Origin of the sequence: Boseongicola aestuarii (assembly GCF_900184815.1) — a bacterium.
Lineage (GTDB): Bacteria > Pseudomonadota > Alphaproteobacteria > Rhodobacterales > Rhodobacteraceae > Boseongicola > Boseongicola aestuarii.
In genome coordinates this window covers 1-56,196 of the sequence record NZ_FXXQ01000004.1, presented here as the reverse complement: position 1 = coordinate 56,196, position 56,196 = coordinate 1, and the positions used below count along the sequence as shown (strand labels likewise).

Genomic DNA, 56,196 nt, shown 5'->3' with positions numbered 1-56,196 from the left:
GTGGCGCGTGGCGGCCGGTGAAGCCGTAGAGGTAATGCGGCACCATTTTCATGCGGTGTTCAAGGGGTTCCTGCAGGTCGGCGTCGTTATAGCCGTTTTGCATGTAGTAAAGGATGCGCGCACGGGTGAGGGCTTCGATTTCAGGGTAGCCGTGGCGCTGGAACATGGCTTGGATGGCGGCAATGCGGGCGTCTTCGGACGCGTGAAGCACGGCGCGGACTGTGGCAGACCGGCGCGCCCAATCGCGAACGGCGAAATCAAAGGGGATCGAAAAAATCTGAGGATTTACAACGCAGTGAAAGACGAAAGTGACGGCCTGAGTGACGGATTGCGCAGGGGTGCCGGCCTTGGCAACGAGAGCGGCGGTGTTGGTTTGTTGCCAGTGATCGAGGAGCGCATCGAGCAGGTCCTGGCGGGATTTGAAATACCAGTAGAAGGATGAGCGCGACACGCCGAGGCGGTCACTCATGGGCAGGATCTTTACCTGCTCGATGCCGTCGGAAATGAGGATATCCTTTGCGACATTCAGCCAATCCTGACGCGTGACTTTGATGTTGCCAACGAGGGGTGCCTTGGACGGGTCATCACGGTGGAGGGGGATGGGTTGGGTCATCTGGCTCTCCCGTTCCGCGCCGCCTTTGGCGGCGTTGTTGGCAATGTGGTCATCGAAGGCGACTTTGCGATTGGCGTTGACTTGGGGGCCTTATTCCTCGTTCTGGATGTGAAGCCAGATGGCGGTGGCGCGGGTTGTGACGTCGATACTGCCATTTTTGGTCCTCGAGCCAAAGACCGACCAATTGGCGGCGAGGTATTGGCAAAACTCGGTCTGATTGCCCGATTTGGTTTGCTGGGCGGCGAAGAAGTGGCCGCTGGGGCAATTTCTGTAAGGGCGTCGGTGGCAGGTGTTTCTGCACGATGATCAGCAACCATCTGCAAGATCTCGATATCGGTAATCTGTTTTTCATAACTGACTGTTAGACCTTCTTCGAGCCTGACTGCGGCATGGATCGTGACCGTCGCCCCGGCCATGAGACAGTCCCAAGGGCCGAACGGGGTCTCGCCCGCCGCCTGCACGTCGGATGTGTCGGCCGCATATCCGGCTGCTGAGCGCCACGGCAGCTCGAAAAGCCGCGCCATTTGTCCGGCCGCCGGGGAGGTACTGAAATGCTCTGGTGTGCCAAAAGCAGGCGCGCCGGACTTCATATCGACGCTCGACGTGAAGGTGCCATAGGGCACCTGCGCGCCCGGACGGACCAGTTGCGTCAGAAGGATGCGAAAGTCAGACAGGATTTCAAAGGATTGATCCACTTGCGGGGTGCCGCATGAGAAAATGAGAGGAAGTTTGTCACAGAGTGTGAGCTGCACTTCCATCGTCATGTAGTGACGGGCGTTTGTTGGCACGTCTTGCGGTTCAATCGGCGGCAGGAGAATTTGCAGGACGTCGACGCGCTGGGTCAGTCGCGTGAGGTTCCGAAAATCGCTGGCGGTGCCGGGACGGCGACCGCGGGTCAGGTCTGTGGTGCGAGGTGCGCCTGCGCCGGGCTGGAAGACCATAGAGCCGGGTTCGAGGATGACATCTCGTGCCGGGACGGCACCATGGGCGCGGAACGGTTTCGGCGCGCTGGCAAGCGCCGCTTCGACCCTATCGCGACCGATGTAGATCATGGTGTCGTCTTTGAGGATCGCACCGCCGCGAGTGAAGTGATCGCGGTCATCAGGCAAGCGGACTCGCACACCGGTGATTTCAAGCACGTACAATGCGGCTTCGTGCATTGCGGGGATCCGGTCATCGCTGAAGGCGTTCATTGGCGGGAATGGGTACTTCAGGTTGCGACAGTTGACCTCGCGCGTGACCGCTGGCCGAGCCCCCCGGCCCCGGCTTTTTGGTCGCTCACATGGTGTGGGATCGCTCATCCGCGCATTGCTTGGCCAGTTGGGTCGTAGGGCGACGAAGCGATGACTTTGGCGGCGCGCTCCTTGCCGACAACATGGACTTTGAGGGGCGTTCCCTCGGCGGTCTGGTCGACATTCACCAAGGCCATGGCGATTGACTTGTTCACTGTGTGGCCATAGCCGCCGGAGGTAACGAAGCCGACCAATTCGTCGCCGGACCAGACGGGTTCGTACCCGCTGGCGTCGGCGTCGTAAGCATCAATTTCGAGTGTCACCAGGCATTTTGCGGGCCAGCCGCCATCGCGTTCGGCCAACGCTGCTTCACGACCGATGAAGTCACCCTTATCCCAGGCGATCCAGCGGTCCATGCCGGTCATGCCGGGGGTACGGTCCTGAGTGAATTCGGCGGACCAGATGCCAAAGGATTTTTCAAGCCGCAGGGAAAGCATGGCGTTGAATCCATATTCCTGCATACCGAATTCTGCTCCTGCTTCCAACAGGATGCGGCGGAGTTTGACGTGGTCCCCCATGCGGCAGTTTATCTCAAAACCCAGTTCCCCGGCGACGGACATGCGGGCTATGCGGGCCGAGACCAAGCCGACATCGGCTTTGGTGCAGCCCATAAAAGGGAGGGTAATCTCATCATTCACGAGTTTTTGCAGAACTTTGCGACTGTTTGGACCGGTGAGTCCGAAGCCGCAAAGTTCTTCACCGAGGTCGCGAATTTCGACTCCGTCTTCGAGATGGTCATTGAACCAGCGCATGTGCCAGCTTCGCAAATAGTATGAGCCCATGAGCCACCACGTGCCGTCGCCCCAATTGAGCAGGGTGAGGTCCCCTTTCAGGCGTCCCTCCGGTGACAGCATGACGGCGAGACGGGCGCGACCCGGTGTCGGGAGCTTGGTGGCGAGAAGTTTGTTCAGCCATTTTTCAGCATTTGGGCCGGAGATTTCGTAGCGGGAAAAACCCGTGATATCGACCATGCCAACGTTCTCGCGGGCGTTTCGGCACTCGGCCCCGACTATGTCGTGGGCGTTGGAACGTTTGAGAGTGAGGTTTTCTTCGAAGTCCGTTGCGGGCGCGAAATAGAGAGGGGTTTCAAGGTCCCATGACACACCCCAGCGGCACCCGGCTTGGGTCATGGCGTCATGCGCGGGGGCCATTTTGAGGGGGCGCCCTGCTGGGAGTTGCTCGTTCGGATAGGACATGACAAAGCGGCGGGAGTAGAACTGGCCTGTCGTTTCTTTGATGTACTGACGATTTTCTGCAAATTTCCCATATCGCGCGACGTCCATCGACCACACGTCGGCTTCGGGTTCGCCGTGGATCATCCATTCGGCCAGCGATTTGCCAACGCCTCCGCCTTGCAGGAAGCCCGCCATGACGGCGCAGGCGGACCAGTAGCCGCGTTTGCCGGGGACGGGCCCGACCAGGGGGTTGCCGTCGGGGGAGAAGGTGAAGGCGCCGTTGACCCAGTTCTTGATGCCGACGTCTTGGATCGCGGGGTAGCGTTCAAAGCCGAGGGTGAGTTCGTTTTCGATGCGGTCGAGTTGTTCCTGAAACAGTTCCTCGCCGTAGCCCCAAGGGGCGCCGTCCATGGCCCAGTGTTCGTGTTCAATCTCGTAGATGCCGACGAGGATGCCTTTTTGGTCCTGCCGCATGTAAGTGAAGCCTTCGAGGTCGACGGTCATGGGCATCTCGAAATCGGCGGCGGCCACTTCGGGGACGGTGTCGGTTATGAGGTAATGGTGTTTCAGGGGCGACACCGGAAGTTCGATGCCTGCCATCCGGCCGACCTGTTTTGCCCAGAGACCGGCGGCGTTAACCACGTGTTCGCAGGTGATCGTGCCTTTGTCGGTGACGACCTCCCACCCGTCGGCGGTTTGGGTGAGCCTTTCGACCTTGGTTTCCTCATAGTATTCCGCGCCGCGTTTTTTTGCTGCCGTTGCATAGGCTTGCACGGTGCCGGTAGTGTCGATGTAGCCTTCGCGGTCGGCCCACATCGCGCCCAGAACCCCGTCAGTCGACATAATGGGGCAGCGTTCCTGTGCCTGCTTCGGGGTCATCAATTCGCAATCGTCGATGCCGATAGACTGGAAGACGCGATAGTTGGCCTGTAACCATTCCCAGCGTTCGGGCGTGCCTGCAAGGGTCAGGCCGCCGGTCATATGGAGGCCAATGTTCTGGCCCGATTCTTTCTCGATCTCGGAAAGAAGGTCGATGGTATATGCCTGAAGCGCTGCCATGTTCGGGTCTGCGTTCAGGGCATGGATGCCGCCCGCAGCGTGCCAGCTTGAACCCGAAGCAAGGCGGCGTCTTTCAAGCATGACAACGTCGGTCCAACCGAATTTTGCGAGGTGATAAAGGACGGAACTTCCGACAACTCCGCCACCAATGACGACGACACGATACTGCGATTTCATGTGTGATCCCTCCCTTTGGGCGCTTTTGAAAGAAGCCTGCGGGAGTTTCGGGACGAAGACTAGACAATTATGTCCAATACTTGTCTTAAAACGACATTCCGGGCCGTGCGTTCAGGTCAGGCGAGCCAGGTTTGAACGGCGGCGGTGGTCTGAAACGGGCGTTCCAAAGTCGGCAGATGCCCCGCCTTTTCGATGGAGACGAGCCGACTGTGCGGCGCAAGGCGATGCATCAGGTGGTGGCGCTCGGGCGTACAGAGCCGGTCTTCCGCACCATACAGGATCAGCGTGTGCTCGGGAGCATGGGCGAGCGCACCTTGCAGATCCGCGCGATCCCTGAGCGCCAGGGACTGCGCTTCAAACACGTCCGGTCCGAGCGATTTCGCCATCGCCATGCAGAGATCGAGGATGGCAGGTTTCGACCGACTTTCAACGAGATAGGCGGGCTTCAACTCATCCCGCATAACAGATTCCAGATGGCCTGCGTGGACGTCTGCAATCTGTCGGGTGCGGATATCATAGTTTTGCGTCGCATCGGCCAGAGGGGTCGTGTCCATAAGCGCGAGGCGGGTGATCCGGTCAGGCGCCAGTCGGAGAATTTCGAGCGCGATGATACCGCCCATAGACAAGCCGCCCAGCGCGAATGTGCCGGGATTATCGTCGAGAACGCACCGCGCCATCTCGCCGAGGGTGCGCTCGGTTGGAATGGCGATGGTGATGTCGTGGTTCTTGTGCAGACCACGGACCTGCGGGTCGAACAGGCGTCCGTCGCACATGAATCCGGGGATCAGAACAAGAGGGGTCATGACGCGGCGTGAGCCCCTTTGGCGAGAGTTTCGAGCTTGGCCCAGGCGATTTCCGGGTCCACCGCGCCAAAGCCCGCGAAGGTGCCGAAGCCACAGTCCGAACCCGCGATCACGCGATCTGCACCGACAATTTCCACAAATCTTTCAACACGTTGCCGGACAAGGTCAGGGTGCTCGACAAAGTTTGTGGTGGTGTCGACAACGCCCGGAACGAGGATCTTGTCGTCTGGAATATCGGCTTTGCGGTCGCGAAAAACGGTCCATTCGTGACCGTGACGCGGGTTTGAGGTTTCAAAGAGCGTATAGCGCGCCTTGGCGGACATCAGCGTGTCGAACATTTTGGCCATGTCGATGTCGCAGACATGGGGCCCCTCATAATTGCCCCAGCAGATGTGGATACGAACCTTGTCCTGCGGCACATCCGAAAGCGCGTGATTGAGCGCCTCGACATGGCTGGCGGCGACCTTAACGAACTCATCATCCGACAATTCGGTAAACAACATATGACGAGACAGCGCGAGGTCGGGACAATCAAGTTGCAGATCAAGGCCCGAAGCGACAATGGTTTCGTATTCCGCCTTCATCGCGTCGGCGAGCGCGGCAAGATAGGCGTCACGGGTCTTGTAGTAATCGTTTTGCAAAAACAGGGAGATAACACCCGGAGAAGCGGCGTTCATAAAGCCGCGTTCGACGCCATGATGAGCCATTGCGGTTTTGAGATTAGCAATGTCTTTTTCCAGCTCGCCCTGCCCTTTGGACTTCACTTCGCCCACACACATGGGCCGCGCGTACTTGGGGGTGCCACCGTCATTTGCGAGGCGTTTTAAGAAACTTGGATACAGTTTCAGGTCGGCGGGAGCGTTTCGCGGGCTATCGCCGCCAAAGCCGGTGTAGCGATCCTTGACGTAGGTGGCATAAGAGATTTTCGAAGTCTCGCCGTCGCTGACAATGTCGATCCCGGCCTCTTTCTGCCGGCGCACCAGTATGTCGACGTGATCGGTCATGATCTTGTCGAAGGTATTGGTATCATAGGGTTCTTTGCGCTCGCGGGCGAAGATTTGGTCAACGACGTCCTGACTGCGTGGGAGACTTCCAACGTGGGTGGACAAGATGGTCATGGGCGGGGCTCCGTTCGGTTTTTGACATGTCGGTATCGCGTCGGCTTAACCTCGGTTTTGCGTCGGTGCGCGCATTCTCATGTTTAGGGTTTCGTTACGATTTTCGGTCAAAGTGACTTCCAAGGTGTGCAAGCCAGTTCTCGTGCGTGATCTTGGCGATCAGGGTTTGCCCGAACCCGGCGTCGGTCATCGCCTGAACCAGTTTGGGCAAATCAGCGGCCGTTTCGATGCCCTCCGGCAATGGCGCACCGTCGAAGTCGGACCCCAAGGCGACATGATCCTCGCCCGCGATCTCGACCATGTGGGCGAGGTGCTTGATACAGGCGTCCAGCGGCGCCTTGCCAGTTTTCCAGGCCTCGGCGGTCAGGAAGATGGTCCCGAAGTTCAGGCCAGCGATGCCGCCGGTTTCACCGATGGCGGCAAGCTGGTCATCGGTCAGGTTGCGCGTGGTGTTCAAAACCGCGCAAGCGTTGGAGTGCGTGGCCACAAGCGGGACGTCGGTCTCGGCCACATCCCAAAAACCTTTCATCGTCAGGTGAGAGGTATCGACCACGATGCCCAACTCTTTGCAGCGGGTCACAAGGCGTTTGCCGTCCTCGGTAAGACCAGCGCCGGTGTCGCCGTCGCGGCCGAGGCCAAAGGGCACACCATCGCCAAAAATGGTCGGACGGGACCACACGATCCCCAGCGACCTGAGGCCGAGGGCGTAAAGCGCGTCGAGCGCCAAAAGATCAGGACCGATGCAGTCCGCGCCTTCGAGGTGAAGAACGCAGGCGATCGGGTCGGCCATGAAGGCCTGCGCAAGTCCGGGCGCATTGGTGACGATCTCGATCTGGCCGGCGTCGTGCAGCGCCCGGGCGATGGCGGCCTGCCCTATGGCCGAAGTCAGTGCAACAGCTTCGTCCATAATGGGCGGCATAGGCATGTCGAAAATCGCCGGGTCGAAGCTGGAAAAGTCGAATACGCCGCGATTCATCGGCGAGTAAATGGCAAGGAACCCGGCTTTCATGCCACCCTTTGCGCAATTCGGAACATTCACGTGGCCGTTCGTCCCGGCGAACTCGGTGACAGGTTCGACCATGCCGCCCCAGAGACGCGAGAGCGCATCGTTATGCCCGTCAAAGACTAAGGTTTCCATGTGGGACCTGCCGGATCTTTGGTGGCACGAATGCGATATAGGCTGCTTTCGCCGGTCATTGAGGGTGCAAGTCGCAGATGGGCGCCCGGCTTTATCAGACAGGTGTCTCCGGGCGCGAGGGTATACGCATCGCCATCAACATCAGCGTGCCAGTGTCCGCGCACAGGCATCACCACTTCGTTGACTTCGACCTTGTAAGGCGCGTCCGGAATTGAACCGCGGGTGAGGAAATCGATCTCGAAGCCGGGCTTGTCGCGCAGCATCGCGTTTTCACCGATCACACGCGCCGGCTGCTTGTCGGCAAGCGCCATCATGTCCCAGTAGCGGGCCACATAATGCGGCACGACGTCCAGCGTCGTCGGTTCTGGAAAAGCGGCCAACTCCTGCTGGGTAAGGAGCGCCATCGGGCGCACACCTTCAGGCAATTTCTGGCCTTTCTTGGTGTCGTAAAGCTTACCTTTCTCCGACAGAACCAGACCATGTTCGGCCGCATCGGTGATTACTTGCGGCGCCCAGATGACCCCGCCGCCTGCATCGTCGCCTCCAAGGACCGCCATGATCATCCCGTAGTCGGTGCCGATATTCTCGAACCCCCGAAAGATACCTGTCGGGATGTTGAAGATATCACCTTCCTGCAACACGACCTCGCCCGCGTCCCCCCAACGGCCCCAGAAAAATCTCCAGCGGCCTTTGGCGACGAAAAACACCTCGGCCGTACGATGCGAATGCAGCGAGTTACGGCACTTTGGCGGTTGCCCTGCCGCCCCTATGTTGAAACCGATGGGGTCGGCTATGTGGACATACTGGTCAGGACTTTCCGAAACGCCCCCACCGATGATCGTAAAGTTTTCCTTTTGATCCGAGCCGGGCGTATGGGCGTCGATAAAAGCCGTTCTGCAGGGCTTTAGCTCGCCATAGCGGACGATTTGAGCCGTGGATGTCATCCGTTTCTTCCTTGTTTCATTACGATCACGCGACCTTCATCTTTCTTTTTGGCAAAAATATCCCGGGGGTGGATTGGCCAAAGGCCAAGAGGGGGCTGGCCCCCTCCCCTCGCGACGGCAAAGCCGGCGCAACATGAGATGCAAAGCTCATGCCGCGGCCATCAGAATCTGCTTCCAGATCGCAACCTCATCAAAAAGCGCGAACTCGCGGCGCAAGCCCCAGGGGCCGAACTCGGCGTGGCTCATGCCGAAGACGTGGACAGGAACGCCGGTCGGTTTGCCGAAAGTCCCCCACCCTTCGTGCAGACCATCCAAAGACCAACGCACCGCCGCGCGCGGGCTGAGCATATCGGCGTCCATGCCGATCTGGTGATGAATGTTGAACGTCGCGTTCGGGAAGGACGCCCTGAGGCCGATCCAGAATTTCACCATCTCATCGCGGCCATACGCCGTCTGCGCGCCGGGATATTCGCCAATCGCCGCGCGGTCCCAGTCGGCCAGGATATGGTTGAAGTCGTGACCCATGATGCGGTTGAGAGAGTTGGCATAGGCCACACCCCATTCGTTGTCATTGCCGCGTCCCTTGTAGTCACCCTCGACGTCATCGCCCGGCGTGAAGGGTTTCTTCGCCGACGCCGCACCGCCTTCGCTTTCGATCAGACCGGCGGCGTATTCGCGCGGGTTCATGCCCAACTGTCGGACGATTCCGCCATAGTCGCGCACCAGCCATTCGTCATAGATCGTGTCGTTCTTCGCCGCGCAATCGGCAATGACGCGAACGACCCAGTGTTTGCCGGTGGCGGGACCGAACTGACCGTCTTGGGTGTGCGTGGCTTTGGTCAAAAGCCGGTGCGACGACAAAAGCCCATGCTCGGGATCGTCGGAATAGATGACGTCTTCACCAAGAAGTTCGCGGTCCGGGAACTCGTTGATCGTCGCCATGGTCGAGGCTTTGACCGCGAGGTTGCCTTGCTGGATGCCCATGGGGGAGCGCACGGGTATGTTCGGCGCGTAGTAGTGATCCAGCGTCGCGACGCCCCGGTCCTCCCAGATCTCCTTAGTTATGCCAATGATATAGTCGGGGAAGTCTTTCCAGCGGTTCGAGAAGCCCTTCATGGCATTGATCCTATTGGTTTTCTTGCAGAACCGCGCAGGATGAGCGGCCCTTCGATAGCGGTTTTCTGGCCCGGGCGGTCAGCGGAATCTATTTCGCCCAGAAGTGTCTCGACGGTGGCTTCGACCATGCGGTTCACGGGCTGGCGCACTGTCGTCAGGTCATAGGCCGCCCAGGCCGCGAGGGGCACATCGTCATAGCCGACAATCGAGACATCGCCCGGGATCGACAAGCCCATATCGCTGCGGATCACGTCCATGACTGCAAAGGCCATGTGATCGTTGCCGACGAAGATGGCATGGGGAGGATCCGGTAGCGCCATCAACTGGCGCGCAGCTCCGGCGGCCGTGTCGCGGTTGTACATGCCGTCGATAATGTGAGTGGGCTCAAGTCCGTGCGCGGCAAGGCCTTCGGTCAGGCCGCGTTGGCGATCCCGCCCTGTCGAGGAGCCCGACCACCCGGCAATATGGGCGATGCGCCTATGCCCGCCCGCGACGAGGAAATCGGCGACTTTGCGCCCCCCTTCGACATTGGCGGAGGTGATGGTCGACAGGCCCGAGCCATCCTGCCCGCGGTTGAACAAGACGACCGGGATCCCTGCATCCGCGCAGCGTTCAGCGAGGGCACCGTTCACTGAAACGCTGGCGGCGATGATGCCGTCGACCTGATAGTCGAGCAGTTCCTGCACAATTTCCTCGATCCCGTCGGTTGAGTTTTTCGCCATGAAAACAAGAATGTGGTAGCCGCGTTCTTGCAAGGCGGCAGACAGGCGTTCAAGCGCGATTGGGTAAAACTGATTGTCGAGATAGGCCACCAGAAGGCCGATGATCCGGCTTTTTCCGGTGATCATGGCACGCGCGATTGGGTTGGGGCGATAGCCAAGTTCAAGCGCGGCTTTTTTCACTTTGGCGGCCGTTGCGGGGCTGGCCGAAGCGCCCTTGGTGAATACGCGGCTGACGGCAGACTGACTGACGCCCGCAAGTCGTGCCACATCGAGAGAGGTGATCTTGCCCTGAGCCATCAGTCCGCGGTCCAGCCTCCGTCGATCAAAAGGGACGCGCCAGTGACCAGCGCCGCGGCGTCGGATGCGAGATAGGCGACGGCACCCATGATATCGGTGACTTCCCCGACGCGGCCCATTTTGATCTTTTCCTCGATCCAAGCGACCCGTTCGGGATTCTCGAAGGTTTGCGCCGTAAGGGGGGTGCGGATGAAGGTCGGGCAGATCGTGTTGACGCGGATGCCGCGTTTGCCCCACTCAATCGCCATGGATTTGGTGAAGCCTTCGACCGCATGTTTGGTGGCACAGTAAACAGCGCGGTCGATGCCGCCGACGTGGGCCATCTGGCTGGAAATATTGATCAGGCTGCCGGGTTTTCTTGCCTCGATCAATCCGCGCGCGACGGTGCGGGTGAGGAAATAAGCGCCTTTGACATTGAGATCAGTCACGGCGTCGTAATCTTCCGGCGTCGTGTCGAGCGCGGGGCTGTGACGGGCAAGACCGGCGGAATTCACCAGCACATCGAACGGGCCATGGGCCGAGACCTTGGCGTCGGTCGCGGCGATGTCTGCAACGTCAAGCGGCAGGATATCAGCGTCAAAACCAGCGGCCCGCATGGTGCGCGCCAAGGCGTTCAGCGGTTCTTCGCGACGCGCGGCCAAAGTCACATGCGCACCCGCCTCGGCCAGGGCGACGGCGCAGCCTTCACCGATGCCAGAGGAAGCTCCGGCGACAAGTGCGCGTTTGCCGTCGAGGCGGAAGGAAGGTGTTTTGGGTAATGTCACGCGGCAACCTTTGGGTAGGAGATGCCCTTGAAGGGCGGGAAATCGGCGTAGCGGGCTTTTCGGGTTTTCGCAGGCTCGGGCGGTATTTGCCCGTCGGCGTAGAGTTTTCCCCGAGGCGCGACGTAACTCAGGATCGAACGTTCGGGGGCCTGCCGCCAAGTGACGTTGAAGGCCGCGAGTTTGGGGAAGAAATAAAGCTGGTGGTAGTCCAGATGGTCGTGAATCCACCATGCCAGATCGCGCCAGTCGCGACCCTTTTCGAACTGGTCGGCGAACCACGGCACGGCGATTGACGCGGTTGCTCCCATGCGGCCCTTTGCGTCGCGAATGTCCCAGATGTGACCGGCGTAATTGGCCTCGTTTCGGGCGCATTTCTGCGGTTTCACTTCCGTCGCGCCAAAGTGGTTGAGGTCGGGCGAGCGATAGGACGAGCGGATATGGAGAGGGCCAAAGGTTTCGGTCATGGGATCGAGAATGGCCGCGCAAAGCTTCTTGCCCGCGGCGATGGCAAGGTCGGGGTCAACAGGCAGGTTCGGTTTGCCGAAGAAATTGCCGATCTCGGAATAGAGGAAATCGCGCATGTAAAAGTAGGGCGACAGGCGCACACGGCCCAAGTCTTCCAGTCCAGTATAGGTGCCGGGGGTGCGTCTGGGCATGGTGTTACTCGGCCGCCTTTCCATAAGCGACGTTTTTGCCGCCGTAGCGGCGCACGCGGATATTGCATTGTTCGGCGTGGCCGACAAAGCCTTCAAGCATACACAGCCGCGAGCCGTATTCACCGATCGTGGTGGCGGCCTCGTCCGTGGTTATGCGCTGATAGCTGTGGGTTTTCAGGAACTTACCCACCCAAAGACCACCGGTATATCGACCCGCCTTTTTGGTGGGCAGCGTGTGGTTTGTGCCGATCACCTTGTCGCCGTTGGCAACATTCGTGCGGGGCCCGAGGAACAAGGCGCCGTAGCTGTGCATGTTTTCAAGGAACCAGTTGTCGCGGTCGGTCATGACCTGAACGTGCTCGGAGGCGATGTCGTTGGCGACCTCCAGCATCTCGTCGTAGGTGTCGCAGACGATGACCTCGCCGTAGTCGTTCCACGACGTCCGGGCGGTTTCGGCGGTCGGCAGAATGTCGAGAATGCGGTCGATCTCGGCCAGAGTTTCGCGAGCGAGTTTTTCGGAATTTGTCAGAAGAACAGCAGGCGAATTGTAGCCGTGTTCGGCCTGTCCAAGAAGGTCGGTGGCGCAAAGTTCGGCGTCGACTGAGTGGTCGGCGATGACCATGGTTTCGGTCGGGCCGGCGAACAGGTCGATGCCTACGCGGCCGTAAAGCTGGCGTTTTGCTTCCGCTACGAACGCGTTGCCAGGGCCGACAAGCATGTGGACGGGGTCGATGGTTTCGGTGCCGATCGCCATGGCTCCGACGGCCTGCATACCGCCGAGAACGTAGATTTCATGTGCGCCACCCATGTGCATGGCCGCGACGATGGCCGGGTGCGGCGCGCCGTTCTGCGGCGGCGCAGAGGCGATGATGCGCGGCACGCCCGCAACCGACGCGGTCAGGACGGACATGTGCGCGGAGGCGACCATCGGGAATTTGCCGCCGGGGACGTAGCACCCGACGGACTGCACGGGGATGTTTCTATGGCCGAGGATCACACCGGGCAGGGTTTCGACCTCGATATCGGTCATCGAAGCGCGTTGGGCCTGAGCAAAGGTGCGGATCTGCGATTGGGCAAACTTGATATCGTCCATGTCGCGCGCGCTGACCTTTTGCACCGCGGCCTCGATCTCGGAAGCGGTGAGGCGGAAGCTTGGGGGCTCGTATTTGTCGAATTTGGCCGAGAGTTCACGAATGGCGGTATCACCACGTGTTTCGATGTCTTTCAAAGTGGTCTCGACAATGGCGCGGACCTTGGCGTCATCTTCGGCACGCTCGCTTTCGGGCTTACCGGATTTCAAATGTGTGATGGTCATTGGTTTAGGTCCTGATCTGGATCAGTCATTCGGGTTTCGGGGGCGTGGCGGCGCCACTGTCGTAGTGTTCCCAGCCCTTTCCGTCAAAGATATCGACACCTAACTGCATGAGAACACTTGCAAAATCGACAGAAACGGGATTGTCGACAATCCGGCCATCCTCGACACGCCAGAAATCCATATAGGGGATGCGCACGCGCTTTCCGGTGGCGGGGATGCCCATGAAGGTGCCGGAATGCGTGGCCTCGATGTGGCCGAAACACGAGGCCCATTCGCCGTCGGCCATGAACTTTTCGGTGATGTAATCGCGGTCTGTGAAGGCGGCACGGAAGGGAAGCTGCCAGTTGTTCCGGAAGGCCTCGACGCCATTTTTCGTGCCGCAGCCCTGATTGCCGCGCCACAGGAAATCCTCGTGGAAGTATTGCGTCATGTCGTTTTCGTTTGCCGCAAGCCCCGCTTCCATGCGGCGCACGACAGCGAGGGTTTCTGCGGATTTGGGATCAAGGCTCATGTTGCGTCCTCGCAATTGAAGTGCGTCGCGAGTTGGACCGCAACTGCGCAACCTGCGGACCCGTCGCCGACCACTATGAAGTCGTATGTGGTCATCGGAAGGATCTCATTCTTATCATCGTCATATCAGAGACTTACACCGCAACGTCGAGGCGTTTTCCGGACGCCGCATCGAAGATATGGCAGATGCCGGCGGGGATATCTGCGGTCACGGGATCTCCGATTTCCGCCCGGTAATCCTTGTGCGCCTTTATCGACACCATCGCACCACCGGCCCTGACGGTGACCATCGTCGCGTCGCCCAGAAGTTCGAGCGAGTAGATCGGCGCGGTGATGGCGCCGCTGTCGGCGAGACTTGCGTCTTCGGCCCGATACCCAAGCGTGACGGGGCCATTGTGATGCGTGGGAAGGCCCTCGATCCGGACGTTCTTGCCCTCGAAAACACCGTTGGTCAGCGTCCCGTCCATCAGACACATCGCGGGGTTACCGATGAAGCTGGCGACGAAGGTGTTTGCGGGTTTGTCGTAGATTTCGGTGGGTGTTCCCACCTGCTGCACGACTCCGCGCGACATGACGACAACGCGGTCGGCAAGGGTCATGGCTTCGATCTGGTCATGGGTGACGTAAACCGTGGTGACCTTCAGTTCGTGGCTGAGGTTCTTGATCTGCGCACGGGTCGACACGCGCAATTTCGCGTCGAGATTAGACAGTGGCTCGTCCATCAGAAATACGTTCGGCTGGCGCACGATGGCGCGGGCAAGCGCGACGCGCTGGCGCTGACCGCCGGACAATTCCGCCGGGCGACGGTGGAGGAATTCGGTCAGTTCGACCATTTCGGCAGCCCGCATGACAGCAGCGTCATGGGTGGCCGGGTCGACCTTGCGGACCTTCAGCGGGAAACGGATATTCTCGTAGACGTCGAGGTTCGGATAGAGCGCGTAGCTTTGAAAAACCATCGCGACGTCGCGGTCTTTCGGGTCAAGATCGTTGACGCGCTTGCCGTCGATCAGGATATCGCCCTCTGTCGCATCCTCAAGTCCCGCGATCATCCGCATCGTCGTCGTCTTGCCGCATCCCGAAGGCCCGAGCAGAACGAGGAATTCACGATCGGCAATTGTCAGGTCGAAATTCTCGACACCCACGAAATCGCCCCAGCGCTTGTTGATATTACGGAGCTGAACCTCGGCCACGGCGTTTCCCCCTGTGCGACGTTTTCATTTTGCATACGATTGCAAGCGTAATTCGGATTCTCGATTCTGCGCAAGAGTTAATCTTTTATGATCCAAATCTAGCAACTAAACCAAGTTTTTTCTTGCCATGAGGCTCATTCATGACGTGTAATTGCAATCGTATGCAATGGACTTGCGATTCGCGTCCGTTGCGCTGCACCAAGTGCAGACCGGCTGCAGGGCCGACCAAAAAACAACGGCCTTTGATCATCAAAGGTGGAGAAACAGGGGGGTCTTTTGACCATGAACTTCTTCAAAACGACCGCGGCATCCGCAGCCATCGTGCTGATGGGATCGACCGCATATGCCGATTGCGGGATCGCAAGCGGCAACGTGAACATCCTTGGCAACGAGTTCGGCGCCATTCAGGCGCTGGTCGCAGGCGCGAAGGAATGTGCGTCGTCCACGGTGACGATCGAAAGCAACCTGACAACCGAACATCGCGACATTCAGGTCGCCGCCTTGACGGCGAACCCGGCGCAATACACCTCGGCCATCGTCGCGAACTCGTCCATTGTTCCGTTGCTGAACGAAGGGCTGATCCGGCCACTTGATGATCTGATCGCCAAGTATGGCGCAGGGATCAAGGACACACAGAAGATTACCATCGACGGCAAGGTCATGGCGATAGCCTTCATGGCGAACGCGCAGCACCTCTATGTGCGTCAGGATATTCTGGACGCAGCCGGGCTTGAAGTGCCCTCTTCGTATGAAGAGGTGATTGCAGCCGGTCAGGCGATACGGGACGCAGGCCTGATGGAGCATCCGTTTGCGATGAATTCAAAGACCGGATGGAACCTCGGGGAAGAATTCGTCAACATGTACACGGGCACGGGCGCGTCCTTTTTCAAACCGGGAACGGCTGAACCGGCGATCAACAACGAAAGCGGCATTTTGGCGCTGAACACGTTGAAAGCGTTAGCGGATTTGTCGAACCCCGACTTCCTGACGTTCGATTCCAATGCGACGGGCGCGATCTGGGAAGCCGGCGATGTGGCGATTGCACAGCTTTGGGGATCACGCGCTTCGGGCATTCTGGATGACGAAGGCTCGACCGAGGAAGTGACGTCAAATACGGTTCTGGCCGCGGCCCCGACCGTCGGCGGTGGCGACACGCCAGCGTCGACACTGTGGTGGGACGGCTTCACGATTGCCGCCAACATCAGCGACGAAGACGCCGAAGCGACTTTTATCGCCATGGTTAACGGCATCCGCCCCGAAGTGATCACAGCCAACAACGATGCAGCGGTCTGGCTGGCCGACGGATTCACGCCTGGCCCGGCTGCCACCGGCGTTTTCGCAACGGCTTCGGCCGGCGCACGCCCCTATCCGATGATCCCGTTCATGGGCCTGATGCATTCGGCTTTGGGCGACGAATTGTCGGACTTCCTGCAAGGCGGTGAAAGTGCCGAGCAAGCCCTGGCAGACATTGAAGCGGCCTATACGGCGGCAGCAAAAGAGCAAGGCTTTCTCCAGTAATGCCTGACTGCCGGGGCGCATTGGCGCCCCGGTTCTACTGGAACACGAGGGCTGTCAGATGCCGCATAAGACCTTCTTTTGGTTCATTTTTCCGTCACTGGCCGCGATGTTTCTGTTCATCGCCATGCCGATTGTCTCGGTGGCGTTTCAGTCCCTTTTCATCGAACACGAACAAGTCCTGATCGAGGTCGAAAACTGCGGTCCCTTCGGCTGTGAAACCGAAACGATTATCGATAACGACGCAACTGCTGCCATCCGCGAGGCCGAGCCTCTTGGCCGTTTCAACGGGCTTGGCACATACTTCGACCGGGGCCATCTGGCGACATCCGAGATCGGCGAAGCCTGGTCCACGCGAGAGAGTCTCGGGGCATTCGTCAGCGAAGTGATGAACCTGCCGTTTTACCGGGCGCTGGCATTTACGTTAACCTATACTTTCGTTTGTACGCCCCTGATCATCCTGTTGGGGCTGGCGATTGCGCTTGGCGTGAATGCCTTGCCGAAGATGTTCAAGGGTCCGACGATCTTCGTGTCGCTCTTGCCGATGATCATCACGCCGCTGATTGGATCGCTGATCCTGTTCTGGATGATCGACGCCGAAGGGGTGATCGGAAAGACGCTGCAAGTGTTGTTCGACGACCCCGATTTGTCGTTGAAAGCTTCGCCCGCGCTGACATGGATAACGCTGATCGTTTATGGCGTTTGGAGTTCGGCACCCTTTGCCTTTGTGGTGTTTTACGCAGGCTTGCAGACCGTGCCGGAAGACACATTGGAGGCCGCGATGGTCGACGGGGCCAGCCGTTGGGAGCGGGTGCGATACGTCGTGGTGCCCTATCTGATGCCGTTGGTCGTTTTTATCACGCTGATCCAGCTGATGGACAACTTCCGCGTGTTTGAACCGATCGTCGGCTTTTCCGCATCGGCCAATGCGACGTCACTGTCCTATATCATTTTCGCGGACTTGCGCGGCGATATTGCACGGTTCAACTCGGCCGCCGCGACGTCGATTCTGACGATCATCGGCGTGGCCATTCTGCTGACGCCGGTGCTGATCCGGACTTGGCGCGACTTCAATCGAAAGAGGACCTGAGCGATGGCATCCGCAGCAATGAAGCGCTCGCCGACGCTGGCAATATTCGCCACGGGTTTCGTGATCCTCTGGGTCATTATCGCCTCGTTCCCGTTCCTTTGGACCCTTTGGGGTTCATTCAAAGTGCAGGGCGATTTCTTCTCGAAAGCGGATTGGACGAATGCGCTTTGGGGGACGCGTACAATCGTGGAAACGGGAGATGCGTTTACCACTCACGCCTACTCGGGCGCATGGATCGATCAGGAGTTCTGGCGCGCTTCGCTGAACACGTTCATCGTGGTTTTCTTCACGGTCATCATCTCTCTCACGTTCGGAACGCTGGGAGGATATGCCTTGGCGCGGTCCGGATACCGCTATGCGTTTTGGCTGCTTATGATTGCGCTGGTGTTCCGGGCGATGCCGCATATCACGCTGGTTTCAGGCTATCTGCTGCCATTTTTCGAGTGGAATGTCTGGGGGCATTTGCCCACGTCCATCATCGTTTTGGTTGCGATCAACCAGCCGTTTACACTGTGGATGCTGCATTCGTTTTTTCTGAATATTCCCAAAGACCTGGACGAAAGCGCGATGGTCGATGGATGCACCCGTTTTCAGGCGTTTCGGTATGTGATCATTCCAGTCATGTGGCCGGGCGTCATCACGACAGGGCTGTTCAGCTTTCTTTTGGCATATAACGATTTCGCCGTGACGGCGATGCTTCTCAGCCAGGAAAATCAAACGATGGTTCCGAAAATTGCCAGCTTCCTTGGGTCTACATTCGAAGAGGGCAACGTGATGTTCGCGGTGGCAGCGGTTGTGTCTGCGACCGCGCCGTTGTTTGTATTGATCCTGTTCTTCCAGCGCCAGATCGTCAGCGGTCTGACAGCGGGAGCGGTTAAGGGTTAAAGATAAAAATGTCCGGATTTCAGGCCGAAAAGGCCGTTGTATTGGCGCATTACGAGGTCTTGTCTCGTGCGACGTCTGAAGATGTCTCCGGGGTCCTGAGCGCGCGCGTGGCACCCGACTGGACGTGGCGGGGCGTGCATCCGTTCAATGTACACAGCGGTGCCGAAGCCGTCGCAGATACCTTCTGGAAGCCGTATCTGCGCGCATTCTCACGCGTGCAACGGCGACAGGATATCTTCTTTGCCGGACGCAACGAGATTGACGGATTCAAGGGCGTTTGGGTCGTGTCGATGGGGCATTTGATGGGGCTATTTGATGCGCCCTGGCTGGGGATTCGCCCGACGCGCAAAATGGCTTTTTTGCGCTATGCAGAATTCAACCGCGTGGAGAGTGAGCGGATCGTCGAGACAGCGTTCTTCTGCGATATTCCACATATCATGACGCAAGCAGGACAGTCGCCCTTCCCGCCCGCGACGGCGCAGCATCTGGTGCAACCGGGGCCGATTTCGCATAATGGTTTACTGTTTGAAGACGCGCCCGAAGCCGAGGGAACGGCAACGTTAAGAACCATTAACGCGATGATAGGTGACTTGGGGACATGGAACCTTGGGGTGCCGCTTGAAGAAGAACTGGCCCGCACATGGCATGACGACATGATCTGGTGGGGCCCCGAGGGGATCGGCGCGACCTACACGATCGAGCGTTACGCAAAGCAGCATTCGGGGCCGTTTCGGGCGGCGTTCAAGGATCGCACGAAAACCGGACATCTGGCGCGACTGGCCGAGGGGCATTTTGGCGGGTTCTTTGGCTGGCCGAATTTTCAGGCAGTGCATGAAGGCGGATTCCTGGGAATGCCGTCTTCGCAGGGGCAGAAGACCGAGTTTCGCGTGGTGGATATTTACCTGCGCCGGGACGCAAAACTGGCAGAGAACTGGGTTTTCATCGACATGCTGCACTGGATGAAAACGCAAGGCGTCGATGTGCTGGAGCGAATGGCAAGGCAACAGGTCTGAGCCATCATTCCTGAGTGATCGAGGCTTCCCAGTTGCGCAGGAAATTGCGGCGTGTGAGGCGGTCGAGGAAGGCCAGAAGACCCGGCCCTAGACGGATGGGTCTGAGCGCGACATTGGACTGCAACGCATCGGTGTCGATGGCCGGAAGGCCGGAGGCGGCAACGAGATCCGGGCGGCTTTCGAGGGAGGCGAGGAAGTCGACCATGATCTGCGCGTCGGTCACGTTTTCTGCATTCGACGAGATCACGGCGGTGCGCAGCATGATGTTGGCGAAATCGCTCATCAGGACGATCCGATAGCCACCGCCGTCGGCCAGTTGAGCTTGGGCGTAGCTGCCGAGGACGTTATAGGCGATGGCAAGATCGCCGTTTCGGATGTCCTGCAACATGGCGCCCGAACAGCAGTAGAGCCGCGCATCAAGGCGGCCCATGACCTCGAGCAGGCGCCAGAAATTCTCGGAAACGCGGGCATCCTGCGTGGCCATCATGTAGCCGAAACCGGAGATGCGCACGTCGTAAGTTCCGACCCTGCCGCGGAAGCGGTCGGGCTGGTCCCGCAAGAGGTCGATCAGCGCGTCGCGGGACGTTGGATAATCGTCCGTTGGAAAGGCTTTTTCGGAGAGGATCAGGACGGCGGGTTCCTGCGTGAAGGCGAAGACCTGATCGCGCCATTTGGCCCAATCCGGCAGCGCGTCAGTGGCGGGTGAACGGTATGTTTGCGCGAAACCGTCATTGGCAAGTTTGGTTTGCAGGTCCATCGCAGAGGAGATGACAAGGTCGAAAACCTCGCCCTCCTCGTGGACGGCTTTCATCAGTTCGGTTGTGCTGGCGATAACGTAGTCTATTGAAACCGTGGGGTTTTTTTGTTGGAACGCGACCAGGATCGGCTCGAAGACGCCCCGATCAGCGGTGGAGATGATGCGCAGTTCAGTTTGCGGATTGGACGCGGCGTAGGTCGCGCGCTCCTCAATCTCGAAAGCGGCAGCGGCGTTAAGGAAGGTTAACGACGCGATTATTGCAGCGGGAAGACAAGCGAAACGCATGCGCCTTTTGCTCCTTCGTTTCGGGTGATTGCAAGGGTGCCGCCGTGCGCGCGGGCGACCTCGTCCGCGATGGTGAGCCCGAGGCCGGAGCCGACGATGTCGTCGACGTTGGCACCGCGTGAAAAGCGGGCCTTCAGGGTGTTCGTGTCGGTGTCGCCAAAGCCCCTGCCCTGATCGGAGACATCAAGTCGGAGGGTGTCGACGGCGGTCAGGGTGACGGCGATATCGCTATCGTCGGGGGAATATTTGATCGCGTTGTCGAGGATGTTCTGGATCGCACTTTGCAACAGGATGCGGTCGCCAGTGAAATGGGGCGGCTGTTTGGGAATGGTGCAGCGGATTGTGGCGTCCTTGAGGTCGGCGGCGGGTTCCAGACGGGCGACGGTTTCGCGCACCAGTTCGCCCATATCGATGGATTCCGTTGCGAGGCTGTCGGTGCGGAAGGTGACCATGGCGTGATCAAGAAGCTGACCGGCGGAGCGCGAGCTTTCGTCGATGGCGCGGATCATTTCCCGCATGGTCTGTCGGTGCTCGGGTTTGTTCAGTTTGCGGTGCGTGACCTCGGCTTTGGCGCGCACGGTGGCAAGGGGTGTGCGGACGCGGTGGGCGGCTTCGGCGATGAGGTCCTCGGAGCGCAGGAGCGAGGCGCGCAGGCGGGCGATGAAAGTGTTCAAAGCAGAAACGAAGGGTTCCAGTTCGGTCGGCGGCTGGATTGCGAGGGGGCGCAGGTCGGCGGGACCACGACGCGTGACGGCGGCGGTGAGTTCTTTCAGAGGACGCAAGGCAGAGCGCGCGGCAAGCAGGCTGAGGGCGGTGGCGACGAGGAAGAACACAAGGCCGACGCCGGTGGCGATGGCGCTGATGCGCTGAGAAATGGCGGCAAGGCCGAGGCGGGTCTGGGCGACGGAAATCAAGACATTTGACGGCACGCCACCCGCGCTGACGGTGCGCGATGCAGACACCATGCGCACTTCGTCGCCGCGATAATCGAAGGTTGCGAAAGTGTTTCGCGAGATCGTCGGCGCGTCGGTTGGTGCTGGCAGATCGTCATATCCTGTCAGCGTTTCGCCGTTCACCTCGACTTTGTAGAACACGCGGTCATCGTTGGTGGTGCCAAGCATCGAGAGCGCGGAATAGGGCAGATCGAGGGTGATCTCGCCGTCTTCAGAGCGCAAGGCATCGGCGATTGAGGTGGCGGATGCGGAGAGGATACCGTCTTGCGTGGCTTCGGCGGCGGTTTCGGCAAGGCCGCGCACGACAAGAAAAAGCGCGACTGACAATAGCGCGGAGATGGCGGCCAGCTGGAGGAAGAGCCGGGTGCGGATCGATCGCGTGAGGGGTGGAAAGGTCACTGTTTTGCGACCAGTCGATAGCCCAGGCCGCGCACGGTTTCGATGACGGCATCAGAAGGTTCAAGGCGTTTGCGGATGCGTCCGACGTAGACCTCGATGGCGTTTTCACCGACGTCTTCGGAGAAGGAAAAAAGCCGGTCAAGAAGATAGGATTTGGAGAAGACCTGACCGGGTGAGGTGAAAAAGACTTCAAGAAGGCGCAGTTCGCGGTTGCGCAGGGTTTGGCCGACGCCGTCGATCTGTAGCTCGCCAGCGGTCGAATCAAGCACCGCATTGGCGACTGTGAGACGGTTGGCTGCGACACCCCCGCGGCGGCGCAGAACAGCGCGACAGCGGGCTTCAAGCTCGGAAAAGTCGAAAGGCTTGGTGATGTAATCGTCGGCGCCAAGGTCCAAAAGGCTGACACGGTCCGAGACTTCGGAGCGGGCTGTGGTGACGATGATTGGCGTGCTTTTTGCGGCTCGGCGGTGCGATTGAAGGAAGGTCCGGCCATCTCCGTCGGGAAGCATAATATCCAGCAATATCAAATCGTAATCGGCGGCAGCGATGCAGGATTCGGCATCATCCAGCGTACCTGCGTGATCAACGGCGTGGCCATCCAGTTGCAGACGCTCGGCGACGGCGCTGGCAAGGTTGGCATTATCTTCGATCAGCAGAAATCGCATGGGGCCCCGTTTAAAATTGGCCGTGACAGGTCGGTGTCAGGTGCTTAGGCTTTTGTCACGATGAGCGGAAAAAAACCGCCAAGTCAAATGGGAGGACTTCATGAAAACGAAAGTAAAAGCCTTTGGGCTGACCGCTGCTTTTTGCCTGATCGGCGGAGCAGCTTCTGCGGCTGAGTGCATCGCACCGGCCAACCCCGGCGGTGGCTGGGACTTTACCTGCCGTCAGATCGGCAAGATCCTGTACGATATCGGTGCTGTCGACACGCCCGTTCAGGTCACCAACATGCCGGGTGCCGGCGGCGGACTGGCCTACACAACGGTCGTCAACGAGCGCAACGACGAAGAAAACCTGATTATCGCGGCTTCTTCGGCGACAACCACACGTCTTGCACAGAACGCCTATGCAGGCATGACTGCAGATCAGGTGCGTTTCGTCGGTGCCATCGGTGCTGATCCGGGCGTGATCGTTGTGGCGGCTGACAGCCCGTTTCAGACGCTGGGTGACATGGTTGAGGCGATCAAGGCCGATCCCGGTTCGGTTGCCTTTGCCGGCGGTTCAGCCGTTGGTGGATTTGACCATATGAAGCCTTTGATGATCCTCAAAGAGGGCGGCTTCACCGATATCACGTCGATCAAGTACATCGGTGTTGACGGTGGCGCGGATGCCATCACGCAGACAGTCGGTGGCTTCACCCAAGCGATGACCGGCGACATGTCGGAAGTGGTTTCGTTCCTTGCCAACGGCGACATTCGCGTGATCGCGGTTCTGACCGAAGACCGCGTGCCTGGCTTCGAGGACATTCCGACCGCCAAAGAGCAGGGCTATGACGTCGTGGCCGTTAACTGGCGTGGTCTTTATGTACCGAAAGGCATTTCGGACGCGCACTTCGAGGAATGGGCCGGCAAGTTGCAGCAGGTCGCAGACTCGGAAGAATGGGCTCAGGCCATGGCCGACAACGGCTTGGCTCCGTTCACGCTGGTTGGTGGTCAGTTCCAGTCATATGTTGACGGGCTGGTTGCAGACATCAACGCGATGTCCAAAGAGCTTGGAGTCATCCAGTAATGGCTTCGGACCGAATATTCGGTCTGATCACTCTGATCACGGCGGTCGCGTATATCGCGGCCGCCACCCAGATTCAGACGAATTTCTTCTCGGGTGAGTTTCTGCCGAAACTGTTCCCGCTTCTGATCGGCGGCGTGGCGGCGATTTGTTCCCTGTCCATCATCTTCCGGGCTGATCCCGATCCGGACTGGCCTGGTGGTCCGACATGGATTTCCATGGCCATCGCGGTAGTGGTGCTGGCGATCTACGCGGTGCTGCTGAAGCCTTTGGGATTCATCGGGCCGACGATCTTTGCCGCCGGGATCCTGAGCTATCAGATTTCATTCCGTCCGGTTGCTTCGATCCTGTCGGGGTTTGGGTTGTCGCTTGGGCTGTTCGTTCTGTTCAAATACGCGCTTGGGCTTGGAAACATTGTCGCCTATCGCATTCCGAAAGAGGGCCAGCTTTGGGACGCGCTGGCTATTCTCATTCCCTTCGTAGGAGGGCACTGACATGGATATCCTGTCCAACCTTGCGCTTGGATTTGGCGTCGCGCTTTCGCCCTACACGTTATTTCTGGCCGTTTGCGGCTGCTTTTTGGGAACGATCATCGGCGCATTGCCGGGCCTTGGTCCGTCGAACGGCGTTGCGATCCTGATCCCGATCACCTTCACGCTGGGGCTTGATGCGACTTCTGCGCTGGTCCTGATGACGTCGGTTTATTACGGCGCGATGTATGGCGGGCGGATCAGTTCGATCCTGCTGAACATTCCGGGTGACGAGCCGGCACTGATGACCACTCTGGATGGCTATCCGATGGCCAAGCAAGGTCGTGCGGGCGATGCTTTGGTTCTGTCGGGCGTTGCGTCTTTTGTGGGTGCATTGTTGGCGACCATCGGTTTGATGCTGCTGGCCCCGTCTTTGGCACGTGTGGCATTCCTGTTCGGACCGGCCGAGTATTTCGCCCTGTATTTGCTGGCGTTCTGCACGCTGGGCGGCATGGCGTCCAACAACCAGGCCAAGGCGGCTTTGGCGGCCTGTATGGGTCTTGGGATAGCGATGATCGGCGTCGACAGTTCGTCCGGCCTGCCTCGTTTGACCGGAGGAAGCCTGCACTTGTTTGACGGCGTTGATTTCCTGGTCGCGATTGTCGGTCTTTTCGCGATTGCCGAGCTGTTCTTCTTTATCGAGAGCCACGGCAAAGGGTCTTCCATCGGAGTCGCGCTCGACAAGGTACGTGTGCCGTGGAAGGACATTTTTGACACCAAGTGGACGATGTTGCGCTCTTCCGGTGTTGGTTTTGTCGCAGGTATCCTGCCCGGAGCCGGGGCCTCTCTTGGATCGTTCCTGGCCTATATGACCGAAAAGTCCATCGCCGGGCCAAACGGCGGTTTCGGAACGGGTGTGCCGAAAGGCGTGGCCGCCCCCGAGGCGGGCAACAACGCTGCGGCGGGCGGTGCTCTGGTGCCAATGCTGACGCTTGGCGTTCCGGGATCGGGCACCACTGCGGTTTTGCTGGCGCTTTTGATGACGCTGAACATCACGCCGGGGCCGACGTTGTTCACAGAACGACCCGAGGTCGTCTGGGGGTTGATTGCCTCGTTGCTGATCGCGAACGTCGTGTTGCTGTTGATGAACGTGCCGATGGTGAAGATCTTCGTCAAAGTCCTGATGGTGCCGGCGTGGATCCTGTTGCCGGGTGTCACGATGATCTCGTTCGTGGGCATATTCTCACTAACGGGCAGCTATTTCGACATGCTGATGATGATCGGTTTCGGTGTGTTGGGCTACTTCCTGCGCAAGCTCGACGTGCCGACGGTGCCGGTAATTCTTGGCATCTTGCTGGGCGGCAACATGGAGGACGCATTGCGGCGCGCGATGATCCTTTCGGACGGTGATGTGACCTATCTGTTTTCCAGCCCGATTTCGATCGGCCTGTGGGTCGCGGCCATTCTGGGCTTCGTCGCTCCGATGTTCCTGCGCAACGTCTTGAAAAAACCGCCCGCGATCACTGACTGATGGTCAGAATTCTGATCCCATCCGGTGCGCTTGGGCTTGGCTATGACCCCGACGCGCTTGAACGGGGCATTGCCAACAAGCCTGACCTGATCGCCATTGACGGCGGCTCGACGGACAGCGGCCCGTCCTATCTTGGACGGGGCGTATCGAAATACGCGCGGTCTTCGACCAAGGCCGAATGGGCCGGACTGATGGATGCCGCGCGGCGTGCGGGTTGTCCTTTGGTGATCGGCACGGCCGGAACCTGCGGCGCAGGGTCGGCAGTGGACTGGCTTTTGGGGATCACGCGCGAAGTTCTGGCCGACACCGGACAAAGCGCGAAGATCGCGGTGTTGAAGTCGGATCAAGCGCCCGATGACATATCGGCGGCTCTTGCTGCGGGCCGGGTTACCCCCCTGCCCGCCGCACCCGAGATCGACGTTCCGCTTATTGAAAGCTGCACCAACATCGTCGCTTTGGCCGGGGTCGAGCAGATTTCGGCCGCGCTTGCGACAGGTGCGGACATCGTGATTGCGGGGCGAACCACAGACACGGCGATCATCGCGGCCTTGCCAATCGAACGCGGCGTGGACGCAGGACTGGCCTGGCATGCGGCGAAGATCGGCGAATGTGGCGCCCTTTGCGCGACGAACCCGCAGTCGGGCGTCTTGCAGGTGGATTTTGAAAGCGACAGCTTTGTCCTGACGCCCTTGGCCGAGGGCGCCCACGCCACACCGCACACCGTATCGGCGCATATGCTTTATGAAAACTCCGATCCGTTCCTGCTGTATGAGCCGGGTGGCGTTCTGGATGTTACGGGCGCTCGCTATGAGGCCTTGGATGACACGCGCGTGCGGGTCACGGGATCGAAATGGAGCCCCTCCGACGACTACACGGTAAAGCTTGAAGGCGCGCGGGTGGCAGGCTTTCAGACGATCGTTCTCGCACTTTTGAGGGACGCGCGATACGTGGCAAATGCCGCGGCATGGGCCGAGGATATCGTCGCGAGATGCACCGCGAAGGCAGTGGCAAGAACCTCGGCCACTGAGGATGATTTTTCGATTGAGATCAGACTGATAGGGCAGAATGCGACATTGGGCGCGCTGGAAACGCGCCTTGGTGATCCGGTTGAAATCGGCGCGCTTGGTCTGGTCACGGCGAAGACGCCCGAACTTGCCGGAGAGATCGGTAAGCTTCTGAACCCCTACCTGCTGCACCACCCCCTTACGCGCGACGAAGAACAGCCGACGTTTGCGTTTCCCTTTTCACCCGCCGAGATCGACAGGGGCGCGATTTACGAGTTTTGTCTCAACCATGTTTTGCGACTGGATGACCCGATGGATGCGTTTTCGCTGGAGACTTTCGATGCCTGAACTTGGCCGGATCGTCGAGAAAGTCCGTTCAAAGAATGCCGGACCGTTCTGGCTGACCGTGGACATTTTCTGCGGCTCTCAGGATGCCTTTGTGCGCGTGCGCGACGGGTTGTCGACATCCGGTGTGGCGCGCATTCTCGATACGCCCGCGCAAACGCTGAAACGCTTCGATATCGAGGATTTGGCGGTCGTGAAACTGTCCCTGCCCCGCCCCGCCGTGCAAGGCACCACCGCCGACCGCGACATGCACGGTGCCGCTTTGGCTGCTTTGATTGCCGAGATTGAAATCCCGTGAACACGCGCGAGTTCGGAGTCCTGTCCGACGGTCGGTCGGTCCGCGAAGTGACGATCGCCAACGAGCATTTGACGGCACGGTTCCTGACGCTAGGCGCGCGGATCAACGGTTTGATATTTGACGGTATCGACGGTCTGACGCCTGCGCTTTCGCTTGCGAAAGCCGAAGCGCGCCCGTTTTGCGGCACTATCGTCGGGCCGGTGATGAACCGTCTCGCCAATGCCAGCGCAGTGTTGGACGAACAGACCCTGAGCTTTCCCGCGAACGAGGGGGCGAACCTACTCCATTCTGGCGCCTTAGGTTTGCACCGGATGGTCTGGGACATAGCAGCGGCAGACGAAAGCTCTGTGACCTTCTGCGTCGACCTGCCCCCGGATGCCTTCCCCGGTCAGCGGCGTGTGTTGGTTTCCTATCGGCTGAAGGAGGCCGATCTGGTGTTGGATATAACGGCAACGACCGACGCGCCGACTTTGATGAACGTCGGTTTTCATCCGTTCTGGGCGCTTTCAGGGCAGGGTCGCGATGGTCACACTCTGCAAATCTACGCCGATCACGTCTTGGCGATGGATGCCGCCAACATCCCAACCGGTGACATCGCGCAAGTCGACGGAACGGCATTGGACTACCGCAAGGCGCGCGGACCGTCGCACAGCGTCGACCACTGCTTTGTGTTGCCGCGGACCACTAAGCTTCAACCTTGCGTCACGCTTGAAAGCGGGAACCTCAGACTGGAGATTCTGAGCGACGCGCCGGCGGTTCATGTATATACGGGCATGGACTATGGCATCGCGGTCGAGCCGGAAATTCACCCCGACGCACCAAACCAGCCGAACTTTCCGTCAATCAGGCTCGACCCGTCGAACGTCTTTCGACAGACCACAGTGCATCGCTTCTCCAAGCGCTAATCAGCCTCGCATCCGTTCGGATCTGGGGTCATACATTGGCCGTAGGGACGCATCCGTTGCAACCCGCTCTCCGGCGACTTCAATGGACCAACCGTCTGTTTCTTTTGCGATTTCCGCCGGAACATAGCCAAGACCGATGGCCCCGCCCAGCGTATGACCATAGTTACCGGACGCCAGATATCCAACGAATTTACCGTCCTTCAGGATCGGTTCATGGTGGAACAGCAGAGGCCTCGGATCCCTCAGCCGGAATTGCACCATGCGGAGTTTTGGCCCCGTTTCCCTGCGTTTCAGGACTGCGTCGCGGCCGATGAAGTCAGGCTTTTCCGTTTTGACCGCAAAGGATAGTCCCGCATCGACCACGTGGTCCTCGCAGGTGATGTCATGGCCGAAATGGCGGAAGGCTTTCTCAATGCGCAGGCTGTCCATCGCGTGCAGGCCGACGTGTTTCAGGCCCACGTCAGCCCCCGCCTCGACCAGCGTTTCGTAGACATGCGCGGTCATGTCGGAGGACGTGTAAAGTTCCCAGCCAAGTTCGCCGACATAGGACACACGATGCGCGCGGGCCAGACCGTACCCGATCTCGATCTCACGGGCGTGGCCGAAAGGATGCGCCTCGTTGGACCAGTCGTCTGGGCTGACACGGGCCATCAGATTGCGTGCATTCGGACCCATCACGGCGATGACACCTTCGCCCGGCGTGACGTCGGTGATGACGACATTAGCGTCTCCTGCGTGACGGCGCAGCCATGTCTCGTCAGCAAGGCGCGTCGCGGCGGGTGTTACGACGAGATAGGCGGTTTCCGTCAGGCGTGTGACGGTGACGTCGGCTTCGATTCCGCCCCGGTTGTTGAGGAATTGCGTGTAGACGATGCGGCCCACGGGCACGGACATGTCGCCGCCGCAGATGCGATTCATCACGGCTTCGGCGTCGCGTCCTTCGACACGGATTTTGCCGAAGGACGTCATGTCATAAAGACCGACGTTTTCGCGGATCGCACGGTGTTCGGCGGCTTGATTTTCGAACCAGTTCTGACGTCCCCAGCTGTATTCGTACTCGGGCGTCTGGCCTTCATTGGCGAACCAGTTCGCGCGTTCCCAGCCTGCGGTTTCGCCCATGACGGCGCCGGCTTTCAGCAGGTGTTCGTGCAGCGGTGTGCGGCGAATTCCGCGCGCGGTGGCTTTTTGGCGATAGGGGTAGTGGTCGGCGTAAAGCAGGCCGAGCGTTTCGGTTGAGCGGTCGTGGAGGTAGCGTTTGTTGCCTTGAAACGGCTGCATCCGAGAGATGTCGACGTCGCCGAGATCGAAGGGCTTTTCGCCTGTGTCCATCCATTGTGCCAGAGCCATGCCAGCCCCGCCTGCGGACTGGATACCGATGGAATTGAAGCCCGCTGCGACCCAGATGTTTTCGCTGCCGGGAGCGAGGCCGAGATGGTAGGCGTCGTCGGGGGTGAAGCTTTCGGGGCCATTGAAGAAGGTGTGGATCCCGGCTTCGGCGAGGATCGGCAGGCGCTCAACGGCCTGTTCCAGGATCGGTTCGAAGTGGTCAAAGTCCTCTTGCAGCTGGTCGAACTCGAAGCTCTCGGAGATGCCGCTCATACCCCAAGGTTTGGCGACGGGTTCAAACGCGCCGAGGAGGATTTTGCCGGCGTCCTCTTTGTAGTAGGCGCATTCGTCAGGTACGCGCAGGACGGGTAATTGTGTCAGTTTATCAATGCCTTCAGTGACGATATAGAAATGTTCGCAGGCGTGGAGCGGGATGTTGACGCCGGCCATTTTGCCAACCGAATGGGACCACATGCCCGAGGCGATAACGACGTGTTCGCAAGCGGTGTGGCCGGTGTCTCCGGCTTCGGTTTCCCAGTCGACCCCGGTGACGCGGGCGCCGTCTTTGTGGATTTTCGTGACCTTGGTGCCCTCGAACGTCTTGGCGCCGCGTTGGCGCGCGCCCTTGGCGAGGGCCTGAGTAATGTTGGCCGGGTCGCCCTGCCCGTCTGACGGCAGCCAGAGCGCCTGGGTGATGTCGTCGACTTTCAGATGAGGGTATTTCTCGGCGACTTCGGCGGGCGAAATCTCGTGAACTTCGACGCCGAAGGCGCGCGCCATGGAGGCCTGACGCAGAAGTTCCTCTTTGCGGTCCTCGGTCAGGGCGACGGTCATCGACCCGCACCAGCGGCAGCCGGTGGCGACGCCGGTTTCTTCTTCAAGCTGGACGTAAAGACCTTGGGTATATTTCGCGAGTTTCGTCATGTTCGCGCTGGCGCGCAGTTGCCCGATCAGGCCAGCAGCATGCCAAGTGGTGCCCGACGTGAGGCGTTTTCTTTCCATGAGCACGACGTCGGACCAGCCGATCTTGGCGAGGTGATAGGCGATGGAACAGCCAATGACTCCGCCGCCGATGATGACGACGCGGGCTTGTGCGGGAAGGCTCATTTTCGGTGGTCCTTTGTCAGACGATTGTGTGACCGGCGGCGGTCAGGCGACGGGCGACTTCGCGGATATGATCAGGGCCGACCTCGCAGCAACCGCCGACGATTGTGGCCCCTTGATCGACCCACGACAGGACTGTTTCGGCGTAGCTGGCAGGGGTCACGTCTTCGCGGGGGGCAAGTGCGTCGACGGTTGGTTTATCCTTGAGGAAATCCTTGGTGATCTCCTTGAAGCCGTTAGCGTAGGCGCCGTATGGCTTGCCAAAGGTCGCAAAGACGTCGAGCGCGGCGGCCATGGCTTCGGGAGCCGAGCAATTGGCGAGCCATGCGTCGGGTGTGAGGTGGCCAAGTTCGGTCACAGGTTCACCAGAGCGCAGGCGCGTGCCGTCCTCGTCGTCAAGCGTTACGGAGAGCCAGACCGGCAGGTTCGTCTGGCGCGCGCCGGTCAGGATGGCTTCGGCGTGGGAAACGGACGCCACGGTTTCGCAGATCAGAAAGTCAACGTGCGGGGCCAGTTGGCGGGCCATGTCGGCGTAAAGCGGGATGGCCGTTTCAAGGTCTGGGTGAATGTCGGGGCGATAGCTGGCGATGAGCGGGCCGATCGAGCCTGCAAGCCGCTGGCCCGGTTTCGTGCGCGCGGCTTTGGCTTCATTCAAAGCGGCTGTGACAAGATTGACTTGCTTACCAGCGAAGGGGGTATCCACAAGGCGATCCAAATGCAGGGCATAGGTGTTGGTCGTCGCAACCGTGGCACCCGCATCGTAGTAGTCGCGGTGCAGGTCCTCGACCATGCCGGGATGGTCAATCATGACCTGCGTGGACCAAAGCGGCGTTGGAGCGTCTTTCGAGCGGCGGACCAATTCCTGGCCGAGGCCACCGCCTAGAAGGGTAATATGTGTCATGATCCCGGGAACATCTTTGCATATTTGTCGCGATACATTGCGATCATTTCGGCTTCGGTTGCGCCGTCATCGTAGGGCGGCGTGGTGAGTGGTTTGACGGTGTCGACATGGATAAGGACGAGGGCTGTGATCCGGTTGGCCAGATCGCCCCAAGTTGCTTTCCATTGTGTTATCAGGGTCTTGAACCGCGCGGCCTCACTGTCTACGACTTCGGTGGTACCACTGAGGCGCACGCCTTTGCGGCGGAAGGTGTCGACGAAAACGACCTCGGCCATGGGGAGCTTTTGCAGGTTGCGCCGCGTGCCGGGCGAGCGGATATCACCATAGGCGATCGTCGTGTCATCCAGCACCAGAAACGTCCCCTTGGGCGACGCGGCTGGCCGCCCGTCTGCGGTGATGGTGGCAACGATCCCGAGGGGGAACTCGCGGATGATGCGGCGGGCTTCGTCGGTGATCATGCGCGGATCCGCTCGTTTGTGGGATCCCAGAGCGGCCGGTCTTCTTCGACCGTGGCTTTGTAGCGATTGCCGAAGATCTCGACCTCAACCTCGGTTCCGGGGGTGGTCAGATCAACGCGCAGCATGCCCAGCGCGATGGATTTGTTCACGCGGTAGCCCCATGCGCCCGAGGTGGTTTCACCGACCACTTCGTCACCGTGCCAGAGTGTGGACATATAGGGCGCGTCTGCGTCGCCTGCATCAACTGTCAGAGTGACGAAGCGTTTCTTGACGCCTTGCTGTCTTTCGTTTTGCAACGCGGCTTTGCCGGGAAAATCTTGCGGTTTGTCGAGTTTTACGAACCGGTCAAGGCCGCCTTCGAGAAGGCTGTAGTCGGTGGAGAGGTCGCCTTTCCATGCGCGATAGCCTTTTTCGATGCGCAGGGCGTTCAGGGCATACATGCCGAAGGGGGTTGCGCCCTGATCCATCAGCGCGTCGTAAATGGCAGGGGCGTCGGCGACGGCGCAATGGATTTCCCAGCCAAGCTCACCGGCGAAACTGACGCGCACCAAGGCTGCATCGCGCCCTGCAACTTTGCCGTCCAGGCTGACCGAGAGCCAAGGGGCGGAAAGATCGTGGCCTTCGGTGATTGGCGCAAGGGTATCGCGGGCTTTTGGACCGGTAACGAGGATGGCCTCGACCTCTTTGGTGTGGTCGGTGATGGTGATGCCCTCGGGCGCTTTGCGCTTCAGGATTTCGGCGTCGTGCCATTGTGCGACCGCGGCAGTGATAAGGCCGACCTCGTCGTCGCCATGCACCATCGCTGACATCTCGGTCAGGATGCGACCACGGCTGTCGGCGAAGTAAGCCAACGAGATGCGGCCCGGTTTCGGCAGTTGCGAGGCGGTGAGGCTATCGACGAAGTCTTTCGCTCCGGGGCCTTCGACTTTGAGGCGCGAAAAGCCGGTGATTGCAATGACGCCGCAGCCATCGCGGACGGATTCGCATTCCTCTTTGACGCGGACTTCCCAAGGGCCGCTGCGATCCCAGGTTTGCGTCGATTCCTCGGAGGTGTCGTCCCCTGGTTTCGCGAACCAATTTGCGCGCTCCCAGCCGTTGTAAGCGCCAAGCACTGCGCCCTGTTCGACGAGCTTGTCGTGCAAGGGCCCGTGCTTTTTGTCACGACCCGCAGGCCATTCGTGGTGCGGAAAGTGCATGGCGTATTCGTGGCCATAGGTTTCGAGCGCTTTGGCGAGGCAATAGTCGTGGTCGGTGTAGTCAGTGTATCGGCGCGGGTCGACGGCCCACATGTCCAGTTCGGTTTCGCCGTGCATGATCCATTCCGACAGAACCTTGCCTGCACCGCCGCCTTGCGCGATGCCGAAGGTGAAGGAATGTCCCTCGAAGGCGTTCTTGACGCCGGGCATAGGGCCGATCATCGGCAGGCCATCGGGGGCGTACGGGATCGGGCCATTGATATTGCGCTCGATGCCGCCCTCGCCCAAGAGCGGCACGCGGGCCATGGCATCTTCCATGTAGAATTCGAGGCGGTCGAGGTCATCGGGGTAAAGCTGAAAGCTGAAGTCCTCGGGCATGGGATCGTCGGGCGTGACCCAATGGGCTTTGCAGTTCCGCTCGTAGGGGCCGAGGTTCAGGCCGTTCTTGTCCTGTCGCAGGTAATAGCTGATATCGACATCGCGCAGTAGCGGGACTTTGTGGCCCTTTTCCTTGGTCCATGCCTCAAGTTCGGGCAGTTGTCCGGTCAGGAAATACTGGTGAGACATGACGACCATCGGCACGGTGCGACCACCAAAAGGCTTGAACATCTCGCCGACACGTTGGGCATAGTAGCCTGCGCAGTTCACAACGTATTCGCAACGGATATCGCCTTTGGCGGTCTTTACGATCCACTCGTCGCCGTCGCGGTCGAGCCCGGTGATCGGGCAGAAGCGTTCGATCTGGCCCCCCGTATCGCGGGCGCCTTTGGCAAGGGCCTGGGTCAATTGTGCCGGGTCGATGTCACCGTCCAGCGGGTCCCACATGCCGCCCATGATGTCGTGGGTTTCCATGAAGGGGTGCATGTCCTTCAGTTCGGCAGGCGTGCAGATATCCATTTGCAGGCCCTGATAGCGGCCCATGCCAGCGACGCGCTCAAACTCCTGCATGCGCTCTTTCGAGTGCGCCAGACGAATCGAACCGGTGACGTGGTAGTTCATCGGGTAATCGACGTCCTGGCCAAGCGTGCGATACATCGTGGCCGAATACCGCTGCATGTTCATCACTGCCCAAGACCCCGCAAAGTTCGGCACATTGCCTGCGGCGTGCCATGTGGACCCTGCGGTCAGTTCGTTTTTTTCAAGAAGGACGCAATCGCTCCAGCCCGCTTTGGCAAGGTGATAAAGAGTCGAGGTGCCGACGACACCGCCGCCGATGATGACCACGCGGGCGGTCGTTGGAAAATCGGACATGGGTGTCCTCCCTGAATTAGTAGACCGGTGGCGCGATCACCCAGATCGCGATGCACGGTGTGGTGTTTGGATTGGCCCAGGAAAACGGCTCGCCACGGATGCGGAAGCTGTCGCCGGGATTGAGGCGGTGCGTCGTGCCGCCGACCGTCAGATCGAGGGCACCGGAAATGATGTAGCCGACCTCTTGCGTAGGGCGCGACAAGGGTTCATCGCGGCGCGCAAGGGGGGCGAAGGTCGAATGCACGACTTCGAAATCGTCGGTGAGATCGGGCGACAAGAGGTCCTCGGACAACCCGTCGGCGCGGTGCCCGACTGGTCGGCGCGCATTGGCGCGCACGATGCGCCCCTCTTCGCCGGCGCGGGCGGGTGCGTGGCCGTAGAGTGTCTGCACTGGCACGTCGAAGGCCCGTGCGAGGTCCTTGATTTCGCTCATGGAAGGTTCAGAGAGATCGCGCTCGACCTGGCTCATCCAGCCTACGGACCGGCCTAGTTTTTCGGCCAGTTCCGACAGGGTCAGCTTGCGCGATTTGCGCAAGGCTCGGATGTCGCGTCCAAGGCTGTCTGGCATATCGATCAGAGACACAGGAGGCGATCCTTCGTGAAATTTCCAAGAATATTTTCACGCCCTAATGCTGAAAAAGTCAATTGAATTTTCATGGCGCGATCACTGTATGCAATCGTCGACCGCTAAGTTAAGGAAATTGGGCGATTTTTTCGTTTACAGATGCGCAAATCCGGCTAGGTAGAGGATCAGGAATCGAGGTGCCATGAGCCAGTTGCAAGACCATCCGCTACGTTATCAGATGATAAACGAGCTTCACGCCCGCCCCTTCCCGGTGCTGAGCGTACCCTGCCGCGCGGCCTATCTGGCGATCAAGCCAGTGTCGAACGCGGTTGGCCGCGACCGTGATCTTGACCGGGCGCATCTGATTGCTTTGCTGGATCGCTATGGTGCAAAGCATCCGCAACCGGGTGCCACGCATTATTTCGGCGATATCGGAAAGTTTCGCCTGAAGTGGGAGAGCCACACCGAATTCGTCACCTACACCATTTTCGCGGAAGGCTTGAGCGAAACGCCCTTTGATGCGCGCGATTTCGAGGTTTTCCCAAGCGAATGGCTGGGGGCCGCACCGGGTGTGGTGACGAGTTCGGCGCTGATCCGGGTCGAGGCCGAGGCCGACGACACGGTTATCGAGAAAAAGGTGGACGAATGGTTCGTCACCGAAAGCCTTGCCGTCAGTCAGGTCCTAGACGACAGCGCCGTGGTCGCAGGGGATTTCCGCCTCGATACGGCGGGCCATATGCGGTTCGCGATCTTCGTGACGCCGGAAGCCGGATCGCGGCGGGTCGGGCGGATCGTGCAGCGAATATGCGAAATCGAGACGTACAAGACGATGTCGATGCTTGGCCTGACCCGCGTGCGCGAATTGGGACCGCAGATCGGCGAAATCGACGTGCGGCTGAATGCGCTGATGGATGATATGACCGGCATCGGAAGCGAGCCGGCGGAGACACTTGAGGCGCTGTTGAAAGTGTCTTCGGAGCTGGAGGGCATTCTCGCCTCGTCCTCGTTCCGTTTCGGTGCGACCGGCGCTTACGAGGCTTTGGTCAATCAGCGCACCTCGATCCTGCGCGAAGAGCGGTTCAAGGGGCGCCAAACGATCGCTGAATTCATGATGCGGCGGTTCGATCCGGCGATGCGCACAGTGAAATCGACCGAGACACGGATGAAGACTCTGGCTGAACGGGCGATGCGAGCGGGCGACTTGCTGCGCACGCGGGTCGATGTCGAACGCTCGGCGCAGAACCAGAAATTGTTGGAAAGCATGGACCGGCGCGCGGATGCGCAGTTGAAGTTGCAGCGTACGGTCGAGGGATTCTCGGTCGCGGCGATCAGCTACTATGCGGTGAATCTGCTGGGCTATCTGTCATATCCCTTTGCGGAAGGGTTAGGGCTTTCCAAGGGAATGACGCTGGCAATCGTGACGCCGATCGTGCTGGCGCTGGTGTTTGTCATGGTGCGGAAAATGCGCAATCGGCTGGAATGATTGCAAGGGAAAGGCCCGCTCGCCGGGTCCGGGCGTTTGGGTCACCTGCGTGACGCAGGCCGACGACGTGATGGACACGGACCGCAGTATCGAACCCGGTGGCTGCGTGTCGAAATTTGAAGAGCAATGGCATAAGGATACCAAAGCCCTGCGAAAGACGGTATCGCTCGGTCATTCGGTATTGGACATCACATGACACTGACCTCACGCGACGTTCTTGAAAAGCTCGTCTCATTTCCGACAGTCAGTCGCGACAGCAACCTCGATCTTGCCGACTGGGTGCAGGGGTTTCTGACCGACAACGCCGTGACCTCGCACCGGATGCTGAACGAGGACGGACAGAAGGCGGCAATCTATGCGCATGTCGGGCCGGACGCACCCGGAGGTGTGGTCTTGTCGGGGCACACGGATGTGGTGCCGGTCGATGGGCAGGCCTGGGTGACCGACCCCTGGGTTGTGACCGATAAGGACGGCAAGCTGTTCGGACGCGGGACTTGCGACATGAAGGGGTTCGATGCGCTGGCGCTGGTGGCTCTGGTAAAGGCCGCCAAGGCGCCGTTGAAGAAGCCCCTGCAGATCGCGCTGTCATACGACGAAGAAATCGGCTGCGAGGGCGCGCCTCCGCTGATCGAGAAGATGCGAGAGCATCTGCCCCCGGCGGCTTTGGTGATTGTCGGAGAGCCCTCGATGATGAAGGTCGTAACGGGTCACAAGGGTGGCAGCGGGTTTATGGTGCATGTGCGCGGGTTCGAGGTGCATTCGTCGCTGATGCACACCGGGGTGAACGCGATCATGGAAGGCGCAAGGCTGATCGACTGGTGCAATCGGATGAACGCCGAAAGTGCGGCAAGCGAGCCGAGCGAGATCGCCGCGATGTTCGACCCTCCGTGGACGACGCTGCATGTGGGTGAGATTTCCGGCGGAACTGCGCACAACATCACCGCCAGGGATTGCCGTTTCGACGTGGATTTCCGGTTTGTGCCGACCGACTCGCGCGAGGCTTGGGAGGCTCGGTTCATCGAAGAAGTTCGCCGCGTTGAAGCTGGAATGAAAGCCATTCAACCCGACGTCGGCATCGACCTCGAGCCGTTTTACAGTCTGCCAGGACTGCGGCCTGAAAACGACGGTGCGGCCGAACACTTGGCGCGGCGATTGACCGGCGACAACGCCAATCATGTGGTCAGCTACGGCACCGAAGCCGGGCATTTCCAAAACGCGGGCTATTCAGGCGTAATCTGCGGTCCCGGCGATATCGCGCTGGCACATCAGCCGAATGAATACGTAACAATCGCTCAGATGGAGGCGGGAGAGGCCTTCATGGACCGGCTGATCGCGCATCTTTGCACATGATCAGCTCTTGACCGGGCCTTTGCCACATCGCGGGATTGGGCGAGCACCGTCGGAATAGGCGACGAACATCACGATCTCGTCTGGTCGGGGGCCATCGGGAATGGTCAGTGTCATTGTGTCGAAATGATCAAACGACCACGGGTTGTCCTTGTGCCCAAGCGGCAGGTCGATGGCCGTTCCGGGGCCTCCGATCTTGACGTTGGATGGGATCACCGCGTCGCCGCCTCCGACAGCATTTCGCATCGGAGCTCCAAGTTTCGGATGAATGACCGCGCCGCCATGTTCGATATCTCCGTTAATGCCGACAATCGCCGCCTTGCCGTAGGCGACGGCAGGATTTCGCAGCTGTTCCAGCGCTTCGTCGGCAAGCCTTTTGCCAAGAGCACCACCCGTTTCGAAGAGGATCGCAAGGTCTTGCTGAAACCTGCCCGCACACGGGTTCGCAATGATGGCGGCCACCGCTACTCGGGTCACAGGATCGCACGGCTGACCCATAGCGTCAGATGTCGTAATATCTTTGAAAACGAATATCTTACGGGGATTCTCCAAGGCGCGCCCTTCCATGGTATGAAACCTGAATAGGCAGAAGAGCTGTCGGAGTCGAGATTGATCAGCCGGTGTCATCCGGTGGCGCGTCGGGGTCAGCCTTGCCGACGCCCTTGAACACCGCCTTGAAGGGCAGCGCCCAGAGCACGCCAAGGGTCACATAAACGACGATTTCCAGCAGGAATGGAGGGCGGTCGAACAGCGAGATCACCCAGAGCGATGCCGCCACATAGAGCGGCAGGCCGACCAGAAGGACCAGAAGCGACAGACGTCGGCGGGATTTATAGTTGAGTGCCATGTCTTTGGTTATGGGGCGGATTGGGCAAGCGTCAACCGGATCGCGCCCTAGAATTCGTGCTGAACGGCTGCGAGTTTCTCGACGACGTGCTTGGCGTGGTCTTCCACATAGGCCTTGTGCGCAGGCGAGGCGATGTAGGCGCGAAACCCTTCAAGGTCTTTGAAATCCGCGACAAGGGCCGAATCGTGATGGTTCGGGCCGCTGCCGATGTTGGCACCCAGAGTGAAAGCCACGACGTGCTCGCTGGCCTCGCACATCTCGGTCACGGCTTTGCGCCAGGCATCAAGTTGGTCGCCGGTCGCATCGGATTTGAATGTGCTCAGGACGATGTGGCGCAGCATTCGGGTGCCTCCGGGAAAGGGGTGCGTCAGTCCTCGAAAGGGTCGGTGACGAGGATCGTGTCTTCCCGCTCGGGCGAGGTCGAGACCATCGACACCGGGCATTGGATCAGCTCTTCGATGCGACGCACGTATTTGACGGCCTCGCCCGGAAGGTCCGCCCATGAGCGCGCGCCGGCGGTGCTTTCGCTCCAGCCTTTCATCGTCTCGTAGACGGGTTTCACGCGCGCCTGTTTGTCGGCCGCCGTTGGAAGATAATCGAGGATCTCTCCGTCAAGCTCGTAGCCGGTGCAGATCTTCAGCTCCTCGAAACCATCCAAAACATCGAGCTTTGTCAATGAGATACCATTGACGCCCGAGGTCGCGCAGGTCTGGCGAACCAGTACCGCATCGAACCATCCGCAGCGCCGCTTGCGGCCCGTGGTGGTGCCGAATTCATGGCCGCGTTCACCAAGGCGCTGGCCGTCGGCGTCTTCCAGTTCGGTCGGGAAAGGCCCCTCGCCCACGCGGGTCGTATAGGCTTTGACGATGCCCAGAACGTAGTCGATGGACCCCGGCCCGATGCCTGTGCCGGTGGCCGCCTGCCCGGCGATCACATTAGAGGAAGTCACGAAGGGATATGTGCCGAAATCGACGTCGAGAAGTGCGCCTTGTGCGCCTTCGAACAGAATTCGCTGACCCGCGCGGCGGCGTTCATTCAGAACCTTCCAGACCGGGGCGGCGTAGGGCAGGATTTCCTGCGCAATCTCTTTCAGTGAGGCCACCAGACCGTCGCGGTCGACCGGCTCAAGGCCGAGGCCCCGGCGCAGGGCATCGTGATGGACCAGCAGACGGTCAACGCGGGTTTCAAGCGTCGCGTGGTCGGCGAGATCGGCAACGCGCACGACCCGGCGACCCACTTTGTCTTCGTAGGCGGGGCCGATGCCGCGACCGGTGGTGCCGATCTTGGCGACCGCCGTCTGACTTTCGCGGGCACGGTCCAGTTCGCCGTGAAGCGGCAGGATCAGGGGCGTGTTTTCGGCGATCATCAGCGTCTCGGGCGTGATCTCGACGCCCTGGGCGCGGATCGTGGCGATCTCCTTGATCAGGTGCCAAGGGTCCAGCACGACGCCGTTGCCGATGACTGACAGTTTGCCGCCGCGCACGACGCCGGATGGCAGCGCGTGCAGCTTGAAGACCTCACCGCCGATGACCAGCGTATGACCGGCGTTGTGGCCGCCCTGAAACCGCGCGATCACATCGGCGCGTTCGCTGAGCCAGTCAACGATCTTGCCCTTTCCTTCGTCACCCCACTGGGCGCCGACGACGACGACATTGGCCATGAAATTCTTCCCCTAGGAGTCTCACCGGGATCGCGTATAGCGGTTGGGGTTCTAGGTGGAAACCTCAAAACGGTGGTTTTGAAAGCAAGGGTGCAAGACGAGCATTGCGCCAGTTCGTGCCAGCGGCGTAAGGCGCTTTCGAGGCTAGTTTCCGGTCGTCTTACCACAGGGTATTCGATGTGATGACAGCGCCGAGAGACAACAACAGAAAGGCGATGATGAAGCTGATCGCTGTGAGATTGATGCGCATAGGCCTGACCTTTGAAGTGTTCAGAGTTGGCCTTTTAACGCAGGGTCGCGCTTTTTCCGTCGCTTGGAGGCGCAAAAAAACAGCTTTCGGTCTGACTTGTCGACGGAATTGAATTAACGCAGACGGAAATGGCGTCGCCGTGCGTTAGTGTTGACGTGGCTTTGCCCAAGAGGAACCCGTGATTTCAAATCTCATCACCCGGATCAGACACGCGTGGTCGATCGCGCCCGTTGCAACTGCGGTTCTTGCCGTTGCGCTTGTCGCCTGCCTTTTCTTTGGCGCACGGGCGGCCGTGTTCTGGTACAACCGCCCGCCCATGGCGGCGCTGGAGCAACCCGTCGAAGCCTGGATGACGCCGCGCTATGTTTCGCGAACCTGGCGCATTCCGCCCGAACAGGTGAGTGAGGCCCTCGGCGCTCCGCGACCGCCGCCGGATGGTCCGATGAGCCTGCGCGAGTTGGCCGAATTTCGCGGAGTGAGCGTCGAGCAAGTGCTGGCCGAAGCCGAAGCCCTGGTCGCATCGCGACGTCCACCGCGCGAAGACGGCGAGGCTGCTCGATGACCGAGACCGTGTTTGGCCTTGTGACGGATTACGGTGTCTATGTGATCTTCGTCTCGGCGTTCCTGTCCTGTCTGGCGTTGCCGATCCCGACGTCGCTGATGATGCTGACGGGCGGCGCCTTCGTCGCTTCGGGGGATCTGTCGTTCTGGACGGTCGGGCTTGCCGCCTATTGTGGCGCGGTGATTGGCGATCAGGCAGGGTATATCATTGGTCGCTATGGCGGAGCGCCTCTGGTTGAGCGCATGAAAAAATCCCCTGCCCGCTCCGCCGTGATCGCGCAAGCTTCGACCTTGATCGACAAGCGCGGCGGCATGGGAGTTTTTCTGTCCACATGGGCCGTCGCGCCGCTTGGCCCGTGGGTCAACTTCATCGCTGGTGCAACCCGGCTGTCATGGCGCAGGTTTGCGTTCTGGGACGTGCTGGGCGAAACGGTTTGGGTCACGCTTTACGTTGGTCTTGGGTATGTTTTCATGGACCGGGTCGCGACGGTCGCCGAAATCATGGGCGATGTGATCGGATTTCTGGTGGCGCTTGTTGTGGCGACGGGAGCGTTCTTTTGGCTCCGGGCAGTGATGCGGGCACATCGCGAGAAATCCCCGCGAAACCGGCTGAAAGACCAGTCAGTTTAGGAATTCGCCTGTCCTGTGCTAAGACTGCGCCTGTGAACGCAGGAGGGTCCCATGAACAATGTCGCCGCAGCTTTCCCGAATAATGACGGTGTTTTGTATCTTGCCGAAGGCGGAACCGAGACAGAACTGATTTACCGTCACGGCCACAAGCTTCGGGAGTTTGCCGCATTCGAACTGATGAACAACCCCGACGCCGTGACACATATGAAGGATATGTATCGCCGCTATCTGGATGTCGCGACCGAGCATGGGTTCGGCGCGATGATGGCCAGCTTTGACTATCGTGCCAGCCCCGACTGGGCGGCAAAGCTGGGATATTCGCCCGAAGGTCTGGCCGAGATGCAGCACAAGTGCATCGATTTCCTGCGGGACGTTTCAAAGCCGTATGAAGGACAGATCACGCATATGGTTTATGCCGGATGCGTCGGTCCTCGGGGTGACGCCTATTCACTGAACGAAACGATCACCGAAGCGCAAGCCGAGGACTATCACGCGGTGCAGATTGCGACGTTGAAAGACTGCGGCGTGGACATGATCTGGGCTGCAACGATCAACAACATCCCCGAGGCCGTGGGAATCTCGCGCGCGGCCGCCGCTGCGGGATTGCCTGTCAATATCTCGTTCACACTGGACAGCAATCACAAGCTGAAATCCGGGCCGAGCCTGAAAGAAGCCGTCGAAACCACAGATGCCATCGCGGGCGTGTCCAGGCCAGATTCCTATGGCATCAATTGCTCGCATCCGGTCGAGTTCGAACCCGCACTGGAGGATGGCGCCTGGACGGATCGTATCCGGCTCCTTCGTCCGAATGCGGCGGCAATGGACAAGGTATCTTTGTGCCGTCTCGGCCATATCGAGGAAGGCGACCCGGAAGAACTGGGCAAGTCCATGGGTGATCTTGCGACCCGATATCCAGCTGTGGACATCTGGGGCGGATGCTGCGGCACCTGGGATAAGCATTTCGATCGCATTGCGCATTACGTCCAGCGCGCCCGCGCCGGGGCCTGAAGCGGCCTACGGACATTTACCCGTCGATCGGGCGGTCTGTTCACGCTAACACGCCCGGCGCAGACCTTGCCCCTCTTGAGGCAGGCCGATAGGACGGAAGCAACCGGCCTCAAAAGGATAGATATTCCATGCCCGACGCTCCTGAATTTCACGATCGTATGCTTTCGCTTGGCCTTGGACGCGTGTCCGAGGCTGCGGCTCTTGCTTCGGCCCGCCTGATCGGGCGTGGCGACGAAAAGGCCGCCGATCAGGCTGCGGTGGATGCGATGCGCACGCAGTTGAACAAGCTCGACATCAAGGGCGTCGTGGTCATCGGCGAAGGCGAACGTGACGAAGCGCCGATGCTTTATATCGGCGAAGAAGTCGGCACCGGGAATGGCCCTGAGGTGGATATCGCACTGGACCCGCTGGAAGGCACGACGCTGACGGCCAAGGACATGCCAAACGCTCTGGCGGTCATTGCCATGGGTCCGCGCGGTTCGATGCTGCACGCGCCCGACACCTACATGGACAAGCTGGCGATCGGTCCCGGCTTTCGTCGCGGTGTCGTCACGATGGATATGTCGCCCGCCGAACGCGTAAATGCACTGGCCTCGGCCAAGGGCTGCTCGACCCAGGACATCACCGTCTGCGTGCTTGAGCGTCCGCGCCACGAGGAAATGATCGCGGAAATCCGCACGACGGGCGCCGCAATCCGGCTTATCACCGACGGTGATGTTGCGGGTGTCGTTCACTGCGCCGAACCGTCCACAGGCATCGACATGTATATGGGATCCGGCGGCGCGCCCGAAGGCGTTCTGGCGGCGGCGGCCCTGAAGTGCATGGGCGGGCAGATGTACGGTCGTCTGACATTTCGGAACGACGATGAACGGGCACGTGCGAAGAAGGCCGGGATCACCAATCTTGACCGCGTTTACACGCGTGACGATATGGTGACGGGCGATGTGATTTTCGCGGCCACTGGGGTGACGGACGGGTCAATCCTGCCGGGCATCAAACGCGAGCCGGGTTTTCTGACGGCGGAAACGATTCTGATGCGCTCGAAAACCGGATCCGTGCGTCGGATGAACTATCGCAACCCGATCAGCACTTGAGCGACGCTGGGGCTGGATATCTTGGCGTTTCGGCCTCTTTGACGGGGCGAAAGTGGGTCGGGCCATCGGCGGACAGCCTGCGCTTGGCCGAAGCGATGGAGCAGCAAACCGAACTGCCGCCTGCTTTGTGCCGGATACTTGTCCAACGCGGCGTGGCAGCAGAAGACGTCGACCGCTTCCTTGCCCCGGCTTTGCGGGATTTATTGCCCGATCCCATGACCTTGCTTGACATGGAGCCGGCCGCCGAGCGGTTGATCGCCGCCGTGGACCGGGGTGAAAAGATCGCGATCTTTGCCGATTACGATGTGGATGGAGGGTCATCGGCTGCGCTTTTGCTTGACTGGCTGCACCAGCTTGGGCGGGACGCGACACTTTATGTGCCGGACCGCATCGACGAGGGATACGGCCCGAACGAACCGGCGATGGCGGAGTTGGCAGCATCGCATGATCTGATCATTTGCGTGGACTGCGGCACACTCAGCTTTGACGCTGTTGCGGCGGCAAGGGGTGCGGATGTTGTGATCTTGGATCACCACTTGGGCAGCGAGACCCTGCCGGACGCATTGGCGGTCGTGAACCCGAACCGTCAGGACGAAAGCGGCGACCTGGCGCATCTGTGCGCGGCGGCGGTGGTTTTTCTGGTTCTGGTCGACGCAAACCGTCGCTTGAAGGCCCGCGGGAAGGCCGGGCCGGACTTGATGTCGATGCTGGATCTCGTGGCGCTGGCGACAGTGGCCGATGTGGCGCCGTTGACAGGTGTCAATCGCGCCTTGGTGCGGCAGGGATTGAAGATCATGGCACGCCGCGCGCGCCCCGGATTGGCGGCGTTGGCGGATGTGGCGAACCTGAGTTCTCCGCCGTCGGCCTATACGCTTGGATTCGTGTTCGGCCCACGCGTGAATGCCGGCGGTCGCGTCGGGCGCGCTGACCTTGGGGCGCGATGTCTGTCCACACGCGATCCTCACGAGGCGCAAAGTCTGGCCGAAAAACTCGATGCGCTGAACAGCGAAAGGCGCGAGATCGAAAACGCCGTGCGTGACGCAGCTTTGGCGCAGGCCGAAGACCGTGGGCTGGACGCGCCCTTGGTCTGGGCGGCTGGCGAAGGCTGGCATCCCGGCGTCGTCGGCATTGTCGCGGCGCGGCTGAAGGAGGCGACGAACCGGCCTGCGGTGGTGATCGGTCTGGACGGCGACGAAGGCAAGGGTTCGGGGCGCTCGATCACGGGTGTGGACCTTGGGCATGTGGTGCAGAAACTGGCCGCCGAGGGACTTTTGCTGAAGGGCGGTGGTCATCGGATGGCGGCGGGGCTGACCGTGGCGCGCGATCAGCTTGAAGCGGCGATGGAGCGGTTGTCCGAGTTGCTTGCGAAACAGGGTGCCGGCGCGCACGGCCCGCGCGACTTGCGGCTGGACGCGACCTTGATGCCTGGGGCCGCGACGGTTGAGTTGATCGAACAGATCGAAGCCGCAGGCCCCTTCGGACAAGGCGCCCCTGCCCCGCGGTTTGCGTTCCCGGATGCGAAAATTCTCCATGCCAAACAAGTCGGCTCGGGGCACCTGAAGGTCAGCTTCGGAGACGGTCTGGGCGCGCGGCTCGACGCAATCGCTTTTGGGGCCTTCGACAGCGCGCTTGGCCCTGCCGTGATGAACCATGGCGGCGCGCGGTTCCACCTTGCCGGGCGGCTTGAGATCAACCACTGGGGCGGGCGCCAAATCCCCCAGATGCGGCTGGAAGATGCTGCGCGGGCAAGCGAATGAGCGACCATTGCCAGAGCGCAACGCGCCACCTGTGAACACCCACCGACAAGGTCTGAAACAGGCCGGACACTTTCCCCGCCATTCACGAAAGAATCTTCTTGCCCTTCCGGGGGAGTTTCCCTAATTAGCGCTCCACGCACCGTGGCCCGTTCGTCTATCGGTTAGGACGCCAGGTTTTCAACCTGGAAAGAGGGGTTCGATTCCCCTACGGGCTACCATTTCTCCATTTCATCGCATTTGTTTGAACCGCTCTCAGGGCGGTTTATTTTTGCTTTTTAGCGACTTAGCGCCCCCTAGGATTTCCCTCGCTTTGTCTCGATTTGTTTCGTATCGTTATGTTGAGTGGTACGGAAAGTGGTATTTTTTGAATGGCCCTAACTGGGAAGCTTACGAAAAAGCTGGTCGAAAATCTTGGTCCCGGTCGTCATGGCGATGGGGGCGGTCTCTATTTGGTTGTTGATGCCACGGAGAGCGCGGCACGGCGCTGGATTGTTCGCGTCACGGTCAAAGGTCAGAAGAACCGCAAAGGAGCACCGTTGCGCACGGACTTTGGTTTGGGCGGGGCAGACGTAGTCACTCTGAACCAGGCGCGCGAACGGGCGTTGGAGTATCGCCGCATGGCCAAATCCGGCCTTAACCCACGTTTCAATGCCAATCGCGAAATCCCAACGTTCGAAGAAGTCAGCCGACAAGTTCACATAGACCGGCTGCCCACATGGAAGAGCGCGAAGCATGGCCAAATCTGGCTGAACAATCTCCGAGACTATGCATTCCCCAAAATTGGCCGGATGCCGGTTGATAGTATTGGCCAACCCGAAGTGTTGATGTGTCTGTCTCCCATCTGGACCGAGAAGCACGAAACCGCGCGGCGGCTGGCGCAGCGCATCAAGACGGTTCTTGATGTGGCCAAATCCAAGGGGTTTCGCTCAGGTGAGAACCCGGTGACGGCAATTAAGGACGCCAAGGTTCTGCCGACCGTCCGGGCGAAGGTTCACCACCACGACGCTATGCCGTGGCGGGACGTACCTGCCTTCTATACCAGCCTTGCTCCACGACCCGCAATGGCCGCCAAGGCGCTGAGGTTCACCATTCTAACGGCAAGTCGTACGTCTGAAGTTCTCGAGATGAAGTGGCCGGAAGTGGATTTTGACGCCAAGCTCTGGACGGTGCCAGCTGAGCGTATGAAGGGTGGCAAGGCGCACAGGGTGCCTTTGACCGAAGAGATGCTGGCAATTCTTGAACCTTTGAAAGCATTGGACTCAGTGTTTGTGTTTGAAGGACAAAAGCGTCACCATCCGCTCTCAAATATGTCGATGCTTATGCTGCTCCGTCGGATGGATGCGAATGGATTTACCGTACACGGATTTAGAAGCAGCTTTCGCGATTGGTCAGCGGAAGATGCAAATGCACCACGAGAACTGGCCGAGGCGGCATTAGCGCATCAGGTGGGTTCAGAGGTCGAGCGCGCGTACGCACGGTCGGACTTACTTGAGAAACGTCGCCAACTAATGAACAAATGGTCGACATATATTTCGGCACGGGCAATTTCAGGAGAACGCTTTGTATAGCTTGGAAGGCCATCTATCCATCGCTGATATAAATCGAGATATTTCGCGTCGTATCTATGTTGAGTTGAAGCAAGAGCAGACAGATTTTTCCAGCCTTCGTCAAAAAGCGCGCCACCAAATTATTGATTTTCTACACTGGGTCGAGCGAGGCAAGGTAGTTGGCCCAAATGGCCAATTGTTGACTGTCGGACCAGTTTTCTTGACCTCAATCGATGGCGAAACGGATAGGCCAACTCTATTCAGCGCCGTATCCGGTCTCGTCGGAAACGAATGGCCGAGTATCTACCGCGAGTCGGAGAAAGAATTGTCCTTCATTTCGGGTATTTTTCGGCCATTTCAGTATGTGCAATTAGCGACGACGATTACCTTTTCCCTCTTAGCCGTATTTTGGTTGATGCCCGGAACATTCTTCATTCTCGATTGGTTTTTTCCGAGGCTGGAGGGTTCGATGAATGACCTCGATTCTTGGAAGTTTTCGCTCCCTTATTGGCTTGGCTTGTCGGCAATTTCCCTTTTGGCCTTTTCCGCTCTCCAATTGATTGGAATGGTTCGGCGACACCGTAGCAGCGAGTCTGGTGATTTGGATGACTTGCGTGGTTTTGCGTTGATGTTTGAGGAGGCTAGATACACCGAGTATCTGAATATTGTCGCAGATGACGAGGAGGAAATCGAACCTAGTAATGCTGAAAAAGCTGTCGCGAGGCAGATAGTCGACGCTTTCGATAGAGGCGAAAAATTCACTCGAAGTGAGTTTTTGGATTTGAAAACATCGCACGGTATGCGCACCAGGGCTTTCGGGCGCGCATGGGAGAGGGCTCGCGAGGAACGCCCAAAAATTGGCCGCCCTGGCCGACGCACAAAGAGCTAATCACAACGCGTTTCGATTCAAAAAGACTTTCGTGACGCCTATTTTGCATCCGTATTTTCAAGAATTAACGAGCATCGAAAAGTTTTGGAAAGGACTTACCGATGCTCGAACTATTTCAGAACGACCGAACCTACATTCTTGGTGACCCTGAACTTGACGTTCTCGGCAGCCGGGAAAAACTCGCTCAGTGGCGGCACCGCATGGTCGGGCCACCTTGGGTCAAGATAGGCCGCAAAGTCGCCTATCTGGGCACTGACCTTAATGCGTATTTGACCGCCCAACGTACCGACCCAAACGCCAGATAAAAGAACACCCGAACCATGAAACAGAGGGCTCGGGCGTTCGGTAGTGCTAGCACCATCTACCTATGACCATCGCCCTCGTAAATCAACGAGGCAATTATGACGGCAAAACACCAAAGCACCGACTGGAGCGCACTTATCTATGAAATCCAGACTGACGAAAAAACCAGTGAAATCGTTGTTTCTGGCCGTGCCAGGTGGGCGCTTGAAGAACTGATAGCGTCCGGCTCAAAAGGCTGCACTCCCATCGATAATCCTGCCCCTCGCTGGAGCGGCTATGTCCACAACCTGCGCCAGATGGACGTTTTCATTGAGACCATTCACGAGAAACACCAAGGACCATTTGCTGGCACACGCGCGCGCTACGTCTTGCGGTGTCGCGCTACTCCGAAACGTAGTGGTGAGGTCGCGGCATGAGGGACGAAAAGCGCAACTTTCGGCCTGACCCGAACGACGCTCTGACAAGGCGTATGCGGCTTCGACACGGACTGTCTGAGCCTTCTGCCCGCTTGCTTGCCTCTCTTTGCAATGGGGGAGCTCGACGTGGGTAGAAGGGGCAGCATGAAACGAACGGAGGGGCAGTATGTGCCCCTCCCATACGCACAACTCAAGAGTCCCGCCTGGCGGTCTCTGAGCGGCGCTGCTGTCAAGTTATGGCTGGAGCTACATGGGCGCTACAACGGCGGCAACAACGGGCGTCTGACGCTCTCCTATGCTGAGGCAGCTGAAGCGCTTGGTATGGGTAAAGCAAGCGTTCAGCGGGCATATAAGGAGCTCATGGAGCATGGCTTCCTGGCGTTGGAGAAGGAGGGCGACTGGTATTCTCGTCGCGCACATGAATGGCGGCTGACGACGAAGCCCATGGACCGTGCAAGAAGCCGGGAAGCTGCAACGATGGATTGGCGCGATTGGCGCTCAAAGAGCCAAGAGTTTCGCTCAGAACCCCTAATGGACGATGGCCCAGTAGACTAGGGCTGGACCGTTATTGTTCCATTCCGCACAGAGCTATGCGGTATAAGTGAAGTCTCTGCGGGCAGGTACGATGTTGTCGTTAGCCACTTCCTTCAGCCAGACTTCGTAGACCGTTTCTCCAGGACGTGAATCCCGGATATTCGCCATCAAGGAAAAAAGAAGCGAAAACACCAACGCCCCAAGACCAATTCCAATTGCAAACATCATGACATTACTCTCACTGGTTACTTTGCTAGATTTTTACACACGACTAACAGTCAAACTCGTTACCAACACACAACTAAACGTCGAACTCTTTACACACACTAGAACTAACTAAACTCGTTACGCTACCGAACCGAACAACACCGTTTCGATGAATACAATCTGGGGGATTTCGCGATTTTTCTCAATTATCTAAAATTCTAACCTGATAGGGCCAATTTCCATCCAGTCGCGGATGATAAATCATACATTGGAATTGGGCAGGGATTACGAGCTTTGAGCGTCAATTCCGTTTGGAATAAAACTACATACTTACAGATACTTAACGGACAGTATTTAAATGAGTTCCAGCGGACAAAAGGACCTCTGTCTTGTGGGTTTGGTTTGCTTGGACGAGTTTCGACGCAGCCTCGGCAGAAAATTACCTTAGTTGGCCGTTTTGTCGCCATTTCCTTAGCGCTCTACTCGCCCTTTTGGCAGCGGCGTTCAATCCTTCAGGCATTCTTTCAGGGGCAGGTGCACTACCATTCACGTTCATCCGAAGTTGAAAATCTTACGCTCGGCTTAGGGCGAGATTTTATTGCCAGCGTGGCGCTCGCCAGCCAGCCTCCACAGCTTCTGCCTCAGAGCAAAACCAGCGCTCACCTTTTTCGACACTCACTTTCGTGCGGCTGTACCAAGGAGACCAGGGAGGATGATAAATGCGCCCATTATTGGATATGTTTCCCTTTATTGGGCAGCCTGCTGGCGCGTCTTGTTTAGCCACCTCCCATTTAGCGGCTCTGAACTCCCAAGGCGCTTGTGTGGCAGCTATCCAGATGCCTGTGTTGGCCTCCCGAGCCTTGGCTTCTTCAGCTACATATACCCGAGAGTATCGGACAAATGCCCACGCCAGTCCGCTCCGAACCATTTCCGCCCCAATGTCGAGGTTGCCTACGTAGCAGGTGGCAATGGTCCGACCATAGCCGTCTTCTGAAATGGGCTCACAACGAACGTTTTGCCCTTTGACCAGATTTACCATTGCCGCGAGTGCTGCCTTGCCGCACGCCCACGTTTTTGACGGGCCGTTGCAAACCTGACCGTATTCCGGAGCGTCAATGCCATTCAATCTATACGTAATGCCATCGACCTCGATTGTGTCCCCATCTGTTACGATAACTTGGGCATAAGCCGATGAAGCGAGCGCGAAAAGAAAGAGCAGAATGATAATTGGCTTCTTCAAAACTCTGTCCTTCGAAACGACTACCTCATGCATGACTTCTGTGAGTAAGCCACGCAAGCAAAGCCGCCAATTTTGCCAGAACCAGCAACCCCAGATATGAACCCAGTTCTGAAAGGAAACGGTCATGGAAACCGCTCTTGACGTATCTCAAGGAACCTATTGATGGAATCTGACATCGTTCTCTTACTCGGAGATGGCTGAAAATTTGGAGGCAAGGCGATGTATAAGAATATTCTTGTTCCTGTGCTTTTTGACGAAAAACATAACAATCAAATGTCGTTTCAGGTGGCTCGCGCCTTGGCAGATGACAACGCGAAATTCACTGTGGCGCATGTTGTTGAGGCAATACCCAACTTTGTAAGAATGGAAATGCCCACAGATCTGCTCGAGAAAAAGCACGATGAACTCAAACGATTGCTGGCCGATGCAGCCAAAGCGTTACCCGGCGCGGTTCCAGAGCTGATATCCGGTCATGCGGGAAAGGCCATTCTGAACTATGCTGATGAAAACGAAATCGACTGCATCGTATTGGCCTCGCATCGTCCGGGTTTCGAGGACCTGCTCATTGGCTCCACCGCATCCAGAGTGGTACGCCACGCAAAGTGCGCAGTTCACGTCGTTCGTTGAATGCGCGCTTAAAAGCACTTGCTATTTGACGCTGCGCGAGTTCTGCGCGCGACCAAGATGATGTGAATTTGCCAGCGATCAATCGCCCAAAAACAGAACGCGGTTCTGAAACGGAACCGTCAGCCTCTCCTATGGTTCCAAACCAGAACCCAAGGACCCTGCTTGGTTCCGAATTGGAACCCGTCAGAGCCGTTTTCGACCGTTCCATCGGTTCTGAAACGGAACACTAATACCTACCACTCCCTGCCAAGCGTATTTACCTTCCCCACCATTCTTACCGCTGGACAAAGGAATAACATTCTCAACATCAACACTGCCTGGGCGTAAACAGACTAGGACGCGAACCCTAAGAAAACCCTAACCCCCTGTCACCACGCCCTGAACGCCAGACACAGGCGCCGACAATCTACTTTTGCCAAAGTGAATTGATAATTGTCACGGCAACACAATACGAATGCGGCATCTAAGATATGTGTTGCCGCTGGCAAACTAACTCCCAAGTTCGGGTATTTGGTTTTCCCCTAGCAGGGCGTCAGTGGCAGCACACCTCCCTTCTGGCGCCGATATGCGGAGAGTTTTAGCCGTAGGCAAAGGGGGGCGGGTCAAATCCCTCGGAAGTTATTCTTGGACACCGGTGGGGGGAGCCACATTCACGCATTCACAATTCAAAGATTTTAACTCAGTTCTCTTAGTCCGAGAACATCGCTTTGACTTTGGACATATCATAGGCGTGTTCAGTCAGAACTTCAGGGTCCCATTCGCTTCTCTCCGCCTCAAAGAAGTCTCCACCATAGACGTGGATCGCACCTGTCAGTTTCGGTATCGGGTTGGTGACAGAATGGATGATATCCTTTCCGAGCGGCGCAAAATCTCCAGTCGACAAAGCACGTGCACCGGCCGCTTCAATCCTCCCTTCAGGGTCATCTTTGACTCTGCGCCAGAAGATATTGTCCTCGCGACCGCCATAGATACCTATGACCGCCCACATCTCGTGATTGTGAGGCATGATAGTCATTCCGGGCTTCCAGATGACGTTGACGATAGTCAAGTCCGAGGACTTGTAGAGAGGAATGATGCCACTCTCGGTTGGCTCGCCGAGCGCCGACGTCACCGCGGCTGGGTCAGACATCGCCTTTCCCACGACATCCGCCACTGATTTGTGCGTGCCATCCCTATCAATTGCAGTCCGACAATCAGCTACGAAGTTCCCGATGTCCCACATTTGGAGCCCTCCTTTGCTGCTTAGGATATAACACAAACTCAGTTTCCAGCCAAACTGGACGTCGATGGGACGGGGGCTTTTGGGGAATGCCGGGCCGTCAGCTGGCAGAAATCTTTCAAACAAAACATAGCCTTGAAGCGGACCGGTCAGCCTCTTCCATAATTCCACTTGAGAACCCAAGGACCCTGTCTGGTTCCAAATCAGAACCCGTCAGAGCCGTTTTCAGCCGCTCTTTCAGTTCTGAAACGGAACACCAATACTAATCATTCCACCTCTGAGAACCGACAGCACATTCGAAGAGTAGGAATGGTGAATTTTGGTGATTCCAGTTCTGCGTGGTACAGAGAGTGGTCGGCCCAATTTCTGCAGGGCGTCGACATCACTCAATAGATTGGGGGAAATAATTATGGCAATGTACATTGTGACAGGGTGCTACACATCTAATGCTATCAAAGGCCTATTGGCGGCTCCGAGTGACCGCGAGGCTGCTGTTCGCCCACTGGTTGAGGCTGCAGGCGGTAGGATGGTGTCTTTTCTGGTGACAACTGGCGACACAGATTTCTCGATGGTCATTGAAACCGACGACACCGAGGGCTTGATGTCTGCTTTGATGGTGGCTGGGGCAACAGGCACCGTGTCGAACCTCAAGACCGTACAAGCCTTTACCAGCGCTCAATTCCTCAGCGCACAGAAGAAGGCGGCGAGTATTGCGGCGAACTTCAAACCGGCTGCCTAGAAACGGTCTGCGCAATTCTGCCAGTCCCTGATGTAGGGGCTGGCGTCGGCTTAGCCGCCCAACAGTTAATCAACGGTCAGCTCTGAGAGGCCCAGAATGGCTACCCCCTCTCTGAGCATCCAGGCACCGGAGCCTAGCTTTGCCACATCAGATCGGTTCGCCCAGACCTCCTTGGCCCACCCTCTCCTATCCTCCGGCAAGATGTCTTCCAGACTGGCTCTGCGCCCGCGTCGGTCCGGCATATCGGTTCGTTTCTGTGCAAGTGTGTGATAGAACATACCATGAACACACAACGGCTGCGAACACCACTAACCTTGGAGGCAGAAGATGGGCAAAGAGACCAAGCATGAGATTGTCACAGCAAAACGCACCGCTCCCAAGCTGGTAACAAAAGGCGATAGCAACGTAACCATTCATCCTGTCGATGAGAGCCAATTACAGGCGCTCTACGGAGTGAAGACAACGGAAGCCGCCGACCTGCTCCTCCGCCTCGCACTGAATGCATTCGGAAAGAACGGTTTGGAGTACATTGACCTGATGCCAGCTATGGCCGTCGAGCTAGAGCCTCGTGACGCAGTGGAAGCCATGCTGGTCACTCAAATGACGGCCACACACTTCGCGCTGTGCTCCATGTCGCAGAAAGGTCTGCATGCGGCATGCCCCGACGTGCGCGAAGGCTACGAGAGGTCGATGACACGTCTGAGCCGCACGTTTCTTGCGCAGATGGACGGGCTGAAGAAGTACCGTGCGAAGGCGCAGCAGACCGTACGGGTCGAGCGCGTGACAGTGAATGAAGGTGGTCAGGCGATTGTTGGCTCAGTCAGCCATGAGGGGGAAGGTCATGGCAAAAAGTGACGATAACCCCATGAGCCCTGTCACGAGACTGCAGAACGCGCCTAGGTGCCGGGCAATGGCGAAGCGAAGCGGAGAGCGCTGCAAGTGTCCGGCTGTGCGTGGGTGGGCTGTGTGTCGCGTACACGGTGTTGGCGGCGGTCATAGAGCGGGACCGAGCCATCCAAGGTGGGTGCATGGTGGGAGGTCGCAAGAGACCGTACAGGCGAGGCGGCTGGCAGGCTTGTTGGCGCGAGCATCGAGGGAGCTAGAGTGACGTAGCATCCGTCGATGCCACGATGAGCGGTTAGCCCCAAAGCGGTCGTTGGTGCACGCCGCAGCGAAGGTCCGCTTCGAGCCCAAAGCTGACATTTGCAGCCTCCGCCTGACACAGGAATGGACTGCTGTGACTCGCTATCCTTGATTTATTCGTTCGATCGATTTAAAAAAAATGAAAGGAGATTCGAATGCCTCGCGTGACTGCTGAACGGGTTAAGGAGACCAAGCGCGAGCTTCTCGATGCAGCGCAGCAAGTCTTGCTGGAGGAAGGGTATTCAGGCCTATCGACTCGCCGCGTTGCTGAAGCCGCAGGCACGCAGATGAGCCAGATCCAGTATCACTTTGGCTCGAAAGAGGGGATGATCCTCGCCCTGTTTGAGTACCTGAATGATCAACTGATCGACCGCCAAACCAAGACCTTCGCCAACCCGGAACTGAATGTGTCCGAGAAATGGGCGCTGTCATGTGACTACCTCGATGATGACATCGGGTCCGGGTATGTCCGTGTTTTGATGGAGCTGACGGCGGCAGGGTGGAGCAATCCAGCGATCGGCGCGGCCGTCCGCTCAGCCTACGCCGATTGGCGCAACCTTATCCTGACGCTCACCCGGCAAGTCGAAGAGAAAACCGGATCGCTCGGGCCGTTCTCAGCAGAAGACATTGGGGCCTTGGTCAGCGCGGCTTTCATCGGTTCTGAAGCTGCCATCATGCTCGACTACGAGTCGCCGGAAATACCATTCCGCCAGGCGCTTCGGCGGTTTGGAAAGGTCATCGAATTTTATGAATCCTTGGACGTTGGGGGATAGGCCATGCGCGCAAAGCTACCACATACAACAGGCTACGTTGATCGTGACGGTGTGAAGCTGCACTACGAGATCTACGGCGAAGGTAAGCATACCATTGTGTTTGTGCCCACATGGGCCCTGATCCACTCACGATGCTACAAAGCCCAAGTCCCTTATTTTGCCGAGCACTTCCGCGTCATTACTTTCGATCCGCGCGGCAATGGAAAATCCGATCGTCCAGATGACTACAGAGATTATGCGCTCGACACCATAATTGACGACGTCGGCGCCGTTATGGACGTAACCGAAACCGAGAAAGCAACTTTGTTTGGGTTCTCATTCTCAAGCGCCATTTCCTTCGGCGCGGCAGCCAGAATGCCCGAACGGATTGAGGCTGTAATATCTTCGGGCGCGTGGACGACAATCGTCGACCCACTGGATTACCGGAAAGACATCCAATCCGAAGACACTTCGGATGAAGTTAAGTTCTCCTATGGTTACTGGCGCAAAGACTACGCCGGTTTTTGCGACTGGTTCATGCATCGCGTTCATTCCGAACCACATTCGACGAAGCAGCATGAGGATGCTGTGCGTTGGGCATCTGATGGCGACGCAGAGATATTGATCAACACACAAGAAACGCGTGTGCATCAAGGGGTTCCAATCACGGAAGAAACCTATGCTGCTGTGAAATGCCCTTGCCTGCTTATCCATGGGTCCGATGACCGGGTCACGCCTTACCAAGGGTCGCAAAGGATCGCCGAAATTACGGGTGGTGAGTTTCATCTCATTCCAGGTGGCGGCCACGCGACACATGGGCGTTTCCCCGCAATGGTAAACACCCTCATGCGCGACTTCCTCGCTAAACATCTTGGCACGTACAAACCCTCACGCCGCAAGATGAATGGCGCTAGACGCGCGCTCTATCTCTCATCCCCAATCGGCCTTGGCCACGCACGGCGTGATCTCGCGGTAACGCGTGAATTGCGCATGCTACACCCCGATCTCCAGGTCGATTGGCTGGCTCAGGACCCGGTGACGCGTTTCCTCGGCGCCAATGACGAAAGCATCCACCCGG

The 56,196-nt window shown here is 58.7% G+C and carries 57 protein-coding genes and 1 tRNA gene (1 of these 58 only partly in view); 29 read left to right on the top strand and 29 right to left on the bottom strand.

Features of this window, described 5'->3' with window-relative positions:
• From BOA8489_RS07530 to BOA8489_RS07465, 14 genes are all read right to left on the bottom strand, one after another.
• Positions 1–613, bottom strand: partial view of a TetR/AcrR family transcriptional regulator gene (locus tag BOA8489_RS07530; RefSeq protein ID WP_093973409.1) — the 5' portion only. Its footprint begins 62 nt before the window's first position; only the first 613 of its 675 coding nucleotides appear in the window; its start codon is at positions 611–613; its stop codon lies beyond the left edge, outside the window.
• On the bottom strand, positions 610–1,914 hold the full coding sequence (locus BOA8489_RS07525) for a trimethylamine methyltransferase family protein (RefSeq protein WP_442319936.1): 1,305 nt from the start codon (positions 1,912–1,914) through the stop codon (positions 610–612). The genes BOA8489_RS07530 and BOA8489_RS07525 overlap by 4 nt, the downstream gene beginning before the upstream one ends.
• Positions 1,911–4,316 (bottom strand): GcvT family protein, encoded by a 2,406-nt coding sequence (locus BOA8489_RS07520; RefSeq protein ID WP_093973408.1) that lies wholly within the window; start codon positions 4,314–4,316, stop codon positions 1,911–1,913. The genes BOA8489_RS07525 and BOA8489_RS07520 overlap by 4 nt, the downstream gene beginning before the upstream one ends.
• A 116-nt stretch (positions 4,317–4,432) precedes the next feature.
• Complete coding sequence (locus BOA8489_RS07515; RefSeq protein WP_093973407.1) at positions 4,433–5,119, bottom strand: alpha/beta fold hydrolase; 687 nt, start codon at positions 5,117–5,119, stop codon at positions 4,433–4,435.
• On the bottom strand, positions 5,116–6,237 hold the full coding sequence (locus tag BOA8489_RS07510) for a cobalamin-independent methionine synthase II family protein (RefSeq protein ID WP_093973406.1): 1,122 nt from the start codon (positions 6,235–6,237) through the stop codon (positions 5,116–5,118). Before BOA8489_RS07510 ends, BOA8489_RS07515 begins: the two co-directional genes overlap by 4 nt.
• Before the next feature lie 94 nt (positions 6,238–6,331).
• Positions 6,332–7,375 carry a dipeptidase gene (locus BOA8489_RS07505; RefSeq protein ID WP_093973405.1) on the bottom strand — a complete coding sequence of 348 codons (1,044 nt, stop codon included), beginning with the start codon at positions 7,373–7,375 and terminating at the stop codon, positions 6,332–6,334.
• Positions 7,363–8,319 carry a cupin domain-containing protein gene (locus BOA8489_RS07500; protein ID WP_093973404.1) on the bottom strand — a complete coding sequence of 319 codons (957 nt, stop codon included), beginning with the start codon at positions 8,317–8,319 and terminating at the stop codon, positions 7,363–7,365. The genes BOA8489_RS07505 and BOA8489_RS07500 overlap by 13 nt, the downstream gene beginning before the upstream one ends.
• 147 nt (positions 8,320–8,466) lie before the next feature.
• Positions 8,467–9,435, bottom strand: coding sequence for a nuclear transport factor 2 family protein (locus BOA8489_RS07495; RefSeq protein ID WP_093973403.1), 969 nt, complete (start codon positions 9,433–9,435; stop codon positions 8,467–8,469).
• Positions 9,432–10,454, bottom strand: coding sequence for a LacI family DNA-binding transcriptional regulator (locus BOA8489_RS07490; RefSeq protein ID WP_093973402.1), 1,023 nt, complete (start codon positions 10,452–10,454; stop codon positions 9,432–9,434). The genes BOA8489_RS07495 and BOA8489_RS07490 overlap by 4 nt, the downstream gene beginning before the upstream one ends.
• Positions 10,454–11,218 (bottom strand): SDR family NAD(P)-dependent oxidoreductase, encoded by a 765-nt coding sequence (locus BOA8489_RS07485; RefSeq protein ID WP_093973401.1) that lies wholly within the window; start codon positions 11,216–11,218, stop codon positions 10,454–10,456. The genes BOA8489_RS07490 and BOA8489_RS07485 overlap by 1 nt, the downstream gene beginning before the upstream one ends.
• Positions 11,215–11,874: a hypothetical protein gene (locus BOA8489_RS07480; protein WP_093973400.1), complete on the bottom strand. Its 660-nt coding sequence runs from the start codon at positions 11,872–11,874 to the stop codon at positions 11,215–11,217. Before BOA8489_RS07480 ends, BOA8489_RS07485 begins: the two co-directional genes overlap by 4 nt.
• 4 nt (positions 11,875–11,878) lie before the next feature.
• Positions 11,879–13,189, bottom strand: a complete 1,311-nt coding sequence (gene hisD / locus BOA8489_RS07475) for a histidinol dehydrogenase (RefSeq protein WP_093973399.1) — start codon at positions 13,187–13,189, stop codon at positions 11,879–11,881.
• Positions 13,190–13,214: 25 nt separating this feature from the next.
• Complete coding sequence (locus tag BOA8489_RS07470; protein WP_093973398.1) at positions 13,215–13,700, bottom strand: ester cyclase; 486 nt, start codon at positions 13,698–13,700, stop codon at positions 13,215–13,217.
• A gap of 133 nt (positions 13,701–13,833) precedes the next feature.
• Positions 13,834–14,889, bottom strand: coding sequence for an ABC transporter ATP-binding protein (locus BOA8489_RS07465; RefSeq protein WP_093973397.1), 1,056 nt, complete (start codon positions 14,887–14,889; stop codon positions 13,834–13,836).
• Between the two features lie 282 nt (positions 14,890–15,171).
• On the opposite strand from BOA8489_RS07465, the gene BOA8489_RS07460 reads away from it, so the two are divergent.
• Genes BOA8489_RS07460 through BOA8489_RS07445 form a run of 4 tightly spaced genes read left to right on the top strand, consistent with a single transcriptional unit; the run spans position 15,172 to position 19,392 of the window.
• Positions 15,172–16,407 (top strand): ABC transporter substrate-binding protein, encoded by a 1,236-nt coding sequence (locus tag BOA8489_RS07460; protein ID WP_093973579.1) that lies wholly within the window; start codon positions 15,172–15,174, stop codon positions 16,405–16,407.
• 58 nt (positions 16,408–16,465) lie between these two features.
• Positions 16,466–17,494 (top strand): carbohydrate ABC transporter permease, encoded by a 1,029-nt coding sequence (locus BOA8489_RS07455; RefSeq protein ID WP_093973396.1) that lies wholly within the window; start codon positions 16,466–16,468, stop codon positions 17,492–17,494.
• A gap of 3 nt (positions 17,495–17,497) precedes the next feature.
• Positions 17,498–18,379 (top strand): carbohydrate ABC transporter permease, encoded by an 882-nt coding sequence (locus BOA8489_RS07450; protein ID WP_093973395.1) that lies wholly within the window; start codon positions 17,498–17,500, stop codon positions 18,377–18,379.
• 8 nt (positions 18,380–18,387) lie between these two features.
• Positions 18,388–19,392: a nuclear transport factor 2 family protein gene (locus tag BOA8489_RS07445; protein WP_093973394.1), complete on the top strand. Its 1,005-nt coding sequence runs from the start codon at positions 18,388–18,390 to the stop codon at positions 19,390–19,392.
• 4 nt (positions 19,393–19,396) lie between these two features.
• Here the strand turns inward: BOA8489_RS07445 and BOA8489_RS07440 are convergent, their stop codons facing one another.
• From BOA8489_RS07440 to BOA8489_RS07430, 3 genes are read right to left on the bottom strand one after another with little or no spacing between them, the layout of a single operon-like run.
• Positions 19,397–20,434: an ABC transporter substrate-binding protein gene (locus BOA8489_RS07440; protein ID WP_093973393.1), complete on the bottom strand. Its 1,038-nt coding sequence runs from the start codon at positions 20,432–20,434 to the stop codon at positions 19,397–19,399.
• Positions 20,404–21,786, bottom strand: a complete 1,383-nt coding sequence (locus BOA8489_RS07435; RefSeq protein WP_093973392.1) for a sensor histidine kinase — start codon at positions 21,784–21,786, stop codon at positions 20,404–20,406. Before BOA8489_RS07435 ends, BOA8489_RS07440 begins: the two co-directional genes overlap by 31 nt.
• Entirely contained in the window at positions 21,783–22,451 is a 669-nt protein-coding gene (locus tag BOA8489_RS07430; protein ID WP_093973391.1) for a response regulator transcription factor, read from the bottom strand. The genes BOA8489_RS07435 and BOA8489_RS07430 overlap by 4 nt, the downstream gene beginning before the upstream one ends.
• A gap of 100 nt (positions 22,452–22,551) precedes the next feature.
• Between BOA8489_RS07430 and BOA8489_RS07425 the strand changes: the two genes are divergently transcribed.
• The 6 genes from BOA8489_RS07425 to BOA8489_RS07400 are packed head-to-tail and all read left to right on the top strand — an operon-like array spanning position 22,552 to position 28,064.
• Entirely contained in the window at positions 22,552–23,514 is a 963-nt protein-coding gene (locus BOA8489_RS07425) for a Bug family tripartite tricarboxylate transporter substrate binding protein (protein ID WP_093973390.1), read from the top strand.
• Positions 23,514–24,005 carry a tripartite tricarboxylate transporter TctB family protein gene (locus BOA8489_RS07420; RefSeq protein ID WP_093973389.1) on the top strand — a complete coding sequence of 164 codons (492 nt, stop codon included), beginning with the start codon at positions 23,514–23,516 and terminating at the stop codon, positions 24,003–24,005. Before BOA8489_RS07425 ends, BOA8489_RS07420 begins: the two co-directional genes overlap by 1 nt.
• 1 nt (position 24,006) lies before the next feature.
• Positions 24,007–25,512, top strand: a complete 1,506-nt coding sequence (locus BOA8489_RS07415; RefSeq protein WP_093973388.1) for a tripartite tricarboxylate transporter permease — start codon at positions 24,007–24,009, stop codon at positions 25,510–25,512.
• Positions 25,512–26,864, top strand: a complete 1,353-nt coding sequence (locus tag BOA8489_RS07410; RefSeq protein ID WP_245813724.1) for an acyclic terpene utilization AtuA family protein — start codon at positions 25,512–25,514, stop codon at positions 26,862–26,864. Before BOA8489_RS07415 ends, BOA8489_RS07410 begins: the two co-directional genes overlap by 1 nt.
• The gene (locus BOA8489_RS07405; RefSeq protein ID WP_093973386.1) at positions 26,857–27,159 is read left to right on the top strand and encodes a DUF4387 family protein; all 303 of its coding nucleotides are present in this window, start codon (positions 26,857–26,859) and stop codon (positions 27,157–27,159) included. Before BOA8489_RS07410 ends, BOA8489_RS07405 begins: the two co-directional genes overlap by 8 nt.
• Positions 27,156–28,064, top strand: a complete 909-nt coding sequence (locus tag BOA8489_RS07400; protein ID WP_093973385.1) for an aldose epimerase family protein — start codon at positions 27,156–27,158, stop codon at positions 28,062–28,064. The genes BOA8489_RS07405 and BOA8489_RS07400 overlap by 4 nt, the downstream gene beginning before the upstream one ends.
• Here the strand turns inward: BOA8489_RS07400 and BOA8489_RS07395 are convergent, their stop codons facing one another.
• From BOA8489_RS07395 to BOA8489_RS07375, 5 genes are read right to left on the bottom strand one after another with little or no spacing between them, the layout of a single operon-like run.
• Entirely contained in the window at positions 28,065–30,497 is a 2,433-nt protein-coding gene (locus tag BOA8489_RS07395) for a GcvT family protein (RefSeq protein ID WP_093973384.1), read from the bottom strand.
• A 16-nt stretch (positions 30,498–30,513) separates the two neighbouring features.
• A complete protein-coding gene (locus BOA8489_RS07390) occupies positions 30,514–31,395 on the bottom strand; it encodes a homocysteine S-methyltransferase family protein (RefSeq protein ID WP_093973383.1) in 882 nt (293 codons plus the stop codon).
• Positions 31,392–31,853, bottom strand: coding sequence for a pyridoxamine 5'-phosphate oxidase family protein (locus BOA8489_RS07385; protein WP_093973382.1), 462 nt, complete (start codon positions 31,851–31,853; stop codon positions 31,392–31,394). The genes BOA8489_RS07390 and BOA8489_RS07385 overlap by 4 nt, the downstream gene beginning before the upstream one ends.
• Entirely contained in the window at positions 31,850–34,300 is a 2,451-nt protein-coding gene (locus BOA8489_RS07380; protein WP_093973381.1) for a GcvT family protein, read from the bottom strand. The genes BOA8489_RS07385 and BOA8489_RS07380 overlap by 4 nt, the downstream gene beginning before the upstream one ends.
• 16 nt (positions 34,301–34,316) lie before the next feature.
• A complete protein-coding gene (locus BOA8489_RS07375) occupies positions 34,317–34,868 on the bottom strand; it encodes a helix-turn-helix domain-containing protein (protein ID WP_093973578.1) in 552 nt (183 codons plus the stop codon).
• 199 nt (positions 34,869–35,067) lie between these two features.
• Here BOA8489_RS07375 and BOA8489_RS07370 point away from each other — a divergent pair, with 199 nt between their 5' ends.
• The 3 genes from BOA8489_RS07370 to argE are packed head-to-tail and all read left to right on the top strand — an operon-like array spanning position 35,068 to position 37,698.
• Positions 35,068–36,348 carry a DUF3422 family protein gene (locus tag BOA8489_RS07370; protein WP_093973380.1) on the top strand — a complete coding sequence of 427 codons (1,281 nt, stop codon included), beginning with the start codon at positions 35,068–35,070 and terminating at the stop codon, positions 36,346–36,348.
• 49 nt (positions 36,349–36,397) lie between these two features.
• Positions 36,398–36,544: a hypothetical protein gene (locus BOA8489_RS20395; RefSeq protein ID WP_176440231.1), complete on the top strand. Its 147-nt coding sequence runs from the start codon at positions 36,398–36,400 to the stop codon at positions 36,542–36,544.
• Positions 36,541–37,698 (top strand): acetylornithine deacetylase, encoded by a 1,158-nt coding sequence (argE, locus tag BOA8489_RS07365; RefSeq protein WP_093973379.1) that lies wholly within the window; start codon positions 36,541–36,543, stop codon positions 37,696–37,698. Before BOA8489_RS20395 ends, argE begins: the two co-directional genes overlap by 4 nt.
• Here the strand turns inward: argE and BOA8489_RS07360 are convergent, their stop codons facing one another.
• The 4 genes from BOA8489_RS07360 to BOA8489_RS07345 all read right to left on the bottom strand — a co-directional run bounded on the left by BOA8489_RS07360 (position 37,699) and on the right by BOA8489_RS07345 (position 40,202).
• Positions 37,699–38,247, bottom strand: a complete 549-nt coding sequence (locus BOA8489_RS07360; protein ID WP_245813722.1) for an amino acid synthesis family protein — start codon at positions 38,245–38,247, stop codon at positions 37,699–37,701.
• A gap of 61 nt (positions 38,248–38,308) precedes the next feature.
• Entirely contained in the window at positions 38,309–38,542 is a 234-nt protein-coding gene (locus tag BOA8489_RS07355) for a DUF2842 domain-containing protein (RefSeq protein ID WP_093973377.1), read from the bottom strand.
• A gap of 47 nt (positions 38,543–38,589) precedes the next feature.
• On the bottom strand, positions 38,590–38,883 hold the full coding sequence (locus BOA8489_RS07350; protein ID WP_176440230.1) for a Dabb family protein: 294 nt from the start codon (positions 38,881–38,883) through the stop codon (positions 38,590–38,592).
• A gap of 26 nt (positions 38,884–38,909) precedes the next feature.
• Positions 38,910–40,202, bottom strand: a complete 1,293-nt coding sequence (locus BOA8489_RS07345) for an adenylosuccinate synthase (RefSeq protein ID WP_093973375.1) — start codon at positions 40,200–40,202, stop codon at positions 38,910–38,912.
• 428 nt (positions 40,203–40,630) lie between these two features.
• Here BOA8489_RS07345 and BOA8489_RS07340 point away from each other — a divergent pair, with 428 nt between their 5' ends.
• From BOA8489_RS07340 to BOA8489_RS07290, 11 genes are all read left to right on the top strand, one after another.
• Positions 40,631–41,014: a hypothetical protein gene (locus BOA8489_RS07340; protein ID WP_093973374.1), complete on the top strand. Its 384-nt coding sequence runs from the start codon at positions 40,631–40,633 to the stop codon at positions 41,012–41,014.
• Positions 41,011–41,643, top strand: coding sequence for a DedA family protein (locus BOA8489_RS07335; protein ID WP_093973373.1), 633 nt, complete (start codon positions 41,011–41,013; stop codon positions 41,641–41,643). The genes BOA8489_RS07340 and BOA8489_RS07335 overlap by 4 nt, the downstream gene beginning before the upstream one ends.
• A 51-nt stretch (positions 41,644–41,694) precedes the next feature.
• Entirely contained in the window at positions 41,695–42,651 is a 957-nt protein-coding gene (locus tag BOA8489_RS07330) for a homocysteine S-methyltransferase family protein (protein ID WP_093973372.1), read from the top strand.
• A 128-nt stretch (positions 42,652–42,779) separates the two neighbouring features.
• The gene (gene glpX / locus BOA8489_RS07325; RefSeq protein ID WP_093973371.1) at positions 42,780–43,745 is read left to right on the top strand and encodes a class II fructose-bisphosphatase; all 966 of its coding nucleotides are present in this window, start codon (positions 42,780–42,782) and stop codon (positions 43,743–43,745) included.
• On the top strand, positions 43,742–45,502 hold the full coding sequence (gene recJ / locus BOA8489_RS07320) for a single-stranded-DNA-specific exonuclease RecJ (protein ID WP_245813720.1): 1,761 nt from the start codon (positions 43,742–43,744) through the stop codon (positions 45,500–45,502). The genes glpX and recJ overlap by 4 nt, the downstream gene beginning before the upstream one ends.
• Positions 45,503–45,645: 143 nt before the next feature.
• Positions 45,646–45,720: transfer RNA gene (locus BOA8489_RS07315), tRNA-Glu, on the top strand.
• A gap of 150 nt (positions 45,721–45,870) precedes the next feature.
• Entirely contained in the window at positions 45,871–47,070 is a 1,200-nt protein-coding gene (locus BOA8489_RS07310; protein WP_093973370.1) for a tyrosine-type recombinase/integrase, read from the top strand.
• Entirely contained in the window at positions 47,063–47,938 is an 876-nt protein-coding gene (locus BOA8489_RS07305; RefSeq protein WP_141138255.1) for a hypothetical protein, read from the top strand. The genes BOA8489_RS07310 and BOA8489_RS07305 overlap by 8 nt, the downstream gene beginning before the upstream one ends.
• A 101-nt stretch (positions 47,939–48,039) precedes the next feature.
• On the top strand, positions 48,040–48,243 hold the full coding sequence (locus BOA8489_RS07300) for a MerR family transcriptional regulator (protein WP_093973368.1): 204 nt from the start codon (positions 48,040–48,042) through the stop codon (positions 48,241–48,243).
• A gap of 96 nt (positions 48,244–48,339) precedes the next feature.
• Positions 48,340–48,657, top strand: a complete 318-nt coding sequence (locus BOA8489_RS07295; protein WP_176440229.1) for a winged helix domain-containing protein — start codon at positions 48,340–48,342, stop codon at positions 48,655–48,657.
• A 144-nt stretch (positions 48,658–48,801) separates the two neighbouring features.
• Complete coding sequence (locus BOA8489_RS07290; RefSeq protein WP_141138254.1) at positions 48,802–49,212, top strand: helix-turn-helix domain-containing protein; 411 nt, start codon at positions 48,802–48,804, stop codon at positions 49,210–49,212.
• A 33-nt stretch (positions 49,213–49,245) separates the two neighbouring features.
• On the opposite strand, the gene BOA8489_RS20390 is transcribed toward BOA8489_RS07290, so the two are convergent.
• Both BOA8489_RS20390 and BOA8489_RS07285 read right to left on the bottom strand, forming a co-directional pair.
• Positions 49,246–49,419: a hypothetical protein gene (locus BOA8489_RS20390; RefSeq protein ID WP_176440228.1), complete on the bottom strand. Its 174-nt coding sequence runs from the start codon at positions 49,417–49,419 to the stop codon at positions 49,246–49,248.
• Positions 49,420–49,993: 574 nt separating this feature from the next.
• Positions 49,994–50,764 (bottom strand): thermonuclease family protein, encoded by a 771-nt coding sequence (locus tag BOA8489_RS07285; protein WP_245813718.1) that lies wholly within the window; start codon positions 50,762–50,764, stop codon positions 49,994–49,996.
• Between the two features lie 93 nt (positions 50,765–50,857).
• On the opposite strand from BOA8489_RS07285, the gene BOA8489_RS07280 reads away from it, so the two are divergent.
• Entirely contained in the window at positions 50,858–51,265 is a 408-nt protein-coding gene (locus BOA8489_RS07280; protein WP_093973367.1) for a universal stress protein, read from the top strand.
• 688 nt (positions 51,266–51,953) lie between these two features.
• Here BOA8489_RS07280 and BOA8489_RS07275 read toward each other — a convergent pair.
• On the bottom strand, positions 51,954–52,487 hold the full coding sequence (locus BOA8489_RS07275) for a cysteine dioxygenase family protein (RefSeq protein WP_093973366.1): 534 nt from the start codon (positions 52,485–52,487) through the stop codon (positions 51,954–51,956).
• A gap of 406 nt (positions 52,488–52,893) precedes the next feature.
• On the opposite strand from BOA8489_RS07275, the gene BOA8489_RS07270 reads away from it, so the two are divergent.
• The 4 genes from BOA8489_RS07270 to BOA8489_RS07250 all read left to right on the top strand — a co-directional run.
• Positions 52,894–53,223, top strand: a complete 330-nt coding sequence (locus BOA8489_RS07270) for a GYD domain-containing protein (protein WP_093973365.1) — start codon at positions 52,894–52,896, stop codon at positions 53,221–53,223.
• A 327-nt stretch (positions 53,224–53,550) separates the two neighbouring features.
• Positions 53,551–54,078 (top strand): hypothetical protein, encoded by a 528-nt coding sequence (locus BOA8489_RS07260; RefSeq protein WP_093973363.1) that lies wholly within the window; start codon positions 53,551–53,553, stop codon positions 54,076–54,078.
• 443 nt (positions 54,079–54,521) lie between these two features.
• A complete protein-coding gene (locus BOA8489_RS07255; protein ID WP_093973362.1) occupies positions 54,522–55,139 on the top strand; it encodes a TetR/AcrR family transcriptional regulator in 618 nt (205 codons plus the stop codon).
• 3 nt (positions 55,140–55,142) lie between these two features.
• Positions 55,143–56,196: alpha/beta fold hydrolase (locus tag BOA8489_RS07250; protein ID WP_141138253.1), on the top strand; the 1,054-nt coding region annotated here is incomplete at its 3' end.

Bases quoted from the DNA above. Each gene is read 5' to 3' on its own strand.
- BOA8489_RS07345 (WP_093973375.1), bottom strand. From the start codon at position 40,202: ATGGCCAATGTCGTCGTCGTCGGCGCCCAGTGGGGTGACGAAGGAAAG.
- BOA8489_RS07490 (WP_093973402.1), bottom strand. From the start codon at position 10,454: ATGGCTCAGGGCAAGATCACCTCTCTCGATGTGGCACGACTTGCGGGC.
- BOA8489_RS07370 (WP_093973380.1), top strand. From the start codon at position 35,068: ATGAGCCAGTTGCAAGACCATCCGCTACGTTATCAGATGATAAACGAG.
- BOA8489_RS07380 (WP_093973381.1), bottom strand. From the start codon at position 34,300: ATGTCCGATTTTCCAACGACCGCCCGCGTGGTCATCATCGGCGGCGGT.
- BOA8489_RS07515 (WP_093973407.1), bottom strand. From the start codon at position 5,119: ATGACCCCTCTTGTTCTGATCCCCGGATTCATGTGCGACGGACGCCTG.
- BOA8489_RS07425 (WP_093973390.1), top strand. From the start codon at position 22,552: ATGAAAACGAAAGTAAAAGCCTTTGGGCTGACCGCTGCTTTTTGCCTG.
- BOA8489_RS07260 (WP_093973363.1), top strand. From the start codon at position 53,551: ATGGGCAAAGAGACCAAGCATGAGATTGTCACAGCAAAACGCACCGCT.
- hisD (WP_093973399.1), bottom strand. From the start codon at position 13,189: ATGACCATCACACATTTGAAATCCGGTAAGCCCGAAAGCGAGCGTGCC.
- glpX (WP_093973371.1), top strand. From the start codon at position 42,780: ATGCCCGACGCTCCTGAATTTCACGATCGTATGCTTTCGCTTGGCCTT.
- BOA8489_RS07415 (WP_093973388.1), top strand. From the start codon at position 24,007: ATGGATATCCTGTCCAACCTTGCGCTTGGATTTGGCGTCGCGCTTTCG.
- BOA8489_RS07330 (WP_093973372.1), top strand. From the start codon at position 41,695: ATGAACAATGTCGCCGCAGCTTTCCCGAATAATGACGGTGTTTTGTAT.
- BOA8489_RS07505 (WP_093973405.1), bottom strand. From the start codon at position 7,375: ATGGAAACCTTAGTCTTTGACGGGCATAACGATGCGCTCTCGCGTCTC.
- BOA8489_RS07375 (WP_093973578.1), bottom strand. From the start codon at position 34,868: ATGCCAGACAGCCTTGGACGCGACATCCGAGCCTTGCGCAAATCGCGC.
- BOA8489_RS07255 (WP_093973362.1), top strand. From the start codon at position 54,522: ATGCCTCGCGTGACTGCTGAACGGGTTAAGGAGACCAAGCGCGAGCTT.
- BOA8489_RS07420 (WP_093973389.1), top strand. From the start codon at position 23,514: ATGGCTTCGGACCGAATATTCGGTCTGATCACTCTGATCACGGCGGTC.
- BOA8489_RS07430 (WP_093973391.1), bottom strand. From the start codon at position 22,451: ATGCGATTTCTGCTGATCGAAGATAATGCCAACCTTGCCAGCGCCGTC.
- BOA8489_RS07450 (WP_093973395.1), top strand. From the start codon at position 17,498: ATGGCATCCGCAGCAATGAAGCGCTCGCCGACGCTGGCAATATTCGCC.
- BOA8489_RS07310 (WP_093973370.1), top strand. From the start codon at position 45,871: ATGGCCCTAACTGGGAAGCTTACGAAAAAGCTGGTCGAAAATCTTGGT.
- BOA8489_RS20390 (WP_176440228.1), bottom strand. From the start codon at position 49,419: ATGATGTTTGCAATTGGAATTGGTCTTGGGGCGTTGGTGTTTTCGCTT.
- BOA8489_RS07395 (WP_093973384.1), bottom strand. From the start codon at position 30,497: ATGAGCCTTCCCGCACAAGCCCGCGTCGTCATCATCGGCGGCGGAGTC.
- BOA8489_RS07510 (WP_093973406.1), bottom strand. From the start codon at position 6,237: ATGACCATCTTGTCCACCCACGTTGGAAGTCTCCCACGCAGTCAGGAC.
- BOA8489_RS07455 (WP_093973396.1), top strand. From the start codon at position 16,466: ATGCCGCATAAGACCTTCTTTTGGTTCATTTTTCCGTCACTGGCCGCG.
- BOA8489_RS07440 (WP_093973393.1), bottom strand. From the start codon at position 20,434: ATGCGTTTCGCTTGTCTTCCCGCTGCAATAATCGCGTCGTTAACCTTC.
- BOA8489_RS07495 (WP_093973403.1), bottom strand. From the start codon at position 9,435: ATGAAGGGCTTCTCGAACCGCTGGAAAGACTTCCCCGACTATATCATT.
- BOA8489_RS07470 (WP_093973398.1), bottom strand. From the start codon at position 13,700: ATGAGCCTTGATCCCAAATCCGCAGAAACCCTCGCTGTCGTGCGCCGC.
- BOA8489_RS07410 (WP_245813724.1), top strand. From the start codon at position 25,512: ATGGTCAGAATTCTGATCCCATCCGGTGCGCTTGGGCTTGGCTATGAC.
- BOA8489_RS07525 (WP_442319936.1), bottom strand. From the start codon at position 1,914: ATGAGCGATCCCACACCATGTGAGCGACCAAAAAGCCGGGGCCGGGGG.
- BOA8489_RS07385 (WP_093973382.1), bottom strand. From the start codon at position 31,853: ATGATCACCGACGAAGCCCGCCGCATCATCCGCGAGTTCCCCCTCGGG.
- BOA8489_RS07335 (WP_093973373.1), top strand. From the start codon at position 41,011: ATGACCGAGACCGTGTTTGGCCTTGTGACGGATTACGGTGTCTATGTG.
- BOA8489_RS07405 (WP_093973386.1), top strand. From the start codon at position 26,857: ATGCCTGAACTTGGCCGGATCGTCGAGAAAGTCCGTTCAAAGAATGCC.
- BOA8489_RS07390 (WP_093973383.1), bottom strand. From the start codon at position 31,395: ATGACACATATTACCCTTCTAGGCGGTGGCCTCGGCCAGGAATTGGTC.
- BOA8489_RS07445 (WP_093973394.1), top strand. From the start codon at position 18,388: ATGTCCGGATTTCAGGCCGAAAAGGCCGTTGTATTGGCGCATTACGAG.
- BOA8489_RS07270 (WP_093973365.1), top strand. From the start codon at position 52,894: ATGGCAATGTACATTGTGACAGGGTGCTACACATCTAATGCTATCAAA.
- BOA8489_RS07500 (WP_093973404.1), bottom strand. From the start codon at position 8,319: ATGACATCCACGGCTCAAATCGTCCGCTATGGCGAGCTAAAGCCCTGC.
- BOA8489_RS07480 (WP_093973400.1), bottom strand. From the start codon at position 11,874: ATGCCCAGACGCACCCCCGGCACCTATACTGGACTGGAAGACTTGGGC.
- BOA8489_RS07460 (WP_093973579.1), top strand. From the start codon at position 15,172: ATGAACTTCTTCAAAACGACCGCGGCATCCGCAGCCATCGTGCTGATG.
- BOA8489_RS07350 (WP_176440230.1), bottom strand. From the start codon at position 38,883: ATGCTGCGCCACATCGTCCTGAGCACATTCAAATCCGATGCGACCGGC.
- BOA8489_RS07295 (WP_176440229.1), top strand. From the start codon at position 48,340: ATGACGGCAAAACACCAAAGCACCGACTGGAGCGCACTTATCTATGAA.
- BOA8489_RS07280 (WP_093973367.1), top strand. From the start codon at position 50,858: ATGTATAAGAATATTCTTGTTCCTGTGCTTTTTGACGAAAAACATAAC.
- BOA8489_RS07355 (WP_093973377.1), bottom strand. From the start codon at position 38,542: ATGGCACTCAACTATAAATCCCGCCGACGTCTGTCGCTTCTGGTCCTT.
- argE (WP_093973379.1), top strand. From the start codon at position 36,541: ATGACACTGACCTCACGCGACGTTCTTGAAAAGCTCGTCTCATTTCCG.
- BOA8489_RS07275 (WP_093973366.1), bottom strand. From the start codon at position 52,487: ATGTGGGACATCGGGAACTTCGTAGCTGATTGTCGGACTGCAATTGAT.
- BOA8489_RS07300 (WP_093973368.1), top strand. From the start codon at position 48,040: ATGCTCGAACTATTTCAGAACGACCGAACCTACATTCTTGGTGACCCT.
- BOA8489_RS07520 (WP_093973408.1), bottom strand. From the start codon at position 4,316: ATGAAATCGCAGTATCGTGTCGTCGTCATTGGTGGCGGAGTTGTCGGA.
- BOA8489_RS07290 (WP_141138254.1), top strand. From the start codon at position 48,802: ATGAAACGAACGGAGGGGCAGTATGTGCCCCTCCCATACGCACAACTC.
- BOA8489_RS07285 (WP_245813718.1), bottom strand. From the start codon at position 50,764: ATGACCGTTTCCTTTCAGAACTGGGTTCATATCTGGGGTTGCTGGTTC.